This is a genomic window from Youngiibacter multivorans (assembly GCF_017873395.1).
In the GTDB taxonomy this organism is placed as follows: domain Bacteria; phylum Bacillota; class Clostridia; order Clostridiales; family Clostridiaceae; genus Youngiibacter; species Youngiibacter multivorans.
In genome coordinates, this window is the sequence record NZ_JAGGKC010000006.1 from 57672 (window position 1) to 115077 (window position 57406).

Annotated in this window: 58 protein-coding genes (2 of these 58 only partly in view); 3 read left to right on the forward strand and 55 right to left on the reverse strand. The window is 47.4% G+C overall.

The annotated features are described in order from the left end of the window. The 32 genes from J2Z34_RS04900 to J2Z34_RS05055 form a co-directional block, all read right to left on the reverse strand. Positions 1-3354, reverse strand: partial view of a PolC-type DNA polymerase III gene (locus J2Z34_RS04900; RefSeq protein ID WP_245250518.1) — the 5' portion only. It extends 876 nt beyond the left edge of the window; only the first 3354 of its 4230 coding nucleotides appear in the window; the start codon lies at positions 3352-3354; the stop codon falls past the left edge of the window. Between the two features lie 40 nt (positions 3355-3394). Continuing rightward, on the reverse strand, positions 3395-4444 hold the full coding sequence (gene ispG, locus J2Z34_RS04905) for a flavodoxin-dependent (E)-4-hydroxy-3-methylbut-2-enyl-diphosphate synthase (RefSeq protein WP_209458751.1): 1050 nt from the start codon (positions 4442-4444) through the stop codon (positions 3395-3397). A gap of 10 nt (positions 4445-4454) precedes the next feature. Next, positions 4455-5462, reverse strand: a complete 1008-nt coding sequence (locus J2Z34_RS04910; protein ID WP_209458752.1) for a M50 family metallopeptidase — start codon at positions 5460-5462, stop codon at positions 4455-4457. Between the two features lie 27 nt (positions 5463-5489). Next, positions 5490-6644: a 1-deoxy-D-xylulose-5-phosphate reductoisomerase gene (locus tag J2Z34_RS04915; RefSeq protein ID WP_209458753.1), complete on the reverse strand. Its 1155-nt coding sequence runs from the start codon at positions 6642-6644 to the stop codon at positions 5490-5492. A 169-nt stretch (positions 6645-6813) separates the two neighbouring features. Then, complete coding sequence (locus J2Z34_RS04920; protein WP_209458754.1) at positions 6814-6951, reverse strand: hypothetical protein; 138 nt, start codon at positions 6949-6951, stop codon at positions 6814-6816. Positions 6952-7231: 280 nt separating this feature from the next. Continuing rightward, entirely contained in the window at positions 7232-8026 is a 795-nt protein-coding gene (locus J2Z34_RS04925) for a phosphatidate cytidylyltransferase (RefSeq protein WP_209458755.1), read from the reverse strand. Beyond that, the gene (locus tag J2Z34_RS04930) at positions 8019-8792 is read right to left on the reverse strand and encodes an undecaprenyl pyrophosphate synthase (RefSeq protein WP_209458756.1); all 774 of its coding nucleotides are present in this window, start codon (positions 8790-8792) and stop codon (positions 8019-8021) included. The genes J2Z34_RS04925 and J2Z34_RS04930 overlap by 8 nt, the downstream gene beginning before the upstream one ends. A gap of 27 nt (positions 8793-8819) precedes the next feature. Continuing rightward, on the reverse strand, positions 8820-9374 hold the full coding sequence (gene frr / locus J2Z34_RS04935; RefSeq protein ID WP_209458757.1) for a ribosome recycling factor: 555 nt from the start codon (positions 9372-9374) through the stop codon (positions 8820-8822). Between the two features lie 47 nt (positions 9375-9421). Next, positions 9422-10162, reverse strand: coding sequence for a UMP kinase (pyrH, locus tag J2Z34_RS04940; RefSeq protein WP_209458758.1), 741 nt, complete (start codon positions 10160-10162; stop codon positions 9422-9424). Between the two features lie 112 nt (positions 10163-10274). Beyond that, the gene (gene tsf, locus J2Z34_RS04945; protein WP_209458759.1) at positions 10275-11180 is read right to left on the reverse strand and encodes a translation elongation factor Ts; all 906 of its coding nucleotides are present in this window, start codon (positions 11178-11180) and stop codon (positions 10275-10277) included. A 94-nt stretch (positions 11181-11274) separates the two neighbouring features. Further along, a complete protein-coding gene (gene rpsB / locus J2Z34_RS04950) occupies positions 11275-11976 on the reverse strand; it encodes a 30S ribosomal protein S2 (RefSeq protein ID WP_209458760.1) in 702 nt (233 codons plus the stop codon). A 211-nt stretch (positions 11977-12187) separates the two neighbouring features. Then, positions 12188-12631, reverse strand: coding sequence for a DUF488 domain-containing protein (locus tag J2Z34_RS04955; protein WP_209458761.1), 444 nt, complete (start codon positions 12629-12631; stop codon positions 12188-12190). 89 nt (positions 12632-12720) lie between these two features. After that, positions 12721-13497 (reverse strand): GTP-sensing pleiotropic transcriptional regulator CodY, encoded by a 777-nt coding sequence (gene codY / locus J2Z34_RS04960; protein WP_209458762.1) that lies wholly within the window; start codon positions 13495-13497, stop codon positions 12721-12723. A 241-nt stretch (positions 13498-13738) separates the two neighbouring features. Beyond that, positions 13739-15817, reverse strand: coding sequence for a type I DNA topoisomerase (topA, locus tag J2Z34_RS04965; RefSeq protein WP_209458763.1), 2079 nt, complete (start codon positions 15815-15817; stop codon positions 13739-13741). 119 nt (positions 15818-15936) lie between these two features. Continuing rightward, positions 15937-16938, reverse strand: coding sequence for a DNA-processing protein DprA (gene dprA / locus J2Z34_RS04970; RefSeq protein ID WP_209458764.1), 1002 nt, complete (start codon positions 16936-16938; stop codon positions 15937-15939). A gap of 56 nt (positions 16939-16994) precedes the next feature. After that, positions 16995-17777: a ribonuclease HII gene (locus tag J2Z34_RS04975; RefSeq protein WP_425348039.1), complete on the reverse strand. Its 783-nt coding sequence runs from the start codon at positions 17775-17777 to the stop codon at positions 16995-16997. A gap of 13 nt (positions 17778-17790) precedes the next feature. After that, positions 17791-18738 carry a ribosome biogenesis GTPase YlqF gene (gene ylqF / locus J2Z34_RS04980; RefSeq protein ID WP_209458766.1) on the reverse strand — a complete coding sequence of 316 codons (948 nt, stop codon included), beginning with the start codon at positions 18736-18738 and terminating at the stop codon, positions 17791-17793. Positions 18739-18802: 64 nt separating this feature from the next. Continuing rightward, positions 18803-19150, reverse strand: coding sequence for a 50S ribosomal protein L19 (gene rplS / locus J2Z34_RS04985; RefSeq protein WP_209458767.1), 348 nt, complete (start codon positions 19148-19150; stop codon positions 18803-18805). A gap of 160 nt (positions 19151-19310) precedes the next feature. Next, on the reverse strand, positions 19311-20033 hold the full coding sequence (trmD, locus tag J2Z34_RS04990; RefSeq protein ID WP_209458768.1) for a tRNA (guanosine(37)-N1)-methyltransferase TrmD: 723 nt from the start codon (positions 20031-20033) through the stop codon (positions 19311-19313). Then, positions 20023-20520 (reverse strand): ribosome maturation factor RimM, encoded by a 498-nt coding sequence (gene rimM / locus J2Z34_RS04995; RefSeq protein WP_209458769.1) that lies wholly within the window; start codon positions 20518-20520, stop codon positions 20023-20025. The genes trmD and rimM overlap by 11 nt, the downstream gene beginning before the upstream one ends. 54 nt (positions 20521-20574) lie before the next feature. Then, complete coding sequence (locus J2Z34_RS05000; protein ID WP_209458770.1) at positions 20575-20802, reverse strand: KH domain-containing protein; 228 nt, start codon at positions 20800-20802, stop codon at positions 20575-20577. Positions 20803-20818: 16 nt separating this feature from the next. Continuing rightward, on the reverse strand, positions 20819-21064 hold the full coding sequence (gene rpsP, locus J2Z34_RS05005; RefSeq protein ID WP_209458771.1) for a 30S ribosomal protein S16: 246 nt from the start codon (positions 21062-21064) through the stop codon (positions 20819-20821). A gap of 27 nt (positions 21065-21091) precedes the next feature. Next, positions 21092-22435 (reverse strand): signal recognition particle protein, encoded by a 1344-nt coding sequence (gene ffh / locus J2Z34_RS05010; protein WP_209458772.1) that lies wholly within the window; start codon positions 22433-22435, stop codon positions 21092-21094. Positions 22436-22446: 11 nt separating this feature from the next. Further along, on the reverse strand, positions 22447-22779 hold the full coding sequence (locus J2Z34_RS05015; RefSeq protein ID WP_209458773.1) for a putative DNA-binding protein: 333 nt from the start codon (positions 22777-22779) through the stop codon (positions 22447-22449). A 106-nt stretch (positions 22780-22885) separates the two neighbouring features. Beyond that, positions 22886-23788: a signal recognition particle-docking protein FtsY gene (gene ftsY, locus J2Z34_RS05020; protein WP_209458774.1), complete on the reverse strand. Its 903-nt coding sequence runs from the start codon at positions 23786-23788 to the stop codon at positions 22886-22888. After that, positions 23781-27353, reverse strand: a complete 3573-nt coding sequence (gene smc / locus J2Z34_RS05025; protein WP_209458775.1) for a chromosome segregation protein SMC — start codon at positions 27351-27353, stop codon at positions 23781-23783. Before smc ends, ftsY begins: the two co-directional genes overlap by 8 nt. Next, positions 27343-28371 carry an elongator complex protein 3 gene (locus tag J2Z34_RS05030; RefSeq protein ID WP_245250519.1) on the reverse strand — a complete coding sequence of 343 codons (1029 nt, stop codon included), beginning with the start codon at positions 28369-28371 and terminating at the stop codon, positions 27343-27345. The genes smc and J2Z34_RS05030 overlap by 11 nt, the downstream gene beginning before the upstream one ends. Beyond that, a complete protein-coding gene (rnc, locus tag J2Z34_RS05035; RefSeq protein ID WP_209458776.1) occupies positions 28364-29053 on the reverse strand; it encodes a ribonuclease III in 690 nt (229 codons plus the stop codon). The genes J2Z34_RS05030 and rnc overlap by 8 nt, the downstream gene beginning before the upstream one ends. 137 nt (positions 29054-29190) lie before the next feature. Further along, on the reverse strand, positions 29191-29421 hold the full coding sequence (gene acpP, locus J2Z34_RS05040) for an acyl carrier protein (protein WP_023387851.1): 231 nt from the start codon (positions 29419-29421) through the stop codon (positions 29191-29193). Positions 29422-29479: 58 nt separating this feature from the next. After that, complete coding sequence (gene plsX, locus J2Z34_RS05045; protein WP_209458777.1) at positions 29480-30475, reverse strand: phosphate acyltransferase PlsX; 996 nt, start codon at positions 30473-30475, stop codon at positions 29480-29482. 161 nt (positions 30476-30636) lie between these two features. After that, a complete protein-coding gene (gene rpmF, locus J2Z34_RS05050) occupies positions 30637-30822 on the reverse strand; it encodes a 50S ribosomal protein L32 (RefSeq protein ID WP_023387849.1) in 186 nt (61 codons plus the stop codon). A gap of 2 nt (positions 30823-30824) precedes the next feature. Continuing rightward, a complete protein-coding gene (locus J2Z34_RS05055; RefSeq protein ID WP_209458778.1) occupies positions 30825-31319 on the reverse strand; it encodes a YceD family protein in 495 nt (164 codons plus the stop codon). 284 nt (positions 31320-31603) lie between these two features. On the opposite strand from J2Z34_RS05055, the gene J2Z34_RS05060 reads away from it, so the two are divergent. Further along, a complete protein-coding gene (locus J2Z34_RS05060) occupies positions 31604-32869 on the forward strand; it encodes a CapA family protein (RefSeq protein WP_209458779.1) in 1266 nt (421 codons plus the stop codon). A 73-nt stretch (positions 32870-32942) separates the two neighbouring features. Here J2Z34_RS05060 and J2Z34_RS05065 read toward each other — a convergent pair whose 3' ends face one another. Both J2Z34_RS05065 and pta read right to left on the reverse strand, forming a co-directional pair. Further along, positions 32943-34136 carry an acetate/propionate family kinase gene (locus J2Z34_RS05065; RefSeq protein WP_209458780.1) on the reverse strand — a complete coding sequence of 398 codons (1194 nt, stop codon included), beginning with the start codon at positions 34134-34136 and terminating at the stop codon, positions 32943-32945. Positions 34137-34182: 46 nt separating this feature from the next. Further along, positions 34183-35184, reverse strand: coding sequence for a phosphate acetyltransferase (gene pta, locus J2Z34_RS05070; protein WP_209458781.1), 1002 nt, complete (start codon positions 35182-35184; stop codon positions 34183-34185). A gap of 109 nt (positions 35185-35293) precedes the next feature. Here pta and J2Z34_RS05075 point away from each other — a divergent pair, with 109 nt between their 5' ends. Next, positions 35294-36475 carry a tRNA(Met) cytidine acetate ligase gene (locus J2Z34_RS05075; RefSeq protein ID WP_209458782.1) on the forward strand — a complete coding sequence of 394 codons (1182 nt, stop codon included), beginning with the start codon at positions 35294-35296 and terminating at the stop codon, positions 36473-36475. Positions 36476-36530: 55 nt separating this feature from the next. Here J2Z34_RS05075 and J2Z34_RS05080 read toward each other — a convergent pair whose 3' ends face one another. From J2Z34_RS05080 to J2Z34_RS05105, 6 genes are all read right to left on the reverse strand, one after another. After that, on the reverse strand, positions 36531-37088 hold the full coding sequence (locus J2Z34_RS05080; protein WP_209458783.1) for an ATPase: 558 nt from the start codon (positions 37086-37088) through the stop codon (positions 36531-36533). 1 nt (position 37089) lies between these two features. Next, positions 37090-37581 (reverse strand): pantetheine-phosphate adenylyltransferase, encoded by a 492-nt coding sequence (gene coaD, locus J2Z34_RS05085; RefSeq protein WP_209458784.1) that lies wholly within the window; start codon positions 37579-37581, stop codon positions 37090-37092. Next, the gene (gene rsmD / locus J2Z34_RS05090) at positions 37578-38171 is read right to left on the reverse strand and encodes a 16S rRNA (guanine(966)-N(2))-methyltransferase RsmD (RefSeq protein WP_209458785.1); all 594 of its coding nucleotides are present in this window, start codon (positions 38169-38171) and stop codon (positions 37578-37580) included. Before rsmD ends, coaD begins: the two co-directional genes overlap by 4 nt. Positions 38172-38183: 12 nt before the next feature. Continuing rightward, positions 38184-40205: an ATP-dependent DNA helicase RecG gene (recG, locus tag J2Z34_RS05095; RefSeq protein ID WP_209458786.1), complete on the reverse strand. Its 2022-nt coding sequence runs from the start codon at positions 40203-40205 to the stop codon at positions 38184-38186. Between the two features lie 47 nt (positions 40206-40252). Continuing rightward, positions 40253-41893 carry a DAK2 domain-containing protein gene (locus J2Z34_RS05100; RefSeq protein WP_209458787.1) on the reverse strand — a complete coding sequence of 547 codons (1641 nt, stop codon included), beginning with the start codon at positions 41891-41893 and terminating at the stop codon, positions 40253-40255. Positions 41894-42067: 174 nt separating this feature from the next. Then, positions 42068-42415: an Asp23/Gls24 family envelope stress response protein gene (locus J2Z34_RS05105; RefSeq protein ID WP_209458788.1), complete on the reverse strand. Its 348-nt coding sequence runs from the start codon at positions 42413-42415 to the stop codon at positions 42068-42070. A gap of 250 nt (positions 42416-42665) precedes the next feature. On the opposite strand from J2Z34_RS05105, the gene rpmB reads away from it, so the two are divergent. Further along, a complete protein-coding gene (gene rpmB, locus J2Z34_RS05110; protein ID WP_082447540.1) occupies positions 42666-42857 on the forward strand; it encodes a 50S ribosomal protein L28 in 192 nt (63 codons plus the stop codon). Between the two features lie 78 nt (positions 42858-42935). Here rpmB and J2Z34_RS05115 read toward each other — a convergent pair whose 3' ends face one another. The 15 genes from J2Z34_RS05115 to rpoZ all read right to left on the reverse strand — a co-directional run. Beyond that, positions 42936-43568 carry a thiamine diphosphokinase gene (locus tag J2Z34_RS05115; protein WP_209458789.1) on the reverse strand — a complete coding sequence of 211 codons (633 nt, stop codon included), beginning with the start codon at positions 43566-43568 and terminating at the stop codon, positions 42936-42938. Further along, the gene (gene rpe / locus J2Z34_RS05120; protein WP_209458790.1) at positions 43565-44218 is read right to left on the reverse strand and encodes a ribulose-phosphate 3-epimerase; all 654 of its coding nucleotides are present in this window, start codon (positions 44216-44218) and stop codon (positions 43565-43567) included. Before rpe ends, J2Z34_RS05115 begins: the two co-directional genes overlap by 4 nt. Then, positions 44206-45075, reverse strand: a complete 870-nt coding sequence (gene rsgA / locus J2Z34_RS05125) for a ribosome small subunit-dependent GTPase A (protein WP_209458833.1) — start codon at positions 45073-45075, stop codon at positions 44206-44208. The genes rpe and rsgA overlap by 13 nt, the downstream gene beginning before the upstream one ends. Before the next feature lie 166 nt (positions 45076-45241). Beyond that, complete coding sequence (pknB, locus tag J2Z34_RS05130; protein WP_209458791.1) at positions 45242-47152, reverse strand: Stk1 family PASTA domain-containing Ser/Thr kinase; 1911 nt, start codon at positions 47150-47152, stop codon at positions 45242-45244. After that, positions 47149-47868 (reverse strand): Stp1/IreP family PP2C-type Ser/Thr phosphatase, encoded by a 720-nt coding sequence (locus tag J2Z34_RS05135; protein WP_209458792.1) that lies wholly within the window; start codon positions 47866-47868, stop codon positions 47149-47151. The genes pknB and J2Z34_RS05135 overlap by 4 nt, the downstream gene beginning before the upstream one ends. A gap of 15 nt (positions 47869-47883) precedes the next feature. Further along, entirely contained in the window at positions 47884-48909 is a 1026-nt protein-coding gene (gene rlmN, locus J2Z34_RS05140; protein WP_209458793.1) for a dual-specificity RNA methyltransferase RlmN, read from the reverse strand. 94 nt (positions 48910-49003) lie between these two features. Then, positions 49004-50332: a 16S rRNA (cytosine(967)-C(5))-methyltransferase RsmB gene (gene rsmB / locus J2Z34_RS05145; protein WP_342453108.1), complete on the reverse strand. Its 1329-nt coding sequence runs from the start codon at positions 50330-50332 to the stop codon at positions 49004-49006. Positions 50333-50335: 3 nt separating this feature from the next. After that, complete coding sequence (locus J2Z34_RS05150; RefSeq protein ID WP_209458795.1) at positions 50336-51016, reverse strand: zinc metallopeptidase; 681 nt, start codon at positions 51014-51016, stop codon at positions 50336-50338. A 14-nt stretch (positions 51017-51030) separates the two neighbouring features. After that, positions 51031-51963 carry a methionyl-tRNA formyltransferase gene (fmt, locus tag J2Z34_RS05155; protein ID WP_209458796.1) on the reverse strand — a complete coding sequence of 311 codons (933 nt, stop codon included), beginning with the start codon at positions 51961-51963 and terminating at the stop codon, positions 51031-51033. Position 51964: 1 nt separating this feature from the next. Then, a complete protein-coding gene (gene def, locus J2Z34_RS05160) occupies positions 51965-52441 on the reverse strand; it encodes a peptide deformylase (protein WP_209458797.1) in 477 nt (158 codons plus the stop codon). Positions 52442-52455: 14 nt separating this feature from the next. Further along, a complete protein-coding gene (priA, locus tag J2Z34_RS05165) occupies positions 52456-54624 on the reverse strand; it encodes a primosomal protein N' (protein ID WP_209458798.1) in 2169 nt (722 codons plus the stop codon). A gap of 37 nt (positions 54625-54661) precedes the next feature. Continuing rightward, positions 54662-55534: a CHAD domain-containing protein gene (locus J2Z34_RS05170; RefSeq protein WP_209458799.1), complete on the reverse strand. Its 873-nt coding sequence runs from the start codon at positions 55532-55534 to the stop codon at positions 54662-54664. A gap of 2 nt (positions 55535-55536) precedes the next feature. Next, on the reverse strand, positions 55537-56046 hold the full coding sequence (locus J2Z34_RS05175) for an O-acetyl-ADP-ribose deacetylase (protein WP_209458800.1): 510 nt from the start codon (positions 56044-56046) through the stop codon (positions 55537-55539). A 129-nt stretch (positions 56047-56175) separates the two neighbouring features. After that, positions 56176-57354 carry a bifunctional phosphopantothenoylcysteine decarboxylase/phosphopantothenate--cysteine ligase CoaBC gene (gene coaBC, locus J2Z34_RS05180; RefSeq protein ID WP_209458801.1) on the reverse strand — a complete coding sequence of 393 codons (1179 nt, stop codon included), beginning with the start codon at positions 57352-57354 and terminating at the stop codon, positions 56176-56178. 1 nt (position 57355) lies between these two features. Beyond that, positions 57356-57406, reverse strand: partial view of a DNA-directed RNA polymerase subunit omega gene (gene rpoZ, locus J2Z34_RS05185; RefSeq protein ID WP_245250520.1) — the end only. The gene runs 165 nt beyond the window's last position; the window shows 51 of its 216 coding nt (coding positions 166-216); its start codon lies beyond the right edge, outside the window; the stop codon is at positions 57356-57358.

The window sequence follows — 57406 nt, forward strand, 5'->3', positions numbered from 1 at the left end:
CAGGCCCAGGCATCCAAGCGCTACTCCAAGCTCATCCGGCGTAACTCCCAGGGCGTCGGTCCCAAGGAACAGAGAAAGCACCCTGGCATCGTTAAGCGGCAGACTCTTAGGGTCTATGCCCGTAAGATCCTGGAGCATCCTAAGCACAGTCGGGTCGTCATGACCCAGTATGTCGAGCTTCAGAAGCCTTCCTGATATGGAGTGATAATCAAAATGTGTCGTTGTTACATCTGAATCGCTGTCGTCAGCCGGCCTCTGTATGGGGGTGAAATTATGTATGTCATTATCCCTCGGAACAACCATGATTCCGCCCGGATGCTGTCCGGTAGTCCTCTTGACACCAGTCAATCCCTTTGCAAGCCTTTCAATCTCAGCTCCCGGAAGATTGACTTCCTTTTCCTCGTAATATTTCTTCACATAGCCATAGGCGGTCTTGTCTGCAACAGTACCGATGGTACCTGCCTTGAACACGTAGCCCTTACCGAATAGCTCTTCTGTATACTTGTGCACTATACCCTGATATTCTCCGGAGAAGTTAAGGTCAATATCAGGCTCCTTGTCGCCTTCGAAACCAAGGAAGGTCTCAAAGGGTATGTCGTGACCGTCCCTGACAAGCTTCTCGCCGCAAACGGGGCAATCCTTTTCAGGAAGGTCGGCACCGCTGCTGACACTGTTGTCCGATATGAATTCGGAGTGTCTGCAGCTTGTGCACCTGTAATGCGGAGGCAGCCCGTTGACCTCTGTTATACCTGTGAATGTAGCTACCAGTGAAGATCCTACGGATCCTCTCGACCCGACGAGATATCCGTCTGACAGAGACTTTGCAACAAGTTTGTGGGCAATCAGATAAAGAACAGCATACCCGTTGGATATTATGCTGTTAAGTTCCTTGTCCACCCTGCTCTTCACTATTTCAGGAAGAACATCGCCATAGAGCTCATGAGCCATGTCCATGGTCATCTTCCTTATCTCTTCATCCGCACCCTCTATTTTCGGAGGGAAAGTACCCTTGGGAATTGGAAGAACATCTCCAATCATGTCGGCTACCTTATGCGTATTATGGACCACCAGCTCCTCGGCCTTTTCCCTGCCAAGGTACGAGAACTCTGTGAGCATCTCATCTGTGGTCCTGAAATGAAGGTCCACGTCAGTATCCGATTCCCTGAAGGACTGGGACGCTACTATTATCTCCCTGTAGATCTTCTCATCCCTGTCAACATAATGAACATCTCCGGTGGCAACCACCAGCTTTCCCAACTTTTCACCAAGTGATATTATCTTTTTCGTCAGGTTCCTCAGCTGCTCTCTGTCCCTGATCCTTCCATCCTTGAAAAGATGCGTATTGTTTCCTTCCGGCTGGACCTCCAGGTAGTCATAGAAGGCAGCAACCTCCTCTATCTCTTCCTCAGTCCTTCCCTCAAGGATATACCTCATAAGCTCGGAATTGGAGCATGCAGAGCCAATAAGCAGCCCTTCCCTCTTTTCCTGAAGCATGGACTTCTTTATTCTCGGTTTCTTGAAGAAGGTATCCAGATGTGATGATGAGACCATCTGATAAAGGCTCTTCAGGCCTTCCTGGTTCCTGACAAGGATTGTCGCGTGATACATGGGGAGCTTGGTCACATCAGCTTCCTTCCTGTTTCGCTCATTGAGTTCTGCAAGGGACTGTATTCCCATATCCTCCATTTTCTTAAACGACCTTTTGAGTATCTCAACGGTGGTCATCGCATCGTCTACAGCCCTGTGATGGCTGCCCATGTTTATTCCGAGATGCTTGGCGATAACGTCCAGCTTATGCCTCTTGAGCTCCCTGTACAGGAATCTTGCCATAGGCACGGTGTCCACTATGGGATTATTGAATTTGAGGCCAATGTCCCCGGCGTTCTTTCTTATGAATCCAACGTCAAAGTATGCGTTGTGGGCCACAAGTATGGAATCTCCTATGAAATCAAGGAATTTCGGAATCACATCCCTTATCTTTGGCTGTCCCATGACCATTGAGTCCCTTATCCCGGTAAGCTCAGTGATCTTGTAGGGTACAGGAACCTCAGGATCGACGAATGTGGAGAACCGGTCAACGACCTCTCCATCCTGAAGCTTGACAGCACCTATCTCTATTATCCTGTCATTCTGGCTTGAGAACCCTGTGGTCTCGATGTCGAACACCACGAATCTGCCATGCTCCTCCACGAGCCCTGAAGCTATGTCGATTGCATCATTTACAACATAGGCTTCCATACCGTAGATCATCTTGATTCCAAGCTTCTTCGCAGTGTCCATTGCTTCGGGGTATGCCTGGACCACTCCATGGTCCGTTATCGCAAAAGCCGGATGCCCGAAGTTCTTTGCCGCCTCCATAAGTCTTGAGACTGGAACGGTTGCATCAAGGGCACTCATGGAGCTGTGGGCATGGAGCTCTATCCTTTTGAGCTTGCTCCTGTCCTCGCGCTTCGCCTTCTCCATCCTGTTGATGTCTTTAACCATCATCGTCAGCTCTTTGCTGTACAGGTCCACGGCAACATTACCCCGAAGCTTCATGTAGCTGCCTTCCTTCAGGCCGTCAATCGTCTCATCCTTCTTCAGGAACAGCTTAGCAGGAAGTGAGCTTGTGCCATCAGTGACATAGATCATCTTGAGCGTTTTTCCACTCCTGAGCTCCTTGTCCTCAAGCTTGAACACTTCTCCGCAGATTACGGATACTCCGGAGTTGTCATCAAGCTCGCTTATGGCTGTAACAGGCTCCTTTATTCTCTTTCCGTATACTTCTCCGCTTTCAGACTTGCTATCCTTGTTTTCCTTCTCTTCCTTCGGTTCCCTGAATACAGGGGCTGATACATTCTTTACGCTCTGGATAATTCCAGGGTCAGGTAAAAGCTCGCTTTCAGCCTTCATCGGAGTAGTCTCCGGTGTATATTTGAGCTCTATGTTTACATCCTTGCCGTAATATTCCTTCATATACCTCTTCATGAGCTTGTCCTGCTCCTTGGATTTGAAGCTCTTCATGAAGATGTCGCTGTAGTGGCTTATGCTCACCCTGCCTTCACCTTCAACTACCTTAGAATCCTTGATGAAGCTCATTGTCAGAGGATCACTCAGGAACATTCCAAGGATCCTGTCCTTGATTTCTGCAGAAGGATCCCTGAGGATATCAACAACCTTAACTTCACCCTCGAAGCTGAAAGCCTTTGACAGGAAACCACCTATTGGTTCCTTTACGGATGGGTCCAAAAGGGAAGAAGACCTCAGGAACACCCTGAAGGCCTTCGACTTGGAAAGGTACTCAACCTTCAGCACTCCGTCGATATCATAGTTTTTCAGGCTGTTCTCGCCTGATAGGCTGTGTATTATGTCCAAATGAAATCCACCTTTCCTGTGAATGCAAGGTCAAAATCCCCTACAGCTTCTCGATTTCCGCAAGAAGTGCGGGCACGAGCTCAGCTTCGCTGACCTTCCTGATTATCATGCCTTTCTTGAATATGAGACCGACACCGTTTCCTCCTGCAATGCCGATGTCAGCTTCCCTGGCTTCACCAGGTCCGTTGACTACGCAGCCCATTACAGCCACCTTGATATGCTTCTTGGAATCCTTGAGGGCTTCCTCAACCTGGTTTGCGATCCCTATAAGGTCTATCTGTGTCCTTCCGCATGTCGGGCACGACACGAACTCAATGCCTTCCTTGAGATGACCAGTAGCCTTCAGTATCTCTCTTCCTGCCTTGATCTCCTCAATGGGGTCGCCTGTCAGAGAAACCCTTATGGTATCTCCGATGCCCTCTGAAAGAAGTCCGCCGATCCCTATGGAGCTCTTTATAGTTCCCCTCCATAGGGTACCTGCTTCAGTCACCCCAAGGTGCAGCGGATAGTCCACCTTCCTCGAAAGCAGCCTGTAGCTCTCCATCATGGTAAGTACATCTGAAGACTTTATCGAAATTATTATGTCGTTGAAATTCACCTCATCCAGAAGCTCCACATTCCTGATTGCACTTTCAACCAAGGCTTCAGGTGTGACTCTCCCGTACTTTTCAAGAATGTCCTTCTCCAGTGATCCGGAATTTACACCTATCCTTATGGGGATGGACTTCTCTCTGCACATGTCAGCAAGAAGCCTTATCTTGTCCCGTCCTCCGATATTTCCAGGATTTATCCTGAGCTTTGAGATTCCATTTTCGATGGACCTTATTGCAAGCCTGTAATCGAAATGTATGTCTGCAACCACAGGAATTGGAATGAGTGGGGTAATCTTACTCAGCGCATCAGCAGCCTCCATGTCAGGGACAGCCAGCCTTACAATTTCGCAGCCGGCAACCATCAGCGCCCTTATCTGGGCGAGTGTCGCCTCAGGATCCCTTGTATCGGTATTAGTCATCGACTGTATCGTAACCTTCGAATCTCCACCTATGAAGGTATTTCCTACCTTTATCTTTTTGGTTTTCACTCTTTCCATATGTTTCTCCTTACAGCTGTATCGGGAAGAACAGGTCCTTGAAGGTTATGAGTGCCATAAATGACATGAGGACCACGAATCCGACAGTATTCCATATTCCAACGAATTTTTCAGGAAGCTTCTTCTTCGTCACGAGCTCCACAAGAAGTATCAGCAGCCACCCGCCGTCAAGTGCAGGGAACGGTATAAGGTTAAGCACCGCAAGATTTACACTGAGGAATGCAGCGAAGCTTGCCAGGTTCCATAGCGACACCTTTGCCGCTTCAGTTGAGACCCTGAATATTGTCACAGGACCTCCGAAGTCATTCAGGCTTGCCTGTCCTCCAAATAGCACCTTCAGTGAAAATATCGTCTGGTTTACAAGTGACAAAGCCTTCCTGAAGCTGCTGGAAACAGACTCAGCAATACCTGGCTTTTCCACATAATTGGGGGCGATTCCTATTATGGACCTTCCCGTTTCATCCTTCATCGGCAGGATGCTTAACACCCTGTCCGTGTCTCCTGTCCTTACTATTACCTCAAGAGCTTCAGATCCGTTGAAGGCTATGTATGTTGTTATGTCTTCGAATGTGTAGGTCCTCTGCCCGTTGATCTCCATAATCTCATCGTCAGGCTTTATCCCTGCAGCTTCTGCCGGAGAACCCGAAATGACCTCCCTGATGGAAGTATCCGCATAACCGAGGTTCAGAGTTATCACAAACAAGATTACAAGCGCCATAACCAGGTTCATCAGAGGTCCGGCAGCAATAACGCTCATCTTCCTAAGAGGGTTCTTCGATAGGAATGACCCTTCGCCAACCTCCTCTTCAGTTTCACCGTACATCCTGACCGATCCTCCGATAGGGAAAGCCTTCAGGGAGTATGTGGTTTCATTCCTCTCCCACTTGACAAGTCTCGGTCCCATCCCGATGGAGAATTCGAGAACCTTTACTCCATTTGCCTTCGCCAGTGTGAAATGCCCGAGCTCATGTCCAAGCACGAGCAGTCCGAACGCGAATATTGATAAAAATAGTTCCATTTTACACCTCTTGTTTCACTTGGGATCCTATCCCTTTGCAACAGATCTTGCGTAATCCCTAACTTCCTTGTCGGCTTCAAGGATATTGCCAAGCGTCGGCTCCACCCTTTGGTCGAATCTTCTTAGGCATTCGCCTATGATCCTTGTAATGTCCAGATATCTGATCCTGTCCCTTAGGAACAGGTCCACTGCCTCTTCATTTGCTGAGTTCAGCACAGCTGTCATTATTCCTCCGGCCCTTCCTGCCTCATAGGCCATATCAAGAGCCTCGAAGGTTTCCCTGTCAGGCTTCTCGAATGTGAGTCTTCCTGCCTTGAAAAGGTCAAGCCTGCCCGCAACCGCCTCATGCCTATCAGGATAATTCAAAGCATACTGAATTGGAAGCGTCATGTCAGGGGTTCCAAGCTGCGCTATTATGCTGTTGTCACGAAACTCCACCATTGAGTGTATGATGCTCTCCGGGTGGACATATACCTCGATATCATCGTAATCCACATCGAAAAGCCATTTTGCCTCTATTACCTCAAGTCCCTTGTTCATTAGAGTCGACGAATCAATTGTAATCTTCGCTCCCATTGCCCAGTTGGGATGTTTTAAGGCCATTTCCTTAGTCACCTTTGACAGGAACTCCCTGTCTTTTCCCCTGAAAGGTCCCCCGGAAGCGGTAAGGAGAATCTTCCTTATCTCAGAATGCTTTCCGGCCTGCAAGCTCTGGAAGATTGCTGAGTGCTCCGAATCGACGGGAAGTATCATCACACCCTTCGCCTTCGCGAGCTGAGTGACTATGCCGCCTGCCGCAACCATTGTCTCCTTGTTGGCAAGAGCAATGTGCTTTCCCTTTTCGATTGCCTTGATTGTTGGCTTGAGGCCAGCCATACCTACTATCGATGTGACGACGGTCTGTGCCTCATCAAGCGTGGCAATAGCCTCCAGACCCTCGGCTCCAAAATATGAAGCACCTTTGAATCCAATCGATGAAAGCATCAATTCAGCTTCCTCGCGAACTCCAGGGTCAGTCACAGCCACATTCATTACACCGAATTCCTCTATTATCGACCTAAGCACCTTGAGGTTGCCATGAACCGATGCTCCTACAAGGTTTATGTCCTTCTCACTTCTGAGCACGTCTAAAGTCTGGGTCCCTATGGAGCCTGATGCTCCAATTATGGATATGTTTTTCACATTACACTCCAATCCGAGGGCAGAAATATATCCTTCAATCTCTCTGCTCTCATTCTAATTCACCATGCTGAAATAATCCTTACGGTGATTTTATCTTTCCCATATAAAAAAGAGCTTTCGCTCTTTTATTATACAATAATTAAGTTGATGTGTCCTTCCCGCTGCTGCACTACTTTGTTCGCTTTATCAGAAGGGTTAGTATGTAGTTGTTCAATGATCTGTTTTCTTTTTCAGCTTCCTTGAGCAGTTCTTCTTTAAGGTCTACTGGAAGAGTAAACAGAATCTTGGTCTTCGGATCCTTCTTCATCTTATTCACCTCCAAATATATAGACTTGCCCGCCTTTGTATCTCTTTGATTATATAATAGTTTTATAGCATGAAATAATCAATATATATTGTTTAAACTGTTTATGAACTAATTATGATAATTTGTATCCAATGGGATGCGCCTTATGATAATTGGGTTAGAAATGGCTTGTCCTTTTCATATTTCATCCTGTGCTGGAAATATTGGTGCGATGACCTATATATATAGGAATGGCGCAGAAAGCGGGGTCTGAGGTTCTTAGGCCACAGACCCCGCCATTTCAGCGGATAATATATTGATTATAAAAGAAAACCATCATTGCCACAAACATTATCGAGTCAAACCTGTCAAGGACTCCGCCGTGTCCGGGTATGATCTTAGGATAGTCCTTTTCACCGGCATATCTCTTGACTGCAGAAGCAGCAAGGTCGCCCACCTGTCCGAGAACCGCTCCAAGCAGCCCCATTACAAGGAAATGATAGGGTTCAATACCAGTAGATAATGCAGTCACCATCCCCACAGCCAGAGCACCAAGTGCTCCTGCGACAGCGCCGCCCACAGCACCTTCAATTGTCTTCTTTGGGCTGACTCTTTCGATCAGCTTGTGTTTCCCGAAGAATCGCCCGGTATAGTATGCGAAAGTATCGCATACCCAGGATATGATGAACACGGTATATACCATTATCAATCCGTTATCAAGATTGTCCAGAAGAATCAGGTAGCCGAAGAGGACGCCTGAATATATGAATCCGGTTATGGTAACTGAAAGGTCCGTAAGGTCGAACTCGTCCCAAAAAACCATCATTATGAATCCTGCAGCGGTTCCTGCCACTATTATGGTGCCGAGATGCCCGAAAGCATCCCCTCCGGTTAAGAGTATCACATAGTATGCTGCGAGCAGAGCGTAGCCAAGAGCCTGTGAAGGCCTTAATCCCTTCTTCCTTGTCACAGAAAAGAACTCGAACAGGGCTCGTGCAGCAAGCAGCGTAACGATCAGCTTAAGAGGCCAGCCTCCAAGGAATACCATGACCAGTACAGGTATGAGGGTCAAAGCTCCCAAATACCTGCTATTCATTCTTTATCCCTCCAAACCTTCTGTCCCTTGCCTGATAGTCCGAGATTGCCTGTCTCAGGTCCTTCTCTGCGAAGTCAGGCCAGTTGATGGAGGAAAACCAAAGTTCCGAATATGCACCCTGATAAAGAAGGAAATTTGAAAGCCTCAATTCTCCGCTTGGTCTGATTATGAGTTCAGGATCCGGAATTCCTGAAGTATACAGGTAGTCCTTGAATTTCTCCTCATCGATGCTCTCAGATGAAACATTTCCATTTGCAGCTTCGTCCATGAGTTTCCTCACAGCAGAAATAATCTCCTCGCGGCCTCCGTAGTTGAGTGCGAGGTGCATCCTGACCCCGGTATTTCCTTTTGTCTTTTCTTTAGCATCGACTAGTGCAGTTCTTGCCGCTTCAGGAAGCTTGGAAATGTTGCCGATGAAATCAATCGCCACATTGTTCCTGTGAAGCTCTGAAATCTCTCCCTTCAGGTATTCAACGAGAAGTGTCATGAGAGCCCCCACCTCATCTTGCGGCCTTTTCCAGTTCTCTGTGGAAAAGGCATAAAGCGTCAGGTGCTTGACTCCCAGTCTCTCGCATTCCTTCAGAATCCTTCTGATTGTCTCGACTCCCGCCCTGTGGCCCATGGTCCTCGGCAGATTCCTCTGCTTTGCCCACCTGCCGTTGCCGTCCATTATTATCCCTATGTGTCCAGGTATCCTTCCCATATCCAGGGATGGTTCTGAACCCTTAGGAACCTCATCCTGCTTCTTGCCGAAAAAATTAAACATTTAATCAACCTTTCAAAAGGAGAATCATCAGACGGTCATGATTTCCTTCTCTTTTCTTTCAAGCATTTCATCAATCTTCTTGATGAAAGCGTCAGTCTTCTTCTGCATGTCTTCTTCGCCCTTCTTGATTTCATCCTCTGAAATATCGGACTTCTTTAGACCCTTTATCTTGTCGATTGCATCCCTTCTGATTGACCTTACTGCAACCTTGCACTCCTCGCCGTGCTTCTTGACCATCTTTACCAGATTAAGCCTGGTTTCCTTGGTAAGCTCAGGCACAACAAGCCTTATGACAGAACCGTCATTTGAAGGGTTGATGTTTAGGTCAGACTTCTGTATTGCCTTCTCTATAGCCTTAAGCGCTTTCTTGTCCCATGGCGTTATCATCAGCACCCTTGGCTCTGGAGCAGATACATTTCCGACCTGGTTTATAGGTACCATTCCGCCGTAGTATTCAACCTCAATACGGTCAAGCATCGTTGGATTGGCCCTTCCGGCCTTCATGGTAGACAAGTCGGATTCAAGAACATGTATCGACTTTGTCATTTTCTCTTCAGCTGTTTTGATGATATCCTTAATCATTTCCATTCCTCCGATTCAGATTATTTTAGTTCAAAGATTCCAAATTCTTAGCAGTCCCTGGCTGCAGCTTCCTTCGAATAGTTATCGATTATGGTGCCATATTCCTCTCCGGTTGCAGCCTTCCTGATGTTGCCCGGTTCGTCAAGGGCGAATACTATGATTGGGATGTCATTGTCCATGCACAGGGTTATGGCGGTAGAGTCCATTACTGTGAGCCCGAGCTCAATTACCTGCTTGTAGTCTAGCGTGTCAAATTTGACAGCATCATCAAACTTATTCGGATCCTTGTCATAGACTCCGTCTACCTTTTTGGCGAGAAGGATGCATTCAGCCTCAATCTCGGCAGCCCTTAAGGCAGCAGCCGTATCGGTAGTGAAGTATGGATTTCCAGACCCTGCGGCGAAAATCACAACCCTTCCCTTTTCAAGATGCCTGATGGCCCTTCTCCTGATATAAGGTTCAGCGATTTCCTTCATCTCAATCGCAGACTGGACTCTCGTCTCAATACCGAGGTCCTCGAGCGAGTTCTGCAGCGCCAGTGCGTTTATGCATGTAGCCAGCATTCCCATATAGTCCGCAGTAGCTCTGTCCATGCCTCCGCCTTCTCTGCCTCTCCATATGTTGCCGGCACCTATGACCGCTCCAACCTGGACACCCATGTCAACGAGTTCCTTGATTTCAGTTGCTATTCTCTTTGCCACCTCGAAATCTATCCCGAACCCGTTCTTTCCTGCCATGGCTTCGCCCGACAGCTTCAGCATGACCCTTTTGTATTTGCACTCGCTCATTTTTATCCTCCGCTTGGATGTAATCTAATTACATTCTATCAACATTTTGAAAAAAAGAGAACACAGGGTGTTCTCTTTTGATGTTACTCTTTCTCTAAAGGCACTGTTTAGGTTACTTCTTCATCTGAGCCGCAACTTCCGCTGCGAAATCAACCTCTTCCTTCTCTATGCCTTCACCCTTTTCGAATCTTGCAAAGCTCTTTATAGCGATGCTTCCGAATTTCTTTGATTCTTCCTTGAGGTGTCCTGTTATTGTAAGGTCAGGGTTCTTTACGAACTGCTGCTCTACAAGGCATACTTCCTTAAGGAACTTCTGTACTCTTCCAAGTACCATCTTCTCAACGATGTTTGCAGGCTTGCCTTCATTGAGGGCCTGTACCCTGTAGATTTCCTTTTCCTTCTCTATTGTCTCTTCATCAACTGAAGTCCTGTCCAGATATTTCGGGTTAAGGGCTGCAACATGCATTGCAACATCCCTTGCCACGTTAGCAACTTCATCAGTCGCATTCTCTGATGCTGTCTCAACGAGTACGCCGATCTTTCCGCCCATGTGTATATATGACGCAATAACGCCATCCTGCGCGTTAATCTTGACATATCTCCTGAGGCTCATGTTCTCACCGAGCTTGGCGATAAGCGCTGTTACAGCGTCCTGAACGGTAGCCTCTCCAAGTGTGAGTGACTTCACGTCCTCAATGCTTGATACTTCGCTCTTTGCAACAAGAGCTGCGATATCGCTTGCAAGTCCTGTGAATGCTTCATTTGCAGAAACGAAGTCAGTCTCACAGTTGAATTCTACCATTGCGGCGCTCTTCTTGTCTTCTGATACGTATGTAGCGACTACACCTTCAGCTGCGATCCTTCCGGATTTCTTCGCCGCTGCTGCAAGTCCTCTTTCCCTCAATACCTCAACGGCCTTTTCCATGTCTCCGTTTGCTTCAGTAAGGGCCTTCTTGCAGTCCATCATACCTGCTCCAGTCATATCTCTGAGCTCTTTTACTGCCTGTGCACTAATCATTTATTTTCCTCCTGACTATTTTCATATTTGTTCCAATAAATATCCGATACTAATATAAAAGGTAAATGGAAAATCCACCTACCTTTCTTTCATTTTACTCGGCCTGATCTTCTCCCTGCCTAGCTTCTATTATGGCATCTGCCAGTCTGCCTGTGATTAGCTTGACAGCCCTTATTGCATCGTCGTTTCCAGGAATGACATAGTCAATCTCGTCTGGATCACAGTTTGTGTCGACTATAGCAACTATTGGAATACCAAGAGTCTTGGCTTCCGCTATGGCTATTCTTTCCTTCCTTGGGTCAACAACGAACATTGCTCCGATATTCTTGGAGTTCATGTTCTTTATTCCGCCAAGGTTCTTCTCAAGCTTGTCCATCTCTTTGACAAGTGCTGCTACTTCCTTCTTGGGAAGTACTTCGAAGGTTCCATCCTCCTGCATCTTCTTGAGTGACTCAAGCCTGCCGATTCTGGTCTTTATGGTGTTGAAGTTTGTGAGCATTCCACCAAGCCATCTGTTGTTGACGAAGTGCATTCCTGCCCTTGTTGCCTCTTCCTGTATAGCTTCCTGAGCCTGCTTCTTTGTTCCTACGAAAAGAATGTCCTTGCCATCAGCTGCGACTTCCTTAACGAAGTTATACGCCTCGTCAACCTTCTTCACAGTCTTCTGCAGATCTATTATGTAGATCCCGTTCCTCTCTGTGAAAATGTACGGAGCCATTTTGGGGTTCCATCTCCTTGTCTGGTGTCCGAAATGGACTCCAGCTTCGAGGAGCTGCTTCATTGAAATTACTGCCATTTTTTGTTACCTCCTGGTTTTTTAACTTCCACGGCCATCATCTTTCAGTAGAACCTCTTTCAAGGCACCACTACTAAAATCAGGACGTGTGTTTATTTTTTATCCTCAAGTATTGTACCATATGCACCAAAGTCACGCAATAGGAAGATTCCAGCAAGTTCCAGCCAAAATTTGTCATGCAAATTGCAGCCTTACATTCAGCAAGCAGGACTCAAAGATTTACAACCTCAGCTCCACCAAAGACTTCAGCAACAAAACCTGCTGCAACGCTGCGATGGCATTCCCTGTGGTCCTCTTCACTGCAAAGAAGGCACATTCCATCTATGATATCAGCATACTCTTCCAGAAGAACGCCCCTCATATTCCTCTCGCCAAGTATTCGCCTGAATTCATTTAAGAAGCTTGTCATGTCCAATCCTTTTCCTTTTCTTCTTTCAAACAGCCCTTCATCAGGTGCGAACCTGACATCATGCCTGTAGCCTATCCCGAGTATCTTGGCTGCAAAATATTCCAGGTCATTGCCTTTAGCAAATCCGGCAAGCTGCGATGTATTTTTGAGCCTTATATCGAGCAAGTAAGTGACATTATTTTTTCGGAGCAGTTCAAAAAAGGTTTCTGCGGACTTCCTGTTTGACCCGATGGTGAATATCCTCATGATATTCCACCTCCCACCTGAGAGTTCAAGCCCGGCTGAAGCTCACTTCAGACCGGGCTTTGCAATTGATGGTTCATTTAAGATCGATACTATTTCTTGTCTATCCCAAGCCTGTCGAGAAGCTTGTCATTCAGGATGGTTATTCTCGTTCCCTTCATTCCCAGCGACCTTGACTTTATGACACCTGCGCTTTCGAATTTACGGAGAGCATTGACTATTACTGACCTTGTTATGCCTACCTTGTCCGCAATCCTTGATGCAACGAGAAGTCCCTCGTTACCGTCCAGCTCCCTGAATATATGGTTTACGGCTTCTCTCTCGCTGTATGAGAGAGTATCTATCGCCAGTTCCACAACGGCCGTCTTTCTGAGGTCCTCTTCAATCTCGATCTGCTTTGACCTTAGGATCTCAAGGCCGATTATGGTTGCTGAATACTCTGCGAGTACCAGGTCGTCATCATCGAATGGCTCCAGGATACTTACAAGTATCAGAGTACCGAGTCTTTCCCTGTTTCCGTTGATAGGTACTATAGTAGTATACTTTGACTGATTGTCGTACTCCTTCTCGAAGTTCAGCACTTCCCTGTCTTTAGGCTCGAGATTCGATAGAGTCTCGCTTACCTTCAGAAGCACTTCATTGTACGACTCATTGAATCTTTTCTCATCCAGTATGTATGAGAACTCATCATTTGTTGTGAAGGCATTCCTAAGATTGAGACCAAGTATCTTTCCCCTTCTTGATACGACATAGACATCTGACTCAAGCTCTTCGCTAAGTATATGGCAGATATCGTCAAAGACTACTGGGTCGGTACCTGATTTCTGAAGTATCTTGTTTAGCTTCCTTGTTTTGTTTAGCAGTGACATGTGCGACCTCCTCAAACAAATCTCATGATTTACAATAATTAGAAAATTTAGAATTATTCTAGATTCCTTAAAAATAATAACATATTATCAAATAATATACAATGCATTATTTTATATTGGCCTTGATTTTCAGTAATATTCATTCGCTATCCAAAAATTTCGAATTGTTCAGAATAGGCGCGATTGACCTTTAAGATATATTTTTATGCGCAAAAATAGGACGGTATTACCGTCCCATTCCTTACTTTTCCAATTTCACCTTGTTCTTGCAGGTTTCTACGGAGCATTCAAGATATGCCCCATCCTTCTTGGTGTATTTCTTATACTGCAGTCCGCCGCAAACAGCGCATTTTTCCTTGACAGGCTCATACCAGCTGACATAGTCGCATTCCGGATATCTGGAGCAGCCATAGAACCGCCTGCCCTTCCTGGATTTCCTTGCGAGAACTTCGCCATCAGTGCACTTCGGACATGGGACGTCCAGCTTCTCAACGATCGGCTTTGTGTTTGTACATTCCGGATAGCCCGAGCATGCGAGGAATTTGCCGAATCTGCCATTCTTTATCACGAAGTGCTTTCCGCACTTTTCGCATATTTCATCGGTGACCTCGTCCTCGATGGTGATCTTCGATACCTTGCTCTCAGCTTCCTCAATGTCCTTCTTAAGCGGTATATAGAAGCTTTCAACCACATCAGTCCACTTTGTTCCGCCTTCCTCTATCAGGTCGAGCTTCTCTTCTATTGAAGCGGTGAATTCCACATCAACCACATCCTTGAAATGTTCAGACATGATCGAATTGACTATCTTGCCAAGCTCCGTCGGCAGAAGGTTCTTCTTCTCCCTTTCAACGTACTGCCTGTCGAGCAGAGTCGATATGGTAGGAGCATATGTGGAAGGTCTTCCGATTCCGAGTTCCTCAAGTGTCTTTACAAACGAGGCCTCAGTGAACCTTGGAGGCGGCTGAGTGAAGTGCTGTTCAGGAAGGACCTTGTCCTTCTTGAGAATATCGCCTTCTTCAAGGTCAGGGATCATGGTGTTCTCTTCCTCATCGTCATTCTTGTATTCATACAGCTTCATGAAGCCGTCGAATGCAACTGATGATCCGCTTGCCCTCAGTATGTAGCTTCCGTTTTCAACCTCCAGGCTAACAGTATCTATTTTTGCAGATTCCATCTGGCTGGCAAGGAACCTTTCCCATATGAGCCTGTAAAGCTTCAGTTCCTCATCCTTGAGGCTTCCCTTGACGACATCAGGTGTCAGAGCCACATTAGATGGCCTTATTGCTTCATGCGCATCCTGGGCTCCCTTCTTGCCCTTGTATGTCTTAGGGACTGAAGGGTAGTATTCAGGACCGAAAGTATCCAGAATGAAATCCTTGGCCATGGCCTGGGCTTCGTTGGATATCCTTACAGAGTCAGTTCTCATGTATGTTATGAGTCCTACTGTTCCATGTCCCTTTACGTCTACACCCTCATAAAGTCTCTGGGCGATTCCCATAGTCCTTTTTGTCTGGAAGTTCAATCTCCTTGATGCTTCCTGCTGGAGGGTGGATGTTATGAATGGAGGCAGAGGGTTCTTCGCCTTCTGGCCTTTCTTGAGGCTTTTGACCCTGAACTCGCCCTTTTCAAGCTCCTTCCTTATAGCCTCAGCTTCCTTTGCATTGGAAATCTCAACCTTCTTTCCATTCTTGGTTGACAGCCTGGTCTTGATCTTCTTGGCAGCCTTTGTGAGTAGCGCCTCAATAGTCCAGTATTCCTTGCTTTCAAAATTTCCAATTTCAGTCTCTCTGTCACATATGAGCTTCAGAGCTGCGGATTGTACCCTACCTGCACTCAGTCCCCATTTGACATTTTTCCAGAGTATGGGACTTATCTCATATCCCACAAGCCTGTCCAGTATCCTTCTCGCCTGCTGGGCGTCGAAAAGATGCTCGTTAATGGGTCTTGCATGCTTGATCGAGTTCTTTACAGCATCCTTTGTGATCTCATTGAACTCGATCCTTACCTTCTGCTTGGGATCAAGCTTAAGGATTTCGGCAAGATGATAGCTTATGGCTTCCCCTTCACGGTCAGGGTCAGTTGCGAGATAAACGATATCTGATTTCTTGGCCTGTTTTTTCAGATTGTCGATGAGGTCGCCTTTCCCCCTGATTGTTATGTACTTTGGCTCAAAATTATTGTCGACATTGACTCCAAGCTGACTTTTAGGAAGGTCCCTAATATGTCCCATGGATGCCTCGACTACATAGTCCTTGCCCAGATATTTCTTTATGGTCTTGGCTTTAGCCGGTGATTCAACTATGACGAGTTTCTGGCTCATTCGTTTCCCCTTTGTCCTGTCCATGGTATTTTACGACAGCAAGTTTGCGAGCGATATCGAAATATCGCAATTTATTCCATATTCTATACCATGGTTTCAAAATTGTCAAAAATTTGGCATTATATTTTTCTGAAAATTATTCTTGAATCCCCCGCAGGTTCGACACTGAATGATTTCTGAGACTGAAATATATGCCTTTCAATGATATCCTGCTGCAATCCGGTAATCCTTGAAACGAAGGTCTTTTCTACAGGAATGTCTAAAAGCCCGATGTCCTCCATCCTCCATCCAATACATTCAGGATTAAAGGAAATAAGGTCAGATGCAAGCTCCGACGGATGGGAGAGAAGCCTTGCACCCATCTGGATCAGCTGATGGACTCCCCTTGAGCCTTCACTCCGGATGTCTCCCGGCACAGCATAGACTCTTCTGTTCCATTCCTCAGCGTATGAGGCGGTATGAAGACTTCCGCTTTTATCTCTAGCCTCTGTAACTACCACAGCTGACGACAAAGCTGCTATTATCCTGTTTCTCATCGGGAATGTCCATTTTTTCGGTTTGAATCCCGGCGGATATTCGCTTATGAGCACTCCATTTTCAGCAATTGAATTGAAAAGCCTCCGATTTTCGGCAGGATAAGCCACATCCACTCCGCACCCGAGTATGCAAGCTGTTTTCCCTTCATTATATAAGGCAGCGAGGTGTGCTTCGGTGTCAGCGCCTCTGGCACCCCCGCTTACAACGCAGGCTCCGCATCGGGATGCAGATGAAGAAGCCATCCTTGCCGCGAACCTTCCGTACTCTGAGCAGTTCCTTGAACCAACGACTCCTATACAGGGCCTTCCCACGACAGACAGATCACCCCTGTAGTAAAGGACCATCGGCGGTGATTCCATCATGTACAGCTGCTCCGGATAATCAGGGTCACCGACTGCAGTCACTTTGGCACCTGCCTTCTTCACAAGGCCGAGTGCTTCAGAAGCTTCCTTTTCTGCTGCACTCCCGTCATAAGGAGCCCTGTGCTCCATGATCAGCCTTTCCTTTTCTGAGTAGGGTACAGACGAGAGAGCGATGGCGAGCCTTACTTTTCGATCGAGCGACCTGGCTGATTCCCTGTCCATGAACATACCTCCTGCAAGCATGATGTATCCATTATGCCTTCAGGAGGTATCCTTATTCATTCTTCAGATTTTTCAAGTATTCCGGAAAGAAAGCTCATCCTATGGATTGGACATGGTCCAAGCCTTTTCAGCGCATCGATATGCACCGAGCTTCCGTAGCCCACATTGGAGTCGAATCCATACTCCGGATAGTAAAGGTTCATGTTCTCCATTATCCTGTCCCTGTGGACCTTGGCAATTATCGAAGCGCATGCTATGGCTGCGCTCTTCGTATCTCCCTTTATGACTGCGGTGTTCCTTCCCCTGAAGTCCTTTATTGGATACCCGTCGGAAAGGACCATGTCGACCTTTATGCCGATCTGCCTGAGAGAACCTCTGAACACCTCATGGTTGCAATAGGATATTCCAATCCTGTCAATGTCAAGGTTGCTCATCTCATAGATTGCAAAGGCTTCCGCCTGATCCTTGATTTTCTCAAAAAGTTCCTCCCTCTTCTTCCTTGAAAGCTTCTTGGAGTCATTAATTTCAAGAATCAGGGATGTGTCCGGGCTGTCTGTCTTCAGTACTACGGCAGCACCGACTATAGGGCCGGCAAGAGGTCCTCTGCCTACCTCATCAACACCTGCAACAAGATTCCCGAACCTTGCGTCAAAATCATACAATGCCCTGACCCGCGCAAGTTCTGCAGATATCTTCTCTTCTTCCCTGGTTATGAAGCTGCAAAGGTCCCTTACGGAAGACCTGCTGTCGCTCCCCAGTACATCCATCCAGTAGTCCTTGTCCACAAGCAGCTGTCTGAAATTGTCCCTTACGAATCGCGAGACCTCAGAAGCCTTCATTCCACCGATTCCATCATTCATCCTGGTCATCCTGCACTTCCTGCTCTACCTGCTCTTCCTGCACTTCCTGCTCTACCAGTTCATCGTGCTCTACCTGCTCTTCCTGCTCTTCCTCTTCTTCCGGCCATTCGAGTGTTATGTTGCCAAGCTTGTTGCCCCTGAATTCGTCAAGCAGCATCACCGCGACCCTGTTGTAGTCAATTTCGCCTTTGGCCATGATGCAGCCGCGCTTTTTTGCGATCTTCTCCATAGTCTCCAAAGGATCCTCTGATACGGAATCTATCTTGTATCTATCCACAAGCCTGTCGCCATAATGTCTGGATAGCCTCTCCACAAGCCTCAGTGCAAGGGTCTCTATATCCATGATCTCATCCTTGATTGCGCCAGTAAATGCCAGGTTCAGGGATGTCTTCTCATCCTCGAACTTTGGCCAGAGGATTCCAGGAGTATCAAGCAGCTCGATGCCATCCTTGGTCTTTATCCACTGCTTGTTCTTGGTTACACCCGGCCTGTCACCAACCTTTGCGATTGAAGCCCTTGCCATCTTGTTGATGAATGAAGATTTGCCGACGTTTGGTATCCCGACAACCATGACACGCATGGTGTAATTTACGATTCCTCTGTTCCTGCTCCTCTCCAGCTTTTCATGAAGAAGCTCAGTAAGTGCAGGCTTTATGGAATTAAGCCCCTGTCCGGTAAGCGAGTTCACTTCAAGGACCCTTGTAGTGTCATTCTCCAGCTTCCTTATCCACCTTCTGGTGACTGCGCTTTCGGATATGTCAGCCTTGTTCAGAAGGACAAGTCTCGGCTTGTTCTTTATGATCTTATCTACCTGGGGATTCTTGGAGGACCTGACGATCCTTGCATCCCTTATCTCGATTACAGCATCTACCAGCTTGAGATTTTCCTCGATTTCCCTTCTTGTCTTGACCATATGGCCAGGGAACCAGTTAATTGCCATGCCATCACTTCCTTTCTATATGGATATAAACAAAAAAGAGACCAAGGTCTCTTTTTCATCCGGATTATCTTGCTTCCTTGACCTTAGCGGCCTTTCCGACCCTGTCTCTGAGGTAGAACAGCTTGGCCCTTCTGACCCTGCCGTGCCTGACCACTTCAACCTTCTCTACTGAAGGTGCATTGACTGGGAACGTCTTTTCGACGCCTACTCCGTAAGCGAGCCTTCTTACTGTGAAGTTCTCTCTTGCTCCGCCATTCTGGATCTTTGTAACAGTTCCCTCAAAGATCTGTACCCTCTCCCTGGCGCCTTCCTTGATCCTTACGTGGACCTTTACTGTGTCTCCGACGTTGAACTCAGGAAGAGCTTCTCCTCTGAGCTGCTCGGCTTCGATAGCCTTTATCAGTTCATTCATGTGCATTCCCTCCTATTAGATTAAATTGACGTTCATAGGAAATGAATCCAAGAGGACCGCCCGTACTAGCACAAACTATATTCTAACATAGAACAATCAAGATGTGCAACAAATTTTGTAATGTTCCTTGAAGTTTGACGGCTTGATTTAGACCGTCATTTCACTTCTGTTCCTCAAATTTCCTGATGATCTTCTGGTCATCCTTTGAAAGGACATGCCTTCTGTAAAGGTCAGGCCGTTTCTCCCGGGTTGCCTTGAGCATCATGTATCTTCGCCATATCCTGATGTTCTCATGATGGCCTGACAGAAGTATTTCAGGCACCTTCATGCCTCTGAAATCCTCAGGTCTCGTATAATGCGGATACTCAAGCAGGTCTTCGGTGAATGATTCCTCCTGGGAGGATTCATCCTTTCCGAGAACTCCCGGAAGCAGCCTGAGGATGCTGTCGATCATTGGAATCGCAGCCATTTCTCCTCCGGTAAGTATGAAGTCACCGATCGATACCTCCATGTCTATGACGCTGTATGCCCTCTCGTCGATACCCTCATAGTGCCCGCAGAGGAATATGAGCTCCTCTTCCTTCGAAAGCTCCTCGGCAAGCCTCTGGTCGAATTTCCTGCCCTTCGGCCCGAGGAAGATGACCTTTCCGCTGTTATTCGTCTTCACATGTGCTATAGAATCGAAAAGCGGCTGAGGAGTCATCACCATTCCGCTTCCCCCGCCATAAGGGGCATCATCAACGCTCTTATGCTTGTCCAGTGTGTAGTCCCTTATGTTCACGGCATTTATTTCAAAGAGGCCCTTTGACTTTGCCCTTCCGATGATGCTTTCATCGAATATCCTGAACATTTCCGGAAAAAGCGTGAGAATGTCAATCCTCATAGGACCACTCCCTTACAGGTGCGATCACTACCTTAAGAGATTCAATGTCAACTTCCTTTACAATGGTCTTTAATGCAGGTATCAGAAGCTCCTTTGGTTCCCTTATCCAGTAAACATCATTTGAGCCGGTCGCTATTACGTCATAGATTACTCCAAGGTCCTTTCCTTCAGAGTCAAAGACCCTGCAGCCCTTGAGGTCCTCTACGAAATATGCATCCTTCTCAAGCTTTACGGCATCTTTCCTCTTGACTTCAAGGGTCTTTCCCCTGAGCCTTTCGGCTGCCTCCACAGTGTTCACTCCCTCGAGCTTAAGCACCGCCCTGTCGGTAAGCAGCTTGACCTCGAGTACCTTCACCTCTTTGCCGTCAATTAGGACATGTTTCAGCTCCCTGAACCTTTCCAGGTCATCGGTCAGAGGAAACACCTTGATCTCTCCTATGACGCCATGTGGCTTTGTTATTTCTCCGATAGTTAAATATTCCTTCATTCCTTACCTCTAAAAAAGCCTACTTACAAATGCAAGTAGGCTCTAAAGTCAAAACTACAGTATCTCGACCTGTACTTTCTTGTTCTCTTTCATCGAAGCCGCTTTGACAACGGTCCTGATAGCCTTGGCAATCCTGCCCTGCTTTCCAATGACCTTTCCCATGTCTTCTTCGGCTACCCTCAGTTCTATGACTGTCTGGCCTTCCTTTTCGACTTCGCATACTGAGACCTTTTCAGGGAAGTCGACAAGTTCCTTGGCGATGAACTCTACCAGTTCCTTCATTGCCCTTCCTCCTCGTCTACTTCGTTATTCCAGCCTTGTTGAAAAGTCTTGCAACGACCTCTGTAGGCTGTGCGCCCTTGTTGAGCCAGCCTGAAGCCTTCTCTGCATCGATCTTTACTGTGCTTGGCTCAGTTGTAGGATCATAGTATCCAAGCTCCTCGATGAACTTTCCGTCTCTTGGGCTCTTTGAGTCCGCAACTACCAATCTGTAGAATGGAGCCTTCTTTGATCCCATTCTTCTAAGTCTTATCTTTACTGCCATTTGATTTCACCTCCGTATTTATTAGGGTTAGAACGGCATCTTGCCGAACATTCCCTTTTTTGGATTCTTCTGCATCGAACCCATCTGCTTCATCATCTTCTTCATGTTCTCGAAACCCTTCAGTAGCTTGTTGACATCCTGCACAGTTGTGCCTGACCCCTTGGCTATCCTTCTCTTTCTGGACGGGTTGTCCAGAAGCTTAGGGTTTCTTCTTTCCTTCTGCGTCATTGACTGGATTATGCATTCAGTCTTCGCCATTTCCTTCTCGCTGTCCGAAAGGTCAAGCCCTTTCATCTCCTGGGAATTCATTCCCGGGATCATTTCCAGGAGCTTATTCAGCGGTCCCAGCTTCTTCATCTGAGCCATGGCATTCATGTAGTCCTCGAAATTGAACTCCTTAGTCATCATCCTTGAGCCAAGTTCCCTCGCCTCTTTCTCATCGATGGCGCTCTGCGCCTTTTCGATAAGCGACATAACATCGCCCATTCCAAGGATCCTTCCTGCCATCCTCTCAGGATGGAAGACCTCGATGTCGGACATCTTTTCTCCGGTACCGGAGAATTTTATCGGCTTGCCTGTCACTTCCCTTATGGAAAGTGCCGCACCGCCTCTTGTGTCTCCATCAAGCTTGGTTACTATGACACCTGATATGTCCAGTATGGTATTGAAGTTTTCCGCGACATTCACTGCATCCTGACCGGTCATGGAGTCAACCACAAGGAGTATTTCCTTTGGATTGACTGCTGATTTTATGTTCTTCAGCTCAAGCATGAGTGCCTCGTCGATATGGAGTCTGCCCGCAGTATCCAGAATGACCACATCGCGGCCTTCCTTCCTTGCGTATTCCATGGCTGCCTTCGCGATATCCACCGGATTCGTCTTGTCTCCAAGTGTGAACACCGGAATGTCTATCTGCTTTCCAACTACCTGCAGCTGCTTTATGGCAGCAGGCCTGTAGATGTCGCAGGCCGCAAGCAGCGGTTTTCTGTTGCGCTTTCTTAAATAAAGCGCAAGCTTGCCTGCCATGGTTGTCTTACCCGCTCCCTGAAGGCCTACAAGCATGAATACGGTTATGGACGGGTCGAAGTTAAGCTTCGCTTCCGCTCCACCCATGAGAGCAGTGAGCTCATCATGGACAATCTTCACGACCTGCTGTCCGGGCGTGAGGCTTTCCAGGACCTCAGAACCCATCGCCTTCTCGCTGACCTTGGCTACAAAGCTTTTAACGACCTTGAAGTTAACGTCTGCTTCAAGAAGGGCAAGGCGGACCTCCCTCATGGCGTCCTTGATGTCCTTTTCCGTAAGCTTCCCTTTTCCCCTCAGCTTTTTGAAGGTTTCCTGGAGCCTTTCGGCTAATCCGTCAAATGCCATGCGATCCCTCCTTAAAATTCTCCCAGTAGACCACTTATCTCCTGGAGAAGCGTATTGTCATTTTTCAGGCAGCTTTCCCTGAGAACCATCAAGATCTTTTCCTTGGTCCTTTCGGACTCCTGCGAGGACCTCATAAGGCTAAGCTTGCCTTCGTAATCCTCAAGTATCCTGATGCATCTCTTTATAAGGTCATGGATGGCCTGCCTGCTTGTTTCCTGGTTTTCCGCGATCTCTGACAGCGACAGGTCCATATCATAGTACATTGACATGATGCTTCTCTGCTTTTCCGTCAGGAGAACCCCGTAATGATCCATCAACAAGGATATTTCCATTCTGTTTTCCATAACCTCACCTACTCACAGAAATAATATTAGCAAAGGGCATGCACCCTGTCAAGTATTTTTACTTAACAGGGTGCAAACAATTAAAAACAATTCTTCTGTATCAACGCTATATCACGACCTGAGCAAAGGCCTTGGGGTCGAATTCCTGCAGGTCGTCTATTCCCTCTCCGACTCCGATATACAGAACCGGAAGGTCCAGAGTCTGCTTTATGGAAAATACCACACCGCCTTTTGCAGTGCCGTCGAGCTTTGTGAGGATTATTCCGTCCAGGTTTGTGACAGACTTGAATTCCCTGGCCTGCACTATAGCATTCTGGCCTGTGGTTCCGTCAAGGACGATCATGGAGTATTTCCTTGCATCCCCTATCTCTTTGTCAATCACCCTGTTGATCTTCTCAAGCTCATTCATCAGGTTCTTCTTGTTATGAAGCCTTCCAGCTGTATCGCAGATAAGCACATCAGCCTTTCGGGCCTTGAATGCCTGTACTGCGTCAAAAACTACAGCAGCCGGATCTGAGCCCTCCTGGTGCTTGATTATCTCAACACCTGCCCTCTTTGCCCATATTTCAAGCTGATCTATTGCTGCAGCCCTGAAGGTGTCAGCAGCTGCAAGGATGACCTTCTTGCCATCGGCTCTGTACTTGTGGGCAAGCTTTCCGATCGAAGTTGTCTTGCCAACCCCATTGACACCTATGACAAGAATCACCATGGGACCTGTCGTATCGAAGGGCTCGTCCGCAGTCATGTATTCAGCCAGAACATCCCTCATGGCATCTTTAAGCAGCGCAACATCATTGATATGCTCCGTCCTTACCTTCTTCTTAAGCTTTTCGATGATATCCACCGAAGTATCATATCCTACATCTGAGGTTATAAGCACCTCTTCAAGCTCATCATAAAGGTCATCGTCTATGGTAACAGCGAGGCCGAAGACCTCGTTGAATTTGTCTGTAAGGCTGTCCCTTGTCTTTGCAAGGCCTTCCCTGAGTTTATCGAATAAACTAGCCAATTTCCCGTTTTCTCCTTTCTGCAGAGAGGTCCAATGATACTATCTTTGAAACTCCCTTTTCTTCCATGGTAACCCCGTAAAGCACGTCTGATGCCTCCATGGTTCCCTTCCTGTGGGTTATGAGTATGAACTGAGTCTCCTGTGCGAATTCCCTGAGGAAAGCAGAGAACCTTGCCACGTTGGCTTCATCCAGCGCAGCCTCGATTTCATCAAGTATGCAGAACGGAGTAGGTTTCATCCTGAGAATAGCAAATGTCAGCGCGATGGCTGAAAGAACCTTTTCTCCACCGGACATCAGAGTGATGTTCTGGAGCTTCTTACCCGGAGGCTGAACGCTGATCTCTATCGGAGCCTCGAGTACATCTCCCTCGCCAAGGATAAGCCTTGCATGACCTCCCGAAAACAGCCTTCTGAAGGTATCCTCGAAGTTCTCGCTCATTACCTTGAAGTTTTCCTGGAACATTATCCTCATCCTTAGCGTCATGTCAGTGATGAGCTCCTTGAGCTCAGACTTTGCATCCTCAAGATCCTTCCTCTGTGCAGTCAGGAAATCCCTGTGGATGCTGACTTCACGGAATTCCTCAATTGCTGCCGTATTCACCGAACCAAGGCCCGAAATTTCCTTTCTGAGCTGGTTCAGCCTTTTTCTTGCGGCATCCTTGTCAGGCAGCTCTATCATCTCATCCCTTGCCTGTGCAAGGGTCATGTCCAGCTCGTCGTTGATCCTGTTGACGAGTGAGATCCGCTCGCCCTTCAGCTTTTCAAGTGCATCCTTCTTCCTCATCAGGTCCTTGTCAAGCACATGATACTCTTCCTCGATTGTCGCGAGAGCACCGCTTATTTCCCTTAAGGAAGCCTTGTCCCTGACCTCTTCCATGGATATCCTGTCAAGCTCTGATTCGCGTCCTGCTAGGAACGAGTCAAGGCCGTGCTTTTCCTCTTTCAGCCTCAGAAGCTTCTCTTCAAGCTCCGCAATCGCCCTCTCAGCCTCTTCCGCCTCACTGCCGTGCATCTTTTCCTCGTCAAGAAGGGACCTTATCAGCTCCTCCCTTCTGCGGAGGTCTTCCTCTTTTGCATTCCAGACCTCGAGAAGTCTGCCTTCAGTTACCATTATGCCTGTTATCTCTTCCTTCATCGCATCATATGCCCTGAAGGCTTCTGTCCTGATCTCCTTGAGTTCCCTCTGCTGCTGCCTGTTCCTTCCCCTTTCCTCCTGGAAAGAGGATATCCTCACGTCGATCTCTCCTAAAAGCTCATTCAGCGAATCAAGTTCATCCTGCCGCGACCTGATTGACATCTCTGTCTCTGCTATTACGGAGTGGAGCCTTCTGACGTCAGCACCAAACACCTCGGACCTTTCCCTTTTCTTCGCAATCTCTATATCCAGAAGAGAAACTGCGTAGGAGAGCTCCCTTTCAGCTTTTCCCCTTTCTTCAAGGGCTCTTGCCTTTTCCTGCCTCGCTGCATTTGCTTCTTCACGATTATTCCTCAGGTCTGTCAGGCCTTCAGTAAGATCAGCAAGCTGAGTCTTCCTCGAGAATAGGCCTGAATTCTTGCCTGCTGTGCTTCCACCGGTCATAGAACCGCCGGCATTGACCACATCTCCGGTAAGAGTTACTATCCTGTACTGGTATCCCATTTCTTTAGCCGCAGCAGTTGCATGGTCAATGTTCTCTGAAACGAAGACCCTGCCGAGAAGATTTTCAGCAATATTTGAATAGCCTTCCTCAATCTCCAGAAAATCCAGGATATTTCCAAGTATGCTGCCCTTTTTGAGCTGTGGTGACTTGATCCTGGTCCCCTTCATTACATTCCTTGGAAGGAATGTCGCCCTTCCGAAATTCTTCTCTCTCAGGATTCCAATGAGCTCCTTGGCAATATTCTCATCGTCTGTGATTATGTTCGAGACAGCTGCTCCAAGAGCTGTCTCCAGCGCTGACTCAAATCCCTTCAGGGGTCTGATCGCATCGCCCACAAGCCTTATCCTGCCAAGCTTTTTGCCAGGGCCTGCCTTCAGGTGCTCCATCAGAAGCTTGACAGATCTTGAATATCCCTCGAAATGTTCTTCAAGGTTTCTGAGCAGCCTTATCTGGGATTCAGAAGCCCTTATCTCCTCAGACAGGGACCTTACCCTTGAATCCCCCTCCTCAAGTTCCTTCCGGCCTTCTTCAGACTCCTTCCTGAGAACTGAAAGCTCAGCCTCCCTGCTTATCTTTTCAGACTCAAGAGAAGTTATCTCAGCCTCAACCGCCGCCTTTGCAGAAATGTTCATCTCTGTCGATGCCTTGTAGCTTGCAAGAGTCGATTTCCCATCCTCTATCCTTCCGGTTATTCCGGCGATTTCCCCATGGAGTCTCATCTCTTCTTTCCTGAGGCTGTTCAGCTTGACATCGGAATCCTCATCCTCGTCCTTAAGACCCTTCTGCTCTTCCTCGGTTGACTTCAGGTACTCCTCTATCTGTGCAAGTGCGGATCTCTTTTCAGCGAGCATCCTGCCCACAGACTCCCTCTCGCCACTGCCAGATTCAAGGTCTTCCTTCAGGTCAGCAAGTGCAAGCTTTTCAGTCTCACATCTTTCCCTGGTAGCTTTCTTCAGGCTCTCGCTCCTGTCCCTTAGCTTTTCCTTGTCAGATTTAGCATCTTCTGACATCTGCCTGTCTTTTTCCACAGATTCAGCCTGACCTCTCTTCATGAAGAATTCTTCCTTCAGAGCAGACTGGATTTCCGCCTTCCTCTCCATTTCAGCTTCAAGGGCTGCCTTCCTTCCGGTAGTCTCATCCTTCTCCCTCAATGCTTCATTGAATCGTCTCTCTGCTGAATCTGCCTCATTAGCGAGCCTTGCCTCATCTCCCTGCATATCATCAAGGTCGGACATTATGAGCGAGATAAGGATCTCCTTATGTTCCGCTGAAAGGACAAGGAACTTTTCAGCCTTCTCCTTTTCACGTCCAAGGGGACCTATCCTCTCCTCGTAGGTTGTAAGTATGTCAGTTACCCTCAGGAGATTGAGGTCAGTATTTGTAAGCTTCTTTTCAGCCTCTTCCTTCCTCGACTTGTACTTGACGATTCCGGCAGCCTCCTCAAGAAGCGCTCTCCTGTCCTCCATCTTGCCTGATAGGATTGCCTCTATCTTTCCCTGGCCTATGAGTGAATATCCTTCCTTGCCTATTCCAGTGTCCATGAACATCTCGTGTATGTCACGAAGCCTGCATTGGTTGTTGTTGATGAGATATTCGCTGTCACCGGACCTGTAAAGCTTCCTTGTGACGCTTACCTCAGTAAAGGCAACGGGAAGGCTTTTTGATGAATTGTCGAGGACAAGGGTAACTTCAGCGAAGCCGAGAGGCTTCCTGTACTCAGTACCCGAGAATATGACATCCTCCATCTTTCCGCCTCTTAGGCTTTTTACGCTCTGTTCACCAAGGACCCACCTGACTGCATCTGATATGTTCGACTTTCCGCTTCCGTTTGGTCCCACAACTGCAGTTATTCCTTCCCTGAAGTCAAGGTGAGTCCTGTCGGCGAAGGACTTGAAGCCTCTTATCTCTATTGATTTAAGATACATTTGTTCCTCCTCCGTCAATTGGGATGATCTCGAATATCCCCTTTTGGTCGCTGCCTGATACCTCGACTTTAACTTCGATCTTCTCTGAAAGAGCTCTAAAATACCTCTTGCCGCCGGCATAAAGCTTCGACAGGTCTCGTTTACCAATCCTGACAGTCACTTTATCAAATCCTGCTTCTTCTATCTTCAGGCACATGGTGTAGCTCTCGCAAAGCTCCCTGATTGCAGGGTGGTATGGTCCTGCCAGTACATCCCTGCCAGGTGCTATTTCATCCGTCGGCTGTAATCCGACCCTTATCACATTCACTCCAGCCTTCTCATATTCACTGAGCATTTTTGAAGTTATTGCAACCGCCCTGTCAAGGGAATATGGCTCGTAGCTGCCTGCAAGGTACAGGTCAGCCATTTCCGTGTCCCTTATTACCAGCGCAGGGTAGATCCTGGCAATGTCAGGCTTCATCCTTATGCTTTCCCTGACAGAGAAAAGATCTTTGTCCTCAGTGTCAAGAGGCAGACCTGTCATTAGCTGGTGCCCGAGAGTAAAGCCGAATGACCTTATCATATTGCTTGCATCCTCAACTGCCTTCGGACTGTAGCCTCTTTTCGATGCCTCGAGGACATCCTCTGAAAGAGACTGCACTCCGAGCTCTATGATGTCCACAAGGTATTCCTTAAGGTGTGAAAGTATAAAGAGGTTGATATAGTCAGGCCTTGTCGAAAGCCTTATCTTGTCAATGATGCCAGTCTCCTTGAGCTCCTTCGTTACTGACAGAAGCTCCCTCTGCTTCCTTATGTCTATTGCCGTGAAAGTACCTCCGAAAAATGACACCTCCAAAGTAGTATTGTCTCTGTCAATCGTCTCAAGGTAGTCCCTTACGATTCTTCTGACATACTCTGCATCTATGCTGTCGTATTCGTCCCTGAGGACACCTGTTATCTTTGCCTGGTTGCAGAATACGCAGTCATGGGGGCAGCCTACATGAGGTATGAATATAGGTATAATGACATGTCTACGCATCGAAATCCTCCGGTCTCACAAGCTTTTCGAGGGCATCCTTCGCGGCTGTCTGCTCGGACTCCTTTTTTGAAAAACCCTCTCCACGACCCATGGTAATGTCATCGATGACTACCTTGGAATAGAATTTCCTTCTGTGAGGCGGACCCTCGAACTTCACCATATCATACCGGATATCCACATCACCGTTCTCCTGCAGTATTTCCTGAAGTCTGGTCTTGTAGTCGAATACTATCTCGTTCCTTCCGGCCATCTCGATAAGGCTCCTGAAATTCCTGGCGACAAAGACCCTTGCTTCCTCCATGCCCTTATCCAGGTATATGGCAGCGATGACCGCTTCCACCGCATCAGAAAGAAGCGAGGGCCTTGTCCTTCCGCCGGTCTGTTCCTCGCCTTTGCTCATCCTCATGTGCCTGCCCAGGTCAAGGCTTCTTGCAACCTCATGAAGGGAGCTCTCGCATACTATAAGCGCCCTGAGCTTGGTAAGCTCCCCCTCTGACTTATCTGTGAATTCAGCAAAGAGCATTTCGGTTATGCACAGCTGCAGAACTGCATCCCCGAGAAACTCAAGCTTTTCATTGTACTCCATGTTCTTGTGCTGATTGGCGAATGATGAGTGCGTCAGCGCAGTCTCAATCAGCTTTTTATCGGAAAATTCGACACCGATGGTCTTTTCAAACTCCATAAATTCATCTCCTTATGAAGTTTATTCCTCAAGCTGCCTAACAGACTCAGCCTCAGGAATAAACTTATGGTCCTCTACATTATACAGAAAAAACAAAATCCCGTATACAGCACGCTGAATACGGGATCTCAAATCATCTAATCTTCTCCTGTGAGCGTCTTAAGATAATTGACTACGTCTCCGACCTTCTTGGCGTTCTCCGCCTGCTCGTCGGCTATCTCTACGTCAAACTCCTCTTCAAGTGCCATGACAAGCTCAACTATGTCAAGCGAATCAGCACCAAGATCCTCGAAGGTCGAGTCCATTGTAATCTCGTCCTCGTTCAGACTGAGCTTGTCAGCAATTATTGCCCTTACTTTTTCAAACATTAAAATCACCTCCATAGATTGTATAATAGTTGAATCCTTGGTTTAATGCAACATAATCCTACTGTTCTTTTGCCATGTTTTCCTTGTAAATTTTAAGGAATCCTCTGTCATAAAGCTTTTTTGCCTGTCTCAGTGCATTTTTGTATGCCCTTGCATCTGAACTGCCATGCGCCTTTATGACCAGCCCGTCCACTCCCAGCAGGGCTGCTCCGCCCTCTTCCTTGTAGTCGTGCTTAGCCATGAACTCCTTCAGGGCTGGCTTGACCAGGAGTCCGCCTACCTTTCCCCTTGTCGTAGACATCATGGCTTCCTTTATCATGGACATGAGGTTCTTAACTACGCCTTCATACATCTTGAGAATCGTGTTTCCTGTAAATCCGTCACAGACAAGGATCTGCACGTCACCATCTGTCACTTCTCTCGGTTCCACGTTCCCAACAAAATTGATGGTCGTGTCTGCCTTCAGGAGCTGATATGCTTCCTTGGTCAGTTCATTTCCCTTTTCTTCCTCAGCACCGATATTGATGAGACCTACCTTAGGTTTGACGAAACCCAGGACGCTTTCAAAATACACTCTTCCCATCCTTGCAAACTCAACCAGGTTGTATGGCTTGACATCTGCATTCGCTCCAAGGTCAATTACCATGAACCTTCCGCTCTTTCCCGGTATGAGCGCTGCAAGGGCTGCCCTGTCTATCCCCTTGATCCTGCCTATGATAAGCAGTCCCCCGGCAAGCAAAGCACCGGTAGATCCTGCGGAAACCACTGCGTCAGCCTTCCCTTCCTTCACCAGGTCGAAGGCTCTCCTAAGGGACGAATCCTTTTTTCTCCTCATCGCAAGGACCGGCGCCTCATCAAGGCTGATGACTTCCCTTGCATCTATTATCTCCACCTTTGTCTTGTCGTACTGATGCTTGGCAAGCTCTTCCTCTATCTTCTCTTTTGGCCCTGTGATGACCACGTTCACTCCATATTCGTTTACTGCCTGGATTGTCCCAGCCACCACTTCCTGTGGAGCGTGGTCTCCCCCCATGCCATCTACTGCTATCCTCATATGGCACCTCCAATCAAAATATTCTTACTGTCGCAATTATACCATATAGCCATAATCAGACATACATGTCATAAGGATGAAAAAACAAAAAAGCTAGCCATGGGGATCGGTAAAACGATTCCCTGACTAGCTTATTGACATTCCAAAACATCACAAAATGTCTATTCAGCCTCTACAGCTACTACTTCCTTACCGTCGTAGTATCCGCATGCCTTGCAGACTCTGTGGGGGAGCTTCTTCTCATGGCACTGCGGGCACTCTACGAGTCCTGGAGCCGCGAGCGTGAAGGTCTGAGCCCTTCTTCTGTCTCTTCTGCCTTTAGAAAACTTTCTAGCTGGATTTCCCATTGTTACACCTCCTTGAAAATGTCCTTGAGAGCCGATAGCCTTGGATCCTCGTCTACGGGGGCACAATCGCACTCTCGTATGTTGAGGTTGGTTCCGCAGCTCTGGCAAAGGCCTTTGCAGTCCTCTTTGCATAGGACTTTTATGGGCATCGAGATATAAATGCTGTTGAGAACAACATCCTTGAGGTCAATAAATCCGCCTTCCTGGACAGGCACAAGTCCCTCTTCTTCTCCGCCTTCTGCGATCTTTTCGTCGATTTCAACTACAAGATCCCGTTCAAATTCTTCCAAACATCTTGAACATGTCTCCGACAGTCTGGTCTTTGCGGTCAGCTTAACAGCCGCAACACCTTCGGTCACATCGACCGTGCCGGTGACTTTTATAGGTTCAAGCGTCCTGATTTCCTCATTGTTGTAAACAAGCTGGCTTGCCGTTATGGCAAATTCCACTATCTTGGTTACACTTTTCTTGTTAATATCATGTAGTGATATAAGCATATCTACTCCTAGATCCTCATCCAAGTGGCATCCTGTGTGAGTAGGATGGTGCCAAAAGGATAAAGTTTTGCCCTTGTGAGCAAACACGTATTATTATATTTATTCGGAGTTCAAAAGTCAAGACTTTTCAATATCCACGTCTTTTTCGTCTCTTACCTTATTCTCCCGTACCTCGATTATATACCAATTGCTGGATTTGTGAAGAGGAAGAGTCAATTTTTACCCTTTTGTACTTTTTTAAGACTGAAATCCAGATATAATGAAAGGGATTAATTGATAGGACGGTGAGTGAAATAGCCAGATGCGTCAATAAAGCAATCCTATTGGCACTACTACCGATGCTGCTTCTTTCCTCCTGCGGTTTCTTTGAACCTGCTGTAGGAGCTGCTAAACCGACCTCAGCCACAGTGCCATCGGATCCATCAAATCCTTCGGTACCTACCACCCCTTCAGAAGCACCTGAGCCTGACAATACAGTGGTTATCACTGCTGTTGGGGACATAATGGTCCATTATCCGCAGCTAATAGCCCAGAAGACCGGCGAAGGGACTTACGACTTCACTGATAACTTCATTTTCATAAAGGATATCATCAAGGAATCGGACTTATCTTTTGCAAACCTCGAGACAACCATACTTGCGAGCAAGAAGCCTTCGACATATCCAAGATTCAATTCACCCCCGGAGCTTCTCGATGCGATCAAAGAAACTGGATTCGATATCATCTCAACTATCAACAACCATACCATGGATACCGGCAAGGCAGGGGTTCTGGCAACTTTGGATGAACTCGAGGAAAGAAATCTCACTGCTTTCGGAACCTACAGGAGCAAGAACGATGCAAAATATCTCGTCCGTACTGTAAAGAACATAAAGATTGGCATGGCTGCATTCACCTGCGGTTATTTTAACAGCAGCGGTCCGTACATCAACAACATCCCTACTGAAGGCATTGGAAACCAGCTGAACATAATAGATACCACAAGTGTGGACTCATCCTTTGAGAAGATCAGAGTACAGATTGAAAAGATGAAATCAGACGGCTGTGAATTCATAACCCTGGTTCTGCATTGGGGTACTGAGTACCAGAAGGAGCCAAACAGCTACCAGAAGAAGCTTGCCCAGAAGCTTATTGATGAAGGAGTGGATCTAATACTCGGATCTCATCCACACCTCGTACAGTCCATGGAATTCGTGGAATCAACTGACGGAAAGCACGAAGGACTCGTCGCATACTCCATGGGAAACTTCCTGTCCAACCAGAGATTTGAAATCCTGGAGATAAAGGGAACCGAAACAGGAATGGTTGCGAGAGTGACGCTTGAAAAGGACGAGAAAGGCAATGTAGAGATCAGGAAGGCCGAATACGTGCCCACCTGGATAAGCCTGACAGGTGTCGAAGAGGATGCAGATTACAAGATATTGCCAATTGGCGATGACTTCAAGGAAACAGCAGAAAAGTATGAAGCAGATGAAAAGGCAATCAAGGAATCTCTGGAATGGCTTAAGGCAGCGATGAAGGATGAGAAAGTCATGCTTTACGGAAAATAGGACCCTTAATCAAAATAAAATCAAATAAAAGAAGTACAGCCGGACCAAAGTTTGGTCCGGCTGCATTATTTGACTATTTTACCAAAGCCAGAGTGTCTCTTGCTATCATGAGCTCCTCATTAGTTGGAACTACAAGAACCTTGACCTTTGAGGCGTCAGTGGATATGATTGTTTCCTTTCCTCTTACCTTGTTCTTTGCCTTGTCCATGTTTATGCCAAAGTATTCAAGGTTTGATGCTATCGCTTCCCTTGCCTCTGGAGCGTTCTCACCAAGACCGGCGGTGAACACGAGGGCATCTATTCCATTCATTGCTGCAACGAAATAGCCTATGTATTTCTTGACCCTGTAGAAGAATACTTCAAGAGCAAGGTTTGCCCTGTTGTTGCCGCCGTCAGCTGCAACTTCTATGTCCCTGAAGTCTGACGATACGCCTGACAGTCCAAGTACTCCTGACTTCTTGTTCATTATGTCGAGAACCTCATCATAGGAGTAATTTGATACTCTCATGAGGTAAGGGATTATAGCAGGGTCGATGTCTCCGCATCTTGTTCCCATGAGGAGTCCTTCAAGCGGCGTGAATCCCATGGAAGTGTCAACTGACTTTCCATACTGTACTGCTGCTACTGATGCTCCATTTCCAAGATGGCAGGTGACTATCTTCAGGTCCTTGATATCCTTGCCCAGAATATCAGCAGTCCTGTAAGCTACATATTTGTGGCTTGTACCGTGGAAGCCGTATTTCCTGATATGATGCTCCTTGTACATCTCATATGGAAGACCATAAAGGAAAGCCTTTTCTGGCATAGTCTGATGGAATGCTGTATCAAATACTGCAACCATCTTAGTATCAGGCATGAGGGCCTGGCACGCTCTTATTCCGATTATGTTAGGTGGGTTGTGCAGCGGTGCGAGCTCTGAGAAGTCCACAAGGTCCTTCATGACTTCATCGTCTATCACAACAGAATCAGCGTACTTTTCTCCGCCATGAACCACTCTGTGTCCAACTGCTCCGATTTCATCCATTGATGCGATGACCCCGTTTACTCCGTCTGTAAGAGTATCAAGAACATGCTTTATCGCATCCTTGTGGTCTTTCATAGGAACTGTAAGTATATACTTTTCCCTTCCGTCCACTCTCTGAGTTAGTACAGAACCTTCTATCCCGATCCTTTCAACAAGTCCGTTCGCAAGGGCATGTTCATTGTCCATGTCGATCAGCTGATACTTGAGGGATGAGCTTCCGCAATTAATTACTAGTACTTTCATTACTTTCCTCCTGCCTTTTAGCTATATATATTTATTTTTTTGAAAGCTATTTCTGTGACTGTGCCTGTACTGCAGTTATCGCCACGACATTCACTATGTCCTCAGCGCTGCAGCCCCTTGAAAGGTCGTTGATTGGCTTGGCAAAGCCCTGGCATATAGGTCCTATGGCCTCTGCGCCTGCAAGTCTCTGGACAAGCTTGTACCCTATGTTTCCAGCCTGAAGGTCAGGGAATACGAGGACATTGGCCTCTCCAGCAACCTTCGAGTTTGGAGCCTTCTGCTTTCCAACCTTTGCAACAAGGGCAGCGTCAGCCTGAAGCTCGCCTTCGATCGCAAGGTCAGGTCTCAGCTCGTTTGCCTTCTTTACAGCATTCTGGACCTTGGTAACAAGCTCGTGCTTTGCGCTTCCCATTGTCGAGAATGAAAGCATCGCAACCTTAGGATCCATTCCGCAAAGCTTCTTCGCAGTATCTGCAGTCGAGATCGCAATTGCTGCAAGCTCGTCCTCATTGGGATTAGGATTGACAGCGCAGTCCGCAAACAGCATCATGCCTTCCTTGCCATAGCTCTCGTCCTCAAGAAGCATTACGAAGAATGATGAAACTACGCTTATACCAGGAGCGGTCTTCACTATCTGAAGTCCCGGCCTCAGCAGGTCACCAGTCGTATGTATGGCGCCTGACACCATTCCCTGGGCATCGTCCTTCTTGACCATCATTGTACCGAAATACATCGGGTCAAGCATTGTCTTCGCAGCAATTTCCTCGGTTACTCCCTTGGATTTCCTGAGCTCGTAGAATTCCTTGACATATTCTGCGGTCTTCTCGGACTTTGAAGGATCCTGTATCTCTATCCCTTCTATGTTCAGTCCCAGCTTTCCAGCCTTTTCCCTTATGACTTCCTCGTTACCTACAAGTATGACCTCAGCAATCTTTTCAGCATTGATTGTAGCAGCTGCAGTCAGATTCCTTTCCTCTTCGCCTTCCGGCAGGACTATTCTCTGTATGTCGCTTTTGGCCATTTCTTTCATGCTTGACATAAAATCCATAAAAATTAGCTCCTTTCGTATTTACCTTCTAATATGATACAACTTTCAATGTGTGCATTTCAAGGAAAATGCAGTAAAATATACTTTATAATGCATGGGAGGTTACATCATGAGACCTTGCGCTATAATCGCTGAATACAATCCTTTCCACAAGGGTCATGCTTATCAGGTCGAAGAGACACGGAAAAACGGTGCCACCCACGTCATCGCACTGATGTCTGGAAACTTCGTACAGCGCGGTGCACCAGCACTTTTCGACAAATACAGGAGAGCCCATATGGCTGTTCTTGGCGGGGTAGACCTGGTTCTCGAGCTGCCTTCAGTATACGCCCTATCCTCTGCTGAATTTTTCGCAAGGGGTTCTGTTGACATATTGAACCGCCTTCATGGCATAAGCATGCTATCCTTCGGATCAGAAGCCGGAGATTTAGGCACCCTATCAAGAATCACAGAGATCGTCTCGGAAGAACCTGATGAATACAGGCTTCTCCTGAGGAAATACCTTGACCTTGGACAGTCATTTCCCGGTGCCAGGTCAAAAGCACTCGAAGCACTGCTTCCGGATATTCCTCCAGGTGTTCTTTCAAGCCCTAACAATATTCTAGGAGTTGAGTATCTGAAGGCACTTCGAAAGACAGCCTCATCCATAGAACCGTTTACAATAAGGAGACAGGGAGCCGGCTACCATGAGGAAGACCTTGAGAAGTCACTTCCATCGGCTACCGGGATAAGGAAGCTGCTCCTTGATGGAGGCGCTGCAGAAGGACTTCTTCCGGATAGCTCAGGTGAAGAGCTTGCCAGGCTTCTCTCATCAGGGTATTCGATGGTAACGCTTGAAAGCTGCAAAGACCTTCTGCTTTACAGGCTGACCGTTGATGGAGACTGCCTGTCAAACCTTCCCGATGCTTCGGGAGGGCTTTGCGAACGCATGGTCCAGCATTCTCATCTGATAGGGACATCTGGAGTGAGCAGCTTCATAGAAGCTGTCAAAACCCGGAGATACACTCATACCAGGATATCCAGGATACTGATGCAGTTCCTTCTCTCCTTCGACAGATGCGACCTTGACAGCCTTAGGAGGGGTACTCCCGGTGCTGTAAAGATCCTCGAGTCGACCCCAAGAGGCAACGAGTTCCTCGCTTCGATAAGGAAGGATACTGAAATAAGACTCATCCACAACTTCGGAAGAGAAATAGATGAATACCATGCCCTAGATTCAAAGGCTTCGAAGGTCTACGGTCTGCTTTGCAGAGACTATGACGCTTCCTGGGATTTCAAAGGTTACATATGACAAAAAGCAAGGCTCCCAGCATCCATACTTGGATGTTTGCGAGCCTTCCTGCTGTCTATTTCATTTCCCTGAGTTCCTTGATGTTTTCCCTGACAACTGCCGCAGTTCCTGTTATGTCCCTGTTGTAGTCAGATATGAACCCTTCGAACAGCTTCTTCAGGTTTACCATCATCTCGCTGTTCTTTGACTGGAGCTCCTTCTCGAGGTCTGTAAGAAGATTGTCGGCGTAGTCCCTTGCAGACAGCCTTACCATCTTAGCATCAGACTGGGCCTTTGCGATTATCTCCTTAGCTCTGACTTCAGCTTCCTTGACCAGGTCATGGTTGTCCAGCTTCGCTTTCATCAGCTCAGCCACTTCAGCCTTGGACCTTTCGTATTCACTCCTTGCCTCGTTAAGTATCCTGTCCTTTTCAGAAAGCACCCACTGGGCTGTCCTCAGGTCTTCAGGCAGCGCCTGTGTAAGCTCATCCAGTACGGATGTGAGCTCATCCTTGTCTACCATGACCTTCTTGCTGAAGAAGACCTTCTGTCCGTCCTCCACAATTTCCTGAAGAACCTCCACAAGGCTGGTTATCTCGATTTTCTTTGAAGTTACCTCATAGCTTTCATTCATGTCAAATCCCCCTGTTTTTTCTTTCCTTGGCATATATTTCGTCCAGAAGCACATCAGGCACAAGGCCCCTGATATCTCCCCCAAAATGCACGATCTGCTTTATATTGGAAGAGCTGATGTATGAATTGCATGGATCTGTCATCAGCAGCACTGTCTCAATATCCTGTGAAAGCTTCATGTTCGTGTGGGCCATCTGCATCTCGTAGTCGAAATCAGCGACTCCCCTAAGTCCCTTGACTATGACATCAGCTCCCTCTACTTCGAGGAAATCCACAAGCAGCCCTTCAAAACTCTTCACTTCAATATTATCATAATTGCCGACAACTTTCTGTATCATCGCCAATCTTTCTTCTACTGTGAACATGCACCTCTTGTCGATGTTGTTAAGTACAGCGACAATAACTCTGTCAAAGACCCTCGCGGATCTTTGCATGATGTCAAGGTGACCGTTTGTAACGGGATCGAAGCTGCCTGGGTATACGGCTGTTATCATACATGCTCCTTTCGATGCTGGTAGAAGGCAAGGACTGTCTTGCCGTACTTTCTCCTGTCCACTAATTCGAGACCTGCTTCCGGTTCGAATATTTCTTCAGATATATCATATTTGGATACTATCACTCCCTGACTTGAAAGAAGACCAAGCTCCTCAATCAGCAGGACTGATGTTTTCACCATATTGTTCAGATACGGAGGGTCCACAAATATTATATCAAAAACATCGCCCTTATACCCTGCTTTTTTACAATATTCATATGAATCTGAGAGAATGGCGGTGGATTTTCCGGAAAATCCGAGATTTTCTATGTTCTTACTAAGTATATCATAGGTTTCCCTGGATTTTTCGACCATTACAGCACTGCCGGCACCTCGGCTTATGCTTTCCAGGCCTAGGCTTCCCGTACCGGAAAACATGTCTAGTACCCTTGCATCCTGAATTTTCCCGCTGATGATGCTGAACATCGACTCCTTGATCCTGTCAAGTGTTGGCCTCGTGGCATTGATGTCGCCCTTCTCGGTAACTCTTCCCTGATTGAGCGGAGACAGAAGCTTTCTGCCCTTCGCGCTTCCTGCAATTATCCTCATTTATTCCTCCTGTCAGTTAAGGCAGATGAATTCCATGGAATCCTCAAGCATCCGTGTAAATTCTGCTTTAACCCTTTTGTATTCATCGGTCTCCTCATGGAAGACCCTGGCAGCAAACTTGCCTGCCCTTGTAAAAATGGAGTAGTCCCTTGCGAGGTCGGAAATTGAGAGCCCTGACCCCCCGGACTGGCTTACTCCAAAAAGCTGGCCGGTTCCACGCTGTTTCATGTCCTCCTCAGCTATAAAGAAGCCGTCATTGCTTTTTGCAAGCGTCTCCAGCCTGGTCCTCGTCTCTTCAGAGTTCATCTTTGAAACCATCAGACACCATGACTGGTGCTCACCTCTTCCGACCCTTCCCCTCAGCTGATGCAGCTGGGCAAGTCCGAACCGTTCCGCATTCTCTATGAGCATTACTGTAGCGTTGCCGACATTGACCCCGACTTCGATGACAGTTGTGGATACAAGTGCCTTCAGCTCTCCATCCTTGAATGCTCTCATGGCCTTGTCCTTTTCTGCACCCTTCATTCTGCCATGAAGCATACCCATGGGTATGCCCTTCATCATCCCTTCCGACAGTTCGGTGAAGAGCCCTTCCACGGAGCTTGCCTCAAGCTCAGAGTCCTCTTCGATGAGTGGCGTTACGATATACGCCTGTCTGCCATTTTTTATCTCCTCGATCACCTTGCTGTAGCACTGCTTCCTTTTCTCTTCAGGAAACAGCATGGTTCTTATGTTCTTTCGTCCCGGTGGCAGCTCGTCGATTGTCGACACATCAAGATCAGAATAAAGAGCCAGGGCCATGGTCCTTGGAATCGGAGTTGCAGACATTACAAGCACGTCAATCTCCTGGCCTTTTCCAATTAGCTTTGCCCGCTGGTTCACTCCGAACCTGTGCTGCTCATCGGTAACTGCGAGTCCAAGCTTAGGCATTGACACACTCTCCTCAAGCAGAGCATGTGTACCGATTATGATCATTGGAATACCCTCCGCAAGGTCCTTCTTAATCCTATCCGCTTCCTTCCTTTTCGTCGAACCGGTAAGGACCTCGATCCTCGTTCCGAACCTTGAAAGAAGGGATTCGGCCTCCTCCTTGTGCTGGGTTGCAAGTATTTCGGTAGGTACCATGAGGGCACCCTGGTATCCGTTCTCGACAACGTTGAAAAGAGCAGTAAGGGCCACTATGGTCTTGCCTGATCCTACATCGCCCTGAAGAAGCCTGTTCATCGGGTACGGTTTCTTCTCGTCAAGAAGGATTTCACGTATGCACCTTGACTGCGCCCTTGTCAGTTCATAAGGCATGCTTTCCTTGAATTCGGTTAGTCTTCCGCTCATCCTGAAGGGTATGCCGTTTGCTGCATCCTTCCTTCTATTTCTCGCAATCATGATCTTCAGGGAATATGAGAACATCTCCTGGAATCTGAGCCTTTCGAGAGCTTCAGAAAGGTCCTTGTCATCACCCGGGAAATGGACAGCCCTTACAGCCTTATCCAGCTCCATCAGGTTCTCCTCAATGAGTATCTCCCTTGGAAGGTTCTCGTTGATTATAACGGAATCAAGCACCTGCCTCAGCAGCTTCCTTATAAGGGTTCCTGTAACACCCTCCTTCTGAGGATATATTGGTGTTATATCCACAATCTCCCTTACGGAGGAGGGATTCACGACCTCAAGGCCTTTTCCCTTCCTTACGAATTTACCTGCCAGATGGTAGGAAGTGCTCGCACTATAGTTTCCGGAAATATAAGGCATATTGAACCAAGTTGCCCTGATATCACCAAACTCAGAGCTGAATGTGGCACTCACCATGGCAAGTCCCTTCCTCAGCTTCACGGGTCTGCCGATTTTTATCAGCTGGGCTTCGACTACTGATTTGTCCTGTCCGTTGAACACCGATTCGCATGCATCAAAAAGTTTATCATAACCTCTCGGAAAATACAGAAGCAGGTCAAGTATTGTCCTGATTCCCATTTCTTCAAGCTTTTCAGCAGTTTTTTCACCGACGCCCTTAAGCGTGATCACCGAGTCATGAACTTCCATGTTTCCTCCATGCAAAGAAGGAAGGCTTCTGCCTTCCTTGTACTTAATTACTCTACAGAGATTATGAAGTAGTAGAGTGGCTGCTTTCCAGCCAGGCTCATCACATCAAGGTCTCCATACTTTTCTTCAAGCTTTTCCATGAACACCTGAACGTCCTCTTCAGCAGCGTCGCTGCCGTAGAATACTGTAAGAGCTGAACTATGCTCGTCAACCATCCTGCCGATCAGGTCTTCAGTGAGCTGGTACAGATCCCTTTCGACCTCGACAATCTTGTTGTCAAGAAGTCCCAGGTAATCTCCCTGCCTGATTTCGATTCCATCAATCTCGGTATCCCTCACAGCGTAAGTGACCGAACCTGACTTCACTTCTGAAAGGCTGCCTGTCATTGATCTGATGTTCGCATCAAGCTCCGATTCAGGATTGAATGCCGTCAGTGCGGTTATACCCTGCGGAATCGTCTTTGTTCCGATGACATGAACGTCCTTGTGGGAAATTTCCTTAGCCTGGTTCGCCGCCATGATTATATTCTTGTTGTTCGGCAGAATGAAGATATGTTCTGCATTCAGGCTTTCCACTGCCTTCACTATATCCTCTGTCGAAGGGTTCATGGTCTGTCCGCCTTCTATGATCACATCTGCACCAAGGTCAAGGAACGCAGCCTTGAGTCCCTCACCTACTGAAACCGAAATGAAGGCATACTTCTTGGCTTCAGCGACTATATTTTCCTCAGCAATAAGATTCTCGCCATGACCCAATGTCTCGGGAACATCCTGGAGGTTCCTGTGCTGTTCCCTCATGTTCTCGATCTTTATCTTGGTGAGCTCGCCCAGCTTGCCAGCCTCTGCAAGCACAAGTCCTGGTTCATCCGTATGAATATGGACCTTAATGATGTCATCATAACCGACATATACGATCGAGTCTCCCATGGTTTCAAGATACTCCCTGAAAGCGCCATTGTCAGGCTCAGCCAGTATTATGAACTCGGTACAGTATCCGAAGGTTATCTCGGTATGGGTGTCTCTGGCTGCCACGTAGCTCTCTGCAGGAGCCTTGTCTTCTGACTTTCTCTCGGTCATCTCACCTGAAAGCGCTTCGTACATTCCCTGGAGTATTATTACAAGCCCCATTCCGCCAGAATCCACAACCTTCGCTGCCTTCAGCTGGGGAAGCATCTCGGGTGTCCTTTCAAGTGTGTCTTTGGAAATCTCCACTATATTCCTCATGAGTTCGGTACAGTCATCCGTGTGCAGCTCCACAGCCTTTTCTCCGACCTCTCTGATGACTGTCAGGATAGTTCCCTCGGTTGGTCTCATGACTGCCCTGTAAGCCGATTTGGAGCCCTCTATGAAGCTCAGCGTCAGCTCGAACGGATTGACTTCATCTTTGCCCTCGAGGCCTTTTGCAATTCCTCTGAATATCTGAGATAGTATTACTCCTGAATTCCCTCTGGCTCCCATAAGGGCACCCTTTGCAAGGGTCTTCGATACTTCACCGATATTCGTGGACTTGTGCCCTTCAACCTCCCTGACTGCTGCCCGGAATGTCATGGACATGTTAGTACCGGTATCTCCGTCAGGTACTGGAAAGACATTGAGAGAATCGACATATGCCTTCTCATCCTCCAGCTTCGCACTGGCGTTCAGTACCATGCTTATGAATTGCTGTCCATTGATCTTGCTGTATTTCATCTGAAAATAACCTCCCGTAAAAATGGACAACATAGGGAATGTCCAGCTTTTACAAATCTCTTTATATCAATATTGTTTTCTGCTTCAACCTTAAGTCCAAGAATCATATTCTTCCATAATAGGCCATATTTGAATAGAAATACCTGAAAAGTCAGGTTTATTTAAGAATTGGACTTAGAACCTTATACCCTCAATATTTACTGTGATATTCGCAACCTTGAGTCCGGTATGGTTCTCTACGTTGTACCTTACCTTCTGTATGATGTTTCCGGCGATTACTGAAATCTTGGTTCCATACTCTACCACTACAAACAGATCAATGGAAAGCTCGTTGTTCTTGTAGTTTATCTTGACGCCCTTGTTCAGGTGCTCTATCTTGATCAGCTCCCAAAGTCCGTCAGCTGTATTCTTGGAGGCCATGCCCACGACACCATAGCATTCCATAGTGGAAAGACCGACTATCTTGGCGATCACCTCGTCTGAGTAGGTTATGTTGCCGTTGCTGTTGGTTAATCCTATCAATTTACTCCCTCCTTGACTGAATTCATCTTATATAATATTATATTTTCATTGTAACTTCAAGATAAGCTAATGTACACGCAGGATAACCTCAACAGTCTGAATATTATTATTGAGCGTTTATCCTAAGTATCCTGAATGTACACGAAAATTATGTTGCATTCAAGTCCACCGTTATGTTAGAATGTTATTTGTTCCAATCGGGATATTAGTTTTCGATTTCATAAACTCTCATGGAGGAGGTGTAAATCTGATGGCAAGAGTATGCGAAGTATGCAACAAGGGTGTCATATCAGGAAAATCTTACTCACACTCACACAGGCAGTCACTTAGAAAGTGGGCCCCAAATCTACAGAAGGTTAGAGCTATTGTCGACGGAACTCCACAGAGAGTTGTCGTATGTACAAGATGCTTGCGTTCTGGCAAGGTTGAGCGTGCGATATAATTAAAGATTGACAGGATAAATCATCCGTTAGAAAACCCAGGGATTAAGTTCCCTGGGTTTTCTAACGTCCGTTTTTTTTCAGTCCCTTGACTTCATTACAATCACAATCCCGCTTTTGAAGGAAACTTCGATGGTCTCCCCTTCAAACTCGTTCGAGACGGTCCTGGGATCCCCCATCCTGAGCCTGTAGTCATTAAGAGGATATCTTGCCCCTTTGATCGTAAAGCCTTCCACATCGCCCCTGAAGGCCTGGAATGAGATGAAGTCCCCGAAATCGCGGATGATGGTTCCCGGTCTGCTGATCATGCTTATCATGTTGTTGCCGTCGATTATGAAAGCTTCCTTCCCTTCACTGAGGGCCTCTTCAAGAAGTCCAAGGTTTCCCAGGAAGTGATCGAGCCTCACTCCGGTGCATCCGAAGAAAAGGTATGAATCAGGGGAATATTCCCTTGCCTTCAGATATGCCGCTTCAGTGTCCGTAAAATCCTTGACAGCATCAAACTTCTGGATTTCACACCTGCCCTGAAAGAACTCCAGTGTTTCCTCACTGAGCGAGTCGAAATCACCGAGCAGCACATCAGGCATTACCCCAATTTCCTTTAGGAATTCTCCTCCCCGGTCAGCCGCAATTATTACATCACCTGGCTTCAGATACGAGATGAAGAGGTCCTTTCCAGGGCTTTTCCCCCCTGAGACTATAAGAGCCTTCATCTGAGGGCTTTCCTCAGCTTCATCATGTTCTCTGATATCTCATTGTTCCTGTAGACAGCAGATCCTGCCACGATGACATCTGCACCTGCCTCGGCAGCTGCCCTGATGTTGTTCTCGCCAATTCCCCCGTCTATCTCGATCATAAGCGAAGGGTTGAGCACGTCTGCCATTTGCCTGAGCTCCCTCACCTTATCGAGCGAATATGGAATGAATGACTGACCACCGAACCCTGGATTCACTGACATAATAAGAACAAGGTCGAGTTCAGGCAGAATATGCTTCAGAACCGAAACAGGAGTTGCCGGATTAAGCGTTATGCCTGCCATTACCCCAAGTCCCTTTATCCTTTGTATCGCCCTGTCTATATGAGTCTCAGCTTCATAGTGGAAATTTATCAGGTCCGCTCCCGCTTCCGCGAAGGCCTCGAAGAAATTCGAAGGCTCCCTGATCATAAGGTGTACATCAAATGTGAGCTTGGTAAGTGGTCTTATCGCCTTGATTACTGGCAGTCCGAAGCTGATGTTTGGGACGAAAGAGCCGTCCATGACATCTATATGGATCCAGTCAGCCCCGGCTGTCTCTGTTACCTCAATGTCCCGTCCCAGGTTGGCAAAGTCTGCTGATAATAATGATGGTGCTATCTTGACCATTTTTTCTTGTTTACCTCCATAAGTTCATTCAGAAATCTAAGATAGTAGTAATACCTTTTCTCGGAAATTGTCTTGCCCACCGCATCCTTTACACTGCAGCCCGGCTCCTTGTTGTGGGAACATCCGGTGAACCTGCAGTTCCCCTCATGCTCGTGGAATTCAGGGAAATAGTCCTTGAGCTCTTCAGTTTCCATCGAAAGCTCGATAGATGAGAACCCCGGTGTATCCACAACAAAGCCGTCATTAACATTTACAAGCTCGCTGTGCCTTGTGGTGTGCTTGCCCCTTTTGAGCCTTTCAGATACGACTCCTGTCTCCATATGCTCCTTCCCCAGTATACGGTTCAGCATGGTCGATTTGCCGGCTCCCGACGGTCCGCAGAACACAGTTATGTTTCCTGTAAGTTCCTTCAGGATAACGTCAAAGTCTTTTCCTTCCTTGGCACCGATGAAAAGCAGCCTGTAGCCGGTACCCATGAAAAGGTCCGTAAGCTCTTTCATCTGACCCTGATAGGACAAGTCTACCTTGTTGAACACAAGTACTGGAGTTATGTTGGACTTTTCGAGCATGACAATGAACTTCATAAGAAGCTCCTCGTTGATATCAGGATTCCTCATGGCTGACACCACAAAAGCCTGGGTTACATTAGCAACCATCGGCCTTTCAAGCTCCGATGACCTCGGAAGTATCTCAGAGATCACATTCGAATCCCTCTCAACCTCGATGACAACCTTGTCTCCTACCATCGGGGTCACATTCCTCAGCCTGAATATTCCCTTGGCTTTGCATTCGACTACTCCGCCTTCAGTGCTTACGTAGTAGAAGCCGCCTATTCCCTTTATAATCAATCCTTCCATGGCACCGGTCCCGTGATTTATTTGGGCATTGCCTCTTGGCCTTATTGCCCCTTCCTTAATTATATCCTTCAATTAATCTTTATTCCACAATTTATATGTCATCAGCCTTTCAATCATGTCTGCACAAATCAAAAAAGCCCCGAAGGGCTGATTTGAAAAAATTTATTTATGGCTGGGTTGTTGGTGCTGTTGTTGGTGCAGACGTTGGCTCGGGTATTGGCTCCGGTTCCGGTTCACCAAGGATCTCCACAGTGCTTCCGTATGGAACTGCCCTGCCGACATTCGGGTTCACATCCACCACGTTGTCAGTCCGCAATGTGTCTCCGCCAAGAACAACCTTCAGCCCCAATGATTCCAGTTCAGATTCGTATGCTGCCACAGTCATTCCTGTAAAGTCTCCAATCAGGACCTCCCTGTATTCATATACGGTCACATTCACCTTAGAGCCCTGCTTGACTTCAGTGTTCTCAGGTATTTCCTGAGCCTTTATGGAACCATCAAGCTTCTTGTCCCCGGTAGGCTGTTTGGTTACCGATCCAAGCTCAAGCTTTACGGACTCGAGAATACTTCTGGCTTCAGTTTCCGAGAGCGACAATAGGTTTGGCACCTTTGAAATCTGTAACTCAGGTCCCTTCGATATCACAATATTAACCGGGCTGCCCTTTGGCATGTCTGTCAAAGCCAGCGGCTCCTGGCTTATTATCTGACCCTGCGGAACGGTATCGCTGTATTCTTCAGTCACTGTGCCCTTAATGAAGTTATTGTTTGCAAGAAGGGTCTCTGCAGATTCAAGAGTCATGTTTATGATATCAGGAACCTTCAGTATTACCTGACCTGCACTTAGAACAACTTGTACAGTCGAGCCCTTCTTGACGCTTTCTCCTTCGCCTGGCAGCGACCTGAGGACAGTCCCCTCAGGAAGGTCAGAATTCTCTGTAGACCCTACCTGCATGACCAGGCCGGCATCTATAATCGTATCCTCGGCATTGTCCTTCAACATTCCGACAATTACCGGAACCTTGGTGTTTTCATCAACAACTGTTGTGGGGTTCTTGGTGCCTCCCCCGAATACGAATTGCCCGAGAAGTGCTCCCAGAGTCAGGAATACCACCATCACAAGGCCCACTATGAGTGCTGTCTTATTCTTTCCTGTTGGCTTTTCATCATCAAATATGTCGTCCTCAAGCGGATCTCTCTTAGGCTTTACTGCAGACATCACCTGAGTTTCACCACTGAACGTGGCTGCTGATTCGATGTTCTCGCCGGCCTTTACAGTCCTTAGGTCAACTAGGAATTCCTCTATCTTCTGATATCTTGCTATTGGATCCTTTGCTGTTGCCTTGAGTATGACTCTGTTAAGCCCTTCCGCCAGAAGAGGATTAACAGTCTTCGGAGGCTTGATGTCCTCCTGCATGTGCTTCAGTGCTATGGTTATAGGGCTCTCAGCATCAAATGGTACTGCCCCTGTCGCCATTTCAAACATGACTATGCCCAATGAGTAGATATCTGATCGTCTGTCGGTCAGGTTGCCCCTCGCCTGTTCAGGCGAGAAGTAGTGCGCTGAACCGAATATCTTGCCTGAGTGGGTGATTGTGTTTGAATCAGAATGCTTTGCTATACCGAAATCAGTGACCTTAACCAGGTTATCTCCGGTTATCATTATGTTTTGCGGCTTTATGTCCCTGTGGATTATGTTGTTGTTGTGCGCGCATTCAAGGGCTCTTCCGATCTGCATCGAGTAGTCCAGTATCTCATCGTTGGAGAGCTTGCCTTTTTCCCTTATGATCTGTTTAAGGGTCTTTCCCCTGACGTATTCCATTACTATGTAGTGGATATCATCCTCGCTTCCCACATTGTAAATGTTGACTATGTTGGGATGCGAAAGGAAAGCCACGGCATTGGCTTCCTGCTTGAACCTGTCAAGAATCTCCCTGTTCGAGATAAATTCTTCCTTGAGCACTTTGACAGCATCATATCTGTTCAGCTTCGTGTCCAGGGCCTTGTATACGGTAGACATACCGCCCTGGGCGATCTTCTCCACGATTTCGTAACGGTTGCCAAGTATTTTTCCTATCATTTTACTGCTTCTCCTCCAAATACCAAAAGAGTTATGTTATCCTTGCCGCCTCTTTCCTTTGCTGTTGAAACCAGATGCTTGAGGCTATTCCCGTTCTCGCCCTTTTCGCTGATCTCGAGGATCTCTTCCTCGGAGATGTAGTCAGTGAGCCCATCGGTGCAGAGAAGGTATATGTCGCCAGGATTCGACTTTAGCGTTTGCAGGTCGATTTCCACTTCCTCGTTGGTTCCTACTGCCCTTGTTATTATGTTCTTGTTGGAATGGTGCTTTGCCTCTTCAGCAGTTATGGTGCCCATGTCCACAAGCGCCTGTACCAGTGAATGGTCCTTGGTAAGCTTGGTTATGGAATGCTCCCTTATCCTGAATAGAGAGCTGTCACCCACATGAGCGACATGAATCCTTCCATGCTCTGAAAGTACTGCTGATACCGTGGTGCCCATACCCTTAAGGTGATTATCCGTGCCTGACATGCTGTAAATAGCCCTGTTGGCGGATTCTACAGCCTTTCTCAGCTGCTGGTCCGGTAATGCGGAAAGACCGCTTCCGAAAGCCTCCCTTATGGTATTTAACGCCATTTCGCTGGCCACTTCTCCGGCATTGTGCCCGCCCATTCCGTCGCATACGACGAAAAGCGCGAATCCATCACCCTCAAGCCAGCCGGCACTGTCTTCATTCAGTTTTCTGATGTTACCTATATCGGAAATCAAATCTACCATGTGCTGTCTCCTGTCCTACATGCCATCAAGATAGCTTCTTCTGAGCTGTCCGCATGCAGCATCTATGTCTGAACCCATTTCTCTTCTTACTGTGGCTTCTATTCCCCTTGAATCAAGGGCATTCCTGAAGCTTTCCACAGCCTTGTTCTGAGAAGGCCTGAAAAGCATCTCCTTAATTACGTTTACCGGAATCAGATTGACATGCGTCTTCATCCCTCTGAGCAGGGCCGCGAGCGCATATGCATCCTCCAGGCTGTCGTTGACACCGTTGACCAGTGAGTATTCGAAGCTTACCCTTCTTCCTGTCGTGTCCATGTAGTATCTGACAGAATCAAGTATCTCCGCAATGGACCAGCGCCTGGCTATCGGCATGATCTCTCGCCTCTTGTCGTCAGTTACGGCATGGAGGGATATGGCAAGGGTTATCTGCAGCTTCATGTCTGCAAGTTCCCTTATTTTGTCCACCAAGCCGCATGTCGAAAGGGTTATGTTCCTGTGAGAAAGGCCAAGCCCTTCTTTCATGTTGACAAGCTCAAGGAATTTCAGGACATTTTCAAAATTGTCGAGCGGCTCGCCGCTTCCCATAAGTACTATGTGTGACATCCTTTCTCCGGCTTCCTTCGAGGCTGCCAAAACCTGCCCGAGTATCTCACCCGGCAGAAGGTTCCTCACCATTCCACCCTTTGTGGAAGCACAGAAGGAGCAGCCCATGGCACAGCCGACCTGAGATGACACGCATACTGAGTAGCCGTACACGTACTTCATCACGACGGTTTCGATGATATTGCCGTCCGAAAGTGCAAGAAGCATCTTCACTGTCCCATCCTTCGATACCCTCTTGTCGATGACCTGAGGAACGTATATGACAAACGCTTCCTTCAGCTTCTCTATCGATGAGCCGTTAAGGTTCTTCATATCCTCGAAGGATTCAGCTCCCTTATAAAGGTAGTCAAGTAACTGCTTTGCCCTGAATGAGCCTTCACCTCTGCCTTTGAACCATTCCTTCAGTTCATCATAGCTCCAGTCGAATATATTGTCCAAAAAAACACCTCTTGTTTAGTTCTCCAAAGATTATATCATAAATCGCTGCAGATACTGAAAAACACTGCAGCCTAAAGGAAATCATAGGAATATTTTAAGATTTGGAAGTTCTCCTTACAAGCTTTGACAGGAAAAATCCATCCATGGTACCAGAAGGAAGCACAGTCACGAAACCTTCCTCAGAGTATATCAGGTTAGGATGGTCCCCAAGCTGAATCCTTTTTGCCTCGAAATCAGGATTGTTTTCAAGGAACCACCTTACGTTATCCTCATTCTCTGAAGGATTCAGGGTACACGTCGAATAAACCAGTGATCCACCGGTCTTCACATACAGCTTCGCGACATCCATAAGCCTTCTCTGGAGTTCTGGAAGTCCATCCAGCTCCTCCTGCGTCTTCGTATGCTTTATGTCAGGCTTCTTTCTGATTATACCCAGGCCCGAGCATGGTGCGTCAAGTAGAACCGAGCCTATACCGAAGAACTCAGGCATGGGCTCACCAGCATCGTGCAGTCCGGCCTCTATGCCCTTAAGCTTGAGCCTTGCTGCATTCTCCATGATTGTCCTTATCTTGGCCTCGTATATGTCATATGCAAGTACCCTTGCCCTGTCTCCTGAGAGCTCTGCTATATGAGTGGCTTTACCTCCGGGAGCGCTGCACAGGTCAAGGTAGGTACCGCCTTCCACAGGCTCAAGCAGTGGAGCGGCAAGCATCGAGCTTTCATCCTGGACAGTTAGGAAGCCTTCAGAAAATAACCTGTTTGCAGCTACTGAACCACCGCCGGAAATTATTATTCCGAACGGGGATACGGCTGTCGGCTCCGCACTGAACCCATCCTTTTGAAGCTCAGTGAGAGCATCCTCCCTTGTAATCCTGAGTGTGTTCACCCGATATGTCACTGCAGGCCTTTCATTCAGACCTTCAAGTATCTCCAGGGTCCTTGACTTGTAGTTTCTGCTGAAGTGCATGACCATCCATAACGGAAATGACTCTTCGTACGCCATCTTTTCAAGCTTTGACCGGAATCTGGGAACAGTATCATCCCTGGAAATGCTTCTCAGCACCGCATTCACAAATCCTGAAACCCTTGGGTTCCACTCCCTTGCAAGCTCAACAGCGTCGCTTACGATGGCATAGTCTGGTATCCTGTCCAGGTACTTGAGCTGATATACAGACATCCTCAATATACCAAGGACCCTGTCCTCTATCTTCTTCATTGGAGTCGTCGAGTTTCTGCCAATCATATCATCTATCGTCACAAGCCTCTTAAGGGTTCCATAGACCAGCTCGGTGGCAAGTGCCTTGTCATCGTCTTTCAGGTTCACTGAAGAAAGGGCATTATCCAAAGCGATGTTTGAATATGCCCCTTCATTCAAAATTTTCATCAAAGTCTCAAGTGCGACCGTTCTCGCTTTTGCAACCACCTTTTATCTTCTCCTGTTTCGAAGTACAAGGAGCCTTGCAAGGTTGGCTATTCCGGAAAGTGCAGCCGCAATGTATGTAAGTGCAGCCGCATTCAATACCTGCCTGGCTTTTCCGAGTTCATCGCTCTCCAGTATGCTGTATCCTTCAAGGACAGCCATGGCCCTGCTAGACGCATTGAATTCCACAGGAAGGGTTACAAGCTGGAAAAATACAGTTGCTGAGAACAGAACTATTCCTATGGTCTGAAATACGGGTATTGACAGAAAGAGACCAAGTATGAATATGCCGAATCCGAAGTTTCCTCCGATTGAGGCGACAGGAACCAAAGCTCCTCTTATTTTCATCGGCAGATACTCCTGCTGGTCCTGAATTGCATGCCCTACTTCATGGGCAGCTATTCCAAGTGCAGCTATTGAGTTCGAACTGTATACACCCTGGGAAAGCCTAAGCTTCTTGCTCCTCGGGTCGTAATGGTCGGTCAGGTTTCCTGCAACCTGTTCAATCGGAACCTCATAAAGGCCTGCCTTGTCCAGGATCAGCCTTGCAGCATCGCTTCCGGTCATTCCGCTCCTGTTGGCAACCCTTGAGTACTGGGCATAGGTGGACCTCACCTTGTTCTGTGCATACATGGCGATAAGTATCGCCGGAAGAAGAATCAGCATCGAAGAATCAAATCCATACATCGGATAATACACTATTACAAACCTCCCTTGAATTCAGTCGCATCAATCTTGTTTCCGTTAAGGAAATCCCTGATGGCCATAGGCTTTTTGTTCGGATACTGGACCTTCTGTATGCTAAGTGATCCATTTCCTGTGGACACCAGAAGTCCAGCCTTGGAGACCTCTATTATCGCTCCCGGTTTGCCAGTGGTCTCCTTAATGACCTTAGCCTCCAAAAGCTTCACCTGGTCGTCTCCTATGAAGGAATATGCTCCCGGTGAAGGGGCAAGGCCACGGATCAGCCTCTCTATCTCCGCTGCATCCTTAGTCCAGTCGATCAGTCCGGTTTCTTTCTTAAGCATGGGAGCATAGGTATGGGAATCATGGTCCTGCGCTTCAGGCCTTATTGTGCCTGCAGCGATTCCATCGATCGTCCTCAGCAGCAGGTCCGCACCCCTTTTACTCAGAAGGTCATGAAGCTCACCGGCTGTCATTGTTTCTCCTATGGCAACCTCATCCTTCAGGAGCATCGGTCCTGTATCAAGTCCCTTTTCCATAAGCATCGTAGTATTTCCTGTCTTTTCATGGCCTTCTATGATTGCCCAGTTTATTGGTGCTGCTCCTCTAAGCTTCGGAAGAAGCGATGCATGCAGATTGATGCATCCGTACTTCGGTATCGAAAGCACTTCCTCGCTCAGTATCTGTCCATATGCTACAACAACTATGAAATCAGGCTTCAGGGACCTCATCTCTTCTATCGCATCCCTATCGGTCCGCAGCTTTGATGGCTGGATTACCCGGATGCCTCTCTTAAGTGCTTCGTCCTTTACAGGCGGAAACAGAACCTTCTTTCCTCGTCCCTTCTCCTTGTCAGGCTGAGCTACAACCAGCTTCACTCCATGTCTTTCGTCCAGCGCAGACAGTGAAGGCACCGAAAAATCAGGAGTTCCCATGAAAATTATGTCCAAATTACACCGTCTCCTCTTCAGGCTCGAAATCCTCAGGAACATCCTCAAGCTTATCCGTGAACAGGCTTCCGTTGAGGTGGTCATTCTCGTGGCAGATAGCCCGGGCAAGAAGCATGGAAGCTTCCAGAGTGAACTCCTCCCCGTCCTCGTTCAGGGCCTTTACCTTTACAAACCTTGGTCTCTTGACCACACCGGATTCGCCAGGAACCGAAAGGCAGCCCTCATAGTCAAGGTACTCACCCTCCATCTGAAGGATTTCAGGGTTTATGAATACATATCTCTTTTCTTCCAGTCCAATCACGAAAATCCTCTTGAGGATTCCGACCTGAGGTGCGGCAAGTCCGACCCCATCCTCATGGACCATGGTGTCAAACATGTCCTTGATCAAAGTCTTTATTCTTGGTGTTATCTCAGCCACAGGCTTGGCTGTCTTTCTGAGGACATCGTCCCCTACTGTCCTTATAGTTCTTAGTGCCATATCTTATCTCCTTGTCATAGCATGCTTGTCGGATCAAGGTCTATGCTTGTCCTGACATCCCTCACGCTCTTCTCGAGCACAAGGTCCTTTATTCTTCTTGCAATATCCGGGTCCAGTTCACCTTTGAGCAGTATCTGCCATCTGTGGTTCTGCTTTATCTTGGAGATAAGGCAGGGGCTTGGACCTAACATGATGATTTTATCACAGCCAAATAAAAATTTTCTTAATTCAGTTCCGATTGTTTGTATATTTTTTATTAACAGGGCTTCATCCTCAGAACTTTGAACAATCGACATGATCCTTGAAAACGGTGGATTGTTCATCATTTCCCTTGCTGCGATTTCACGCCTGTAGAAGCCCTTGTAGTCATGCTCCTTTGCGCTCACTATGGAGGGGTCCTCCGGCGTGTAGCTCTGGATCACCACTTTTCCCGGCTTGTCATGACGTCCTGCCCTGCCTGCAACCTGGGTTATGAGCTGGAATGTCCTCTCACCTGACCTGAAATCAGGAAGGTTCAGTGAGAGGTCTGCAGCGATTATGCCAACCAGCGTCACATTCCGGAAATCAAGACCCTTGGTGATCATCTGTGTTCCTATCAGAATGTCCCCTTCGCTGTTCTTGAAGGAATTGTACATATCCTCGTAGTCTGACTTGTTCTTTGCTGTGTCCCTGTCCATCCTTACTACCCTTGCTCCGGGAAACTCCTTCTTTACCATCTCCTCTACCTTCTCAGTACCTGTTCCGAACTGCTTTATGTATTTGCTTGAACAGGATGGACAGGTTTCCGGAAGAGCCTGCCTATAGCCGCAATGATGGCAGGAGAGGTCCCTGGAGGTATGATATGTGAGGCTTACGCTGCAGTTGGGGCAATTGAACACATGTCCGCATGAGCGGCAGGATACGAATGTCGAATAACCTCTCCTGTTCAGGAACAGTATTACCTGTTCTTTGGATTCCAGCGCCTTTTCAATCTCGCCCCTCAGTACCCTTGAGAACATGGTCCTGTTCCCTGCTTTGAGCTCATCCCTCATATCCACCGTAGTCATTTGTGGAAGGGTACCTCTGGTTGCCCTTTTATCCAGGGTTATCAGCCCTATTTCACCAGATACAGCCCTATGATAGCTGTTAATTGAAGGCGTCGCAGATGCGAGTACAAGTCTCCCGCCTTTTCTCATCATCATGAATTCAGCCATTTCCACAGCAGAATACTTTGGGCTCATTTCCGACTTGTAGGATGTCTCATGCTCCTCATCAACAACTATGAGACCCAGGTCCCTGAACGGCAGGAAAAGTGCTGACCTTGCACCTACTGCTATCTTTACCTCGCCATTCTTAACCCTGTGCCATTCATCGAACCTTTCACCTTCGGAAAGCCTGGAATGGAATATCGAAATATCCTTCCCGAACCTTCCCTTGAACCTCTCGATCATCTGGGGAGTGAGGCTTATCTCAGGCACGAGAACTATGCTGTCCTTGTTTTCCTTAAGCATCCTCTTTATGACATCCATGAAAACTTCGGTCTTTCCGCTACCTGTTATACCGTGTACAAGATATGTCCCCGGCCTCGCCATTATCGTATCGGAGGCGCTGGTCTGCTCCTTGTTAAGCTTAGGCGCAGCATAGTTTTCATAATCCCTGACATCATGCCTGCTGCTCCTGACTGAAGACACCTCGATCACACCATGCCTGATGAGTGTATTAAGGGAGCTTGTTGAAAAGCCCATCCGGGAGATGTCGGCCCTTATGAATTTCCCAGGATTCTTTCCAATAAGGTCGGCTATTGAAATATATGGCTCCTTGTCCAGCTTTCCTGAAAGGGCGATACTCGGATACAGCTTTTCCTCGGTCTTGAAATCAGCACCCTTGAGGGTCCCAACCGGAATGAAAAGCCTTATGCCTTCAAGATATGTGCAGAGGTATCTTTTCCTCATCTCCTCCACTACTTCAACAGACCAGCTGTCAAAAAGAGTTCCCGGAAGTACCGATGAGACATCCTTGATTCCCCTGACATCTGCTTCAGGCATGATCCCAACAACAAATCCGTCAAGCTTCCTGTTGGATGCTCCGAACGGTACCTTCACCCGGCTTCCAACGGATATATTCATTTTATCCGGTATCCTGTATGTAAAAATCCTGTCCATGGCCTGCGATTCGTTGTTTACAACTACCCCGGCGAATCCCATTCGCTCACCCCCTCAACTGTCTCATTGCTCCGATTCTTCAACCAATATCCGTTTCCATTTCTCTAATTTCATCCATCAGGAACATGAATCTTTCCCGACCTTCTGAAATCTTCTCTTCGAGAAAATCTTCAAAACCCTCATTGAAAATCTTATCCTCAATGCCATAATCCCCGACAAGCTTCATGTTGACCTCGGCATCATGAATGCTGCCGGCTATATCCTGAACAGCCTTCAGACGTGCACGCCAGACGGCACCTCCAAAGTCGCGCTCTTCCTCTGCAAGCTCCAGACTGTATAGTGCCTTCTTTACAGCAATCCTGTACTTATGTATACTGCGCTTTTTCCCAAAGCTTTTGCCTGCTTCTTCCCTGAGTTCCTCGATCATGCTGCTTAACCTGAGCTTTGCAAATGATTCGAAATTCCCATGGTCCTTCGCTTCATCCGTCAGCTTCAGTGATACCACCATATTCCCAAGCTTCTTCACTCTTTTCAGGATCAGTTCCCTGTCTTCTTTTCCAGACATTGATCCTGCTTCGATCTTCATGATTGTGTCGTTGGCACTGTCCTTGTGGTCCGGATTTTTCTCTGCATAATCCTTCAATGATTTTATAAGCATGTCAGCCTCACGCTTTTCACCGAAAGCACTTATGGCATCCTTGAGCATTTCATCAGCAGATTCAAAATCGGAGCCATTGAACAGAGGATAGAACAAATAGAGTATGGAGGTAAGGACCCTGATATCCACTCTCGCATCATGCACAGGTTCAGGATCCTCTGAATCTGCAAAGTGCCTTGTAATATCTGTGTTCAGCCTTTCCAAAGTTCTTTTGATCAGTGAAACATATGCATCCTCGCACCTTAATGCTGCCATACCTGATGAAGCCTGGGCTGCAACCCTATACGCCTTCATTCTCAAACACCCGCTGCAGCGGTGCTCAGGACCTTAAGGTTCCTGTCATCGAAGCAGACCATGACAACCTTCTCCAAAGTATCATCCTTTCCAAGGAAGTCGTTCACGGCTGTCAATGCAACCATGGCAGCTTCCTCCAAAGGGTATCCATATACTCCAGTGCTTATCGAGGGGAACGCTATGCTTTTAATACCATTCGAAACCGCAAGCTCCAGGGACCTCAGGTAGCAGCTGCGAAGAAGAATGGCATTGTCCTGGCCATTCCTGTAGATCGGACCTACCGTGTGAATTACATGGCGGGCCTTGAGACTGTAGCCTTTGGTGATCTTAGCTTCTCCTGTTCTGCAGCCGTTAAGGCTTCTGCATTCTTCAAGGAGACCGGGACCTGCAGCCCTGTGTATCGCTCCATCTACACCCCCGCCACCAAGCAGGCTGCTGTTGGCGGCATTGACGATTGCATCTGTGTTAAGCTGAGTTATATCTCCCTTTACTATCTCAATCCTTTTGTCCATGCCTCTACCTCCTGGTACTATATACTTAGATTATACAGCCTTGACCAGTCTACAGGAACTTACGGAGAAGGAATGCAGAAATATTGCAGAAATTCAAAGGACCACGTGATTCCATGGTCCTTTATCTGCCTATTCCCCTTTGAGGATTTCGTCAAGAAGCCTGTCGGCTGTTTCCCTTTTGGTCAATTCTCCAAAGGCTGTCTTTTTGCCATCCCTGGAATAAAGCACCAGAGAATTCCTGTCCTCTCCAAAAACCTTGCCTCCGGAAATGTCATTCGCCGCTATGAAGTCGAGGTTCTTCTTTTCCAGCTTATCAACAGCATATTTTTCGATATCGTGGGATTCCGCTGCAAATCCTACAAGCACCTGCTGCTTCTTTCTCTCTCCCATCTCACGGAGTATGTCATTGTCCTTCTCGAGCTCGATGATAAGGGGACCTTCAGTCTTCTTTATTTTGGTCTCAGAATATTTTCTGACCTTGAAATCTGAGACAGCAGCAGCCTTTATGACATAGTCCATTGAGTCATACACGGACAACGCAGCATCTCTCATCTCACTGTTCGTCCTTGCTTCAAGAAGCCTGACTCCACTTGGAAGAGGCACGGTAACCTCACCATAAACAAGTGTCACGTCCGCTCCTCTGTCCCTTGCCGCTTCAGCGATGCTTATCCCCATCTTTCCTGAGGACCTGTTGCTGATGAACCTTACCGGGTCAATGGGAGCTACCGTTCCACCTGCAGTGACAAGGACCTTTTTACCTTGAAAATCATTCTTAGGGTAAAGCAGCCTGATTATATCATCCACAATATCCTGTACGTTCGCCAGCTTCCCTTCACCCACATCTCCGCATGCCAGCCTTCCGGATCCGGGCATTGTGAAGCTGTAGCCAAGGCTTTTTAGCTTTGCAATATTTTCCTGTACAATTGGATTCCCGAACATCTTGGTATTCATTGCAGGTGCTATGAGCTTTTTGGCTTCAGTAGCCATTATTGAAGTTGTAATGAAATCGTCGGCGATTCCTCCTGCAATTTTCCCTATGATATTTGCCGTAGCAGGCACGATTGCGAACACATCAGCCTTTTTCGCCAGTGATATATGAGCTATCTCCCAGGTCTTTGGTTCCATGAACATGTCCGTAAGGACAGGATTCTGGCTGAGTGACTGGAACGACAGCGGGCGCACGAATTCCTGGGCTGACGCAGACATGGCTACGTCTACCTCAACTCCAAGCTTCTTTAGTGCAGACACGACCTCAAGGGCCTTGTATGCAGCAATGCCCCCTGTAACACCTATCACCACGTTCTTCAATTTACTTCACTCCGTCCTTCAGAGTCTCGTAATGTATCAGTCCTTCATTGAC

Excerpts from the sequence above, each read along its gene's own strand:
- ispG (WP_209458751.1), bottom strand. The coding sequence starts at position 4,444 with ATGGAAAGAGTGAAAACCAAAAAGATAAAGGTAGGAAATACCTTCATA.
- J2Z34_RS04910 (WP_209458752.1), bottom strand. The coding sequence starts at position 5,462 with ATGGAACTATTTTTATCAATATTCGCGTTCGGACTGCTCGTGCTTGGA.
- J2Z34_RS04920 (WP_209458754.1), bottom strand. The coding sequence starts at position 6,951 with ATGAAGAAGGATCCGAAGACCAAGATTCTGTTTACTCTTCCAGTAGAC.
- J2Z34_RS04925 (WP_209458755.1), bottom strand. The coding sequence starts at position 8,026 with ATGAATAGCAGGTATTTGGGAGCTTTGACCCTCATACCTGTACTGGTC.
- J2Z34_RS04930 (WP_209458756.1), bottom strand. The coding sequence starts at position 8,792 with ATGTTTAATTTTTTCGGCAAGAAGCAGGATGAGGTTCCTAAGGGTTCA.
- frr (WP_209458757.1), bottom strand. The coding sequence starts at position 9,374 with ATGATTAAGGATATCATCAAAACAGCTGAAGAGAAAATGACAAAGTCG.
- pyrH (WP_209458758.1), bottom strand. The coding sequence starts at position 10,162 with ATGAGCGAGTGCAAATACAAAAGGGTCATGCTGAAGCTGTCGGGCGAA.
- tsf (WP_209458759.1), bottom strand. The coding sequence starts at position 11,180 with ATGATTAGTGCACAGGCAGTAAAAGAGCTCAGAGATATGACTGGAGCA.
- rpsB (WP_209458760.1), bottom strand. The coding sequence starts at position 11,976 with ATGGCAGTAATTTCAATGAAGCAGCTCCTCGAAGCTGGAGTCCATTTC.
- J2Z34_RS04955 (WP_209458761.1), bottom strand. The coding sequence starts at position 12,631 with ATGAGGATATTCACCATCGGGTCAAACAGGAAGTCCGCAGAAACCTTT.
- codY (WP_209458762.1), bottom strand. The coding sequence starts at position 13,497 with ATGTCACTGCTAAACAAAACAAGGAAGCTAAACAAGATACTTCAGAAA.
- topA (WP_209458763.1), bottom strand. The coding sequence starts at position 15,817 with ATGAGCCAGAAACTCGTCATAGTTGAATCACCGGCTAAAGCCAAGACC.
- dprA (WP_209458764.1), bottom strand. The coding sequence starts at position 16,938 with ATGGACAGGGAATCAGCCAGGTCGCTCGATCGAAAAGTAAGGCTCGCC.
- J2Z34_RS04975 (WP_425348039.1), bottom strand. The coding sequence starts at position 17,777 with ATGAAGGCTTCTGAGGTCTCGCGATTCGTAAGGGACAATTTCAGACAG.
- ylqF (WP_209458766.1), bottom strand. The coding sequence starts at position 18,738 with ATGGCAATTAACTGGTTCCCTGGCCATATGGTCAAGACAAGAAGGGAA.
- rplS (WP_209458767.1), bottom strand. The coding sequence starts at position 19,150 with ATGAATGAACTGATAAAGGCTATCGAAGCCGAGCAGCTCAGAGGAGAA.
- trmD (WP_209458768.1), bottom strand. The coding sequence starts at position 20,033 with ATGAGGATTGACATTCTCACGCTTTTTCCGGAAATGTTCAGGATATTC.
- rimM (WP_209458769.1), bottom strand. The coding sequence starts at position 20,520 with ATGAAGGAATATTTAACTATCGGAGAAATAACAAAGCCACATGGCGTC.
- J2Z34_RS05000 (WP_209458770.1), bottom strand. The coding sequence starts at position 20,802 with ATGAAGGAACTGGTAGAGTTCATCGCCAAGGAACTTGTCGACTTCCCT.
- rpsP (WP_209458771.1), bottom strand. The coding sequence starts at position 21,064 with ATGGCAGTAAAGATAAGACTTAGAAGAATGGGATCAAAGAAGGCTCCA.
- ffh (WP_209458772.1), bottom strand. The coding sequence starts at position 22,435 with ATGGCATTTGACGGATTAGCCGAAAGGCTCCAGGAAACCTTCAAAAAG.
- J2Z34_RS05015 (WP_209458773.1), bottom strand. The coding sequence starts at position 22,779 with ATGGAAAACAGAATGGAAATATCCTTGTTGATGGATCATTACGGGGTT.
- smc (WP_209458775.1), bottom strand. The coding sequence starts at position 27,353 with ATGTATCTTAAATCAATAGAGATAAGAGGCTTCAAGTCCTTCGCCGAC.
- J2Z34_RS05030 (WP_245250519.1), bottom strand. The coding sequence starts at position 28,371 with ATGCGTAGACATGTCATTATACCTATATTCATACCTCATGTAGGCTGC.
- rnc (WP_209458776.1), bottom strand. The coding sequence starts at position 29,053 with ATGGAGTTTGAAAAGACCATCGGTGTCGAATTTTCCGATAAAAAGCTG.
- acpP (WP_023387851.1), bottom strand. The coding sequence starts at position 29,421 with ATGTTTGAAAAAGTAAGGGCAATAATTGCTGACAAGCTCAGTCTGAAC.
- plsX (WP_209458777.1), bottom strand. The coding sequence starts at position 30,475 with ATGAGGATAGCAGTAGATGGCATGGGGGGAGACCACGCTCCACAGGAA.
- rpmF (WP_023387849.1), bottom strand. The coding sequence starts at position 30,822 with ATGGGAAATCCAGCTAGAAAGTTTTCTAAAGGCAGAAGAGACAGAAGA.
- J2Z34_RS05055 (WP_209458778.1), bottom strand. The coding sequence starts at position 31,319 with ATGCTTATATCACTACATGATATTAACAAGAAAAGTGTAACCAAGATA.
- J2Z34_RS05065 (WP_209458780.1), bottom strand. The coding sequence starts at position 34,136 with ATGAAAGTACTAGTAATTAATTGCGGAAGCTCATCCCTCAAGTATCAG.
- pta (WP_209458781.1), bottom strand. The coding sequence starts at position 35,184 with ATGGATTTTATGTCAAGCATGAAAGAAATGGCCAAAAGCGACATACAG.
- J2Z34_RS05075 (WP_209458782.1), top strand. The coding sequence starts at position 35,294 with ATGAGACCTTGCGCTATAATCGCTGAATACAATCCTTTCCACAAGGGT.
- J2Z34_RS05080 (WP_209458783.1), bottom strand. The coding sequence starts at position 37,088 with ATGAATGAAAGCTATGAGGTAACTTCAAAGAAAATCGAGATAACCAGC.
- coaD (WP_209458784.1), bottom strand. The coding sequence starts at position 37,581 with ATGATAACAGCCGTATACCCAGGCAGCTTCGATCCCGTTACAAACGGT.
- rsmD (WP_209458785.1), bottom strand. The coding sequence starts at position 38,171 with ATGAGGATAATTGCAGGAAGCGCGAAGGGCAGAAAGCTTCTGTCTCCG.
- recG (WP_209458786.1), bottom strand. The coding sequence starts at position 40,205 with ATGGAAGTTCATGACTCGGTGATCACGCTTAAGGGCGTCGGTGAAAAA.
- J2Z34_RS05100 (WP_209458787.1), bottom strand. The coding sequence starts at position 41,893 with ATGAAATACAGCAAGATCAATGGACAGCAATTCATAAGCATGGTACTG.
- rpmB (WP_082447540.1), top strand. The coding sequence starts at position 42,666 with ATGGCAAGAGTATGCGAAGTATGCAACAAGGGTGTCATATCAGGAAAA.
- J2Z34_RS05115 (WP_209458789.1), bottom strand. The coding sequence starts at position 43,568 with ATGAAGGCTCTTATAGTCTCAGGGGGGAAAAGCCCTGGAAAGGACCTC.
- rpe (WP_209458790.1), bottom strand. The coding sequence starts at position 44,218 with ATGGTCAAGATAGCACCATCATTATTATCAGCAGACTTTGCCAACCTG.
- rsgA (WP_209458833.1), bottom strand. The coding sequence starts at position 45,075 with ATGGAAGGATTGATTATAAAGGGAATAGGCGGCTTCTACTACGTAAGC.
- pknB (WP_209458791.1), bottom strand. The coding sequence starts at position 47,152 with ATGATAGGAAAAATACTTGGCAACCGTTACGAAATCGTGGAGAAGATC.
- J2Z34_RS05135 (WP_209458792.1), bottom strand. The coding sequence starts at position 47,868 with ATGGTAGATTTGATTTCCGATATAGGTAACATCAGAAAACTGAATGAA.
- J2Z34_RS05150 (WP_209458795.1), bottom strand. The coding sequence starts at position 51,016 with ATGTATGGATTTGATTCTTCGATGCTGATTCTTCTTCCGGCGATACTT.
- def (WP_209458797.1), bottom strand. The coding sequence starts at position 52,441 with ATGGCACTAAGAACTATAAGGACAGTAGGGGACGATGTCCTCAGAAAG.
- priA (WP_209458798.1), bottom strand. The coding sequence starts at position 54,624 with ATGGGATTCGCCGGGGTAGTTGTAAACAACGAATCGCAGGCCATGGAC.
- J2Z34_RS05170 (WP_209458799.1), bottom strand. The coding sequence starts at position 55,534 with ATGAAGGCGTATAGGGTTGCAGCCCAGGCTTCATCAGGTATGGCAGCA.
- J2Z34_RS05175 (WP_209458800.1), bottom strand. The coding sequence starts at position 56,046 with ATGGACAAAAGGATTGAGATAGTAAAGGGAGATATAACTCAGCTTAAC.